Here is a 44,577-nt window from a genome sequence, read left to right as displayed (position 1 = left end):
CGTATTACACTGGCCCAGTTACTGAAGGTAACCACATCACCAATAAAACTTATGTTGACCAGCAGACAGCTGCTGCAAAAACAGAAGTTGCAGCGGGTACCAATGTTAAAGATGTTGTAAAAACACAGGGTACAAATGGTCAAGACATCTATACCGTGAATGCCAAAGGTACTACTGCATCAGCGGGTTCAGATGCGGTAACTGTTAAAGCAGGTACACCTGATGCGAACAACGTAACGGACTATGCAGTTGATTTAAGTGATAAAACGAAAGACAGCTTAGTTAAGGCAGACAGTGCATTACAAAGCATCGAAACCCAGATTGATGGTGTAACTGTTAAGAACGTCAATAAAGATGACAATAAAGTTAACTTTGTGACGGGCGACAACATCGTACTTGAAGATGATGGTACAGGTGCGATCAAGGTATCGACTGCTCAGGATGTTACTTTCAATCAAGTGAATACGACTAACCTGTATGCCACTGGTGAAACTAAGTTGGGTGATAGCTTCACAGTGAATAACGGCGGTGCGACATATACCGGTCCGATCACTAACGGCGATCACATTACCAATAAGACCTACGTTGACGGTAAAACAGCTTCAGCAAAAACAGAGGTAACTGAAGGCAAAAATATTTCTGTTAGCTCAGTGATTGGTGCTGATGGTCAAAAGATCTATACGGTTGCAACAGAAGATGAAGTTGATTTCACTAAAGTTACTGTAGGTGATACATCAATTACAACTAATGGCCTAGAGATTGCTGGCGGTCCGAGCATTACTAAAGATGGTATTAATGCAGGCGGTAAAAAAGTTACTGAGGTTGCCGATGGTGAAATTAGTGAAACCTCTAAAGACGCTGTAAATGGTAGCCAGCTATATGCACTTGGAAATAATGTTACAGAGCTGTTTGGTGGAAATGCGACATATGTAAACAACCAAATTAGCTGGAATAACATTGGCGGTACTGGTCAATCAAATATTGATGATGCAATTAAGTATATTAATGATCAAGCAGCAAATGCTAATCAAGGCTGGATAGTTGCTACAGATTCAGGTACATCAGCAGCAAGTCCTGTGAAACCAGGGGATACCGTTAATATTAAAGGTGATTCTGCTAGTGGTGTGACTGTTAGCAACAATGGTAATGACATTACAGTTGGTTTGAGCGATCAAATAAAAGTAGGTTCAGGTAATAACGCTGTATCTATTGATGGTAACGCAGGAACGATTGAAGTTGGTGATGTAAAAATTGATGGATCAACAGGAACCATCACGGCAGGTCAAGTTACTGTAAATGGTGATGCTGGTACCGTAAATGGTTTAACCAATACAACATGGAATCCAGACAATATTACTTCAGGTCAAGCCGCTACAGAAGATCAGCTTAAACAAGTTGCACAGAATGCTGCACAGGTTGCAGCTGCTGCAAAATCTACTGTAACAGCAGGCGATAATATTACCGTTACATCAACTAAAAATGATGATGGCAGTACAAACTATCAAGTTGCGACTAATAAAGATGTGACATTTGATTCTGTAACTGCAGGTGATGTTAATGCCAGCAAAGTATCAGTAGGTAATGTAACGATTGATCAAGCTGGTATTAATGCAGGTGGTAATAAAGTCACTAATGTGGCGGATGGAGCAATTACTTCAACATCTCAAGATGCTATTAATGGTTCCCAATTACATGCAAGTAATACCAATATCTATAACTATTTAGGTGGTGGAGCAAATTATGAAACCAATACCGGCCCTACTTATAACGTTGGGGGTGGGACTCAACACAATGTTGGTGATGCTCTTGATGCGTTAGATCAAAGAGATAATCAATTGGATCAGAAGATTACGAACTTAGGTGATCAATTACAACAATCATTCTATACAACTAATAAACGTATTGATGATGTGGAAAAACGTGCGATGGCTGGTATTGCTGCAGCAATGTCTTTAGAAACAGCTCCATACGTTGCTGGTAAATGGACATACGCAGCAGCAGCTGCACATCATGGCGGTGAAAATGCAGTTGGTGTTACATTACGAAAAACTGCTGACAATGGTCGATGGTCATTAACTAGTGGTATAGCTGCAGCCTCTCAAGGCGATCCAAGTTTCCGTATAGGTATTAGTGGCGTGATTGACTAATTAAATGTCTATCAAAAAGCAGAGGATATGCAGGGCATATTCTCTGCAACTTATGATCAAAAATATATAGAGATTGTTATTATGAAATTGTCATTTAAGTTTTTAATTTTAAGTTCTTTAGTTTTTTTTGCTAGTCAGGGGAAAGCAATCGAAAAAATTGAAGTTACTGATGAAGTGGATTTTCCTGAAATAAAGGAAAGCTATTTAAAACAAGTTAAACGTTATGAATATGATGATGTAAGTCGTTTAGATATTGGTTTAACTAAAGATCAATTTCGCCATTTATTAGGTAATCCTCAATTTAATGAAAGTGTATTTTTTGTTAAAAAATGGAATTATGTTTTAGATATCAGAATTCCAAATACACAAAATTATAAGCGTTGTCAACTAAGGATTGATTTTGATAAAGATTATTTAGCTGAACGTTTATCTTGGAGAGGTGAAGATTGTAATAATTTTATGTATCCATCGAATACAAATACAACTATTCAACAAATTAAAGAGCCACGAACTGAAATTTTTAATTTAAGTGCAGATGCATTATTTAAATTTGACGGTTCAACACAAAAAGATTTATTACCAAAAGGACGTATTGAGCTAAATAATTTAGTTTCAAAAATTAATACTGTTTATTCAAATGTTAGTAAAATTCATCTTGTTGGTCATACCGATAGACTAGGAAGTGAATCTTACAATGCTCAGCTTGGTTTGGCACGAGCTAACACTGTTCGAGAATATCTAAGCCAGCATGGGATATCTAACAAAATAATTAGTTATTCAAGTATGGGCGAAAAATCACCATTAACTGACGGGTGTTTTTCAATTAAAGCAAAGCATGAATTGCATTCGTGTTTACAACCAGATAGACGAGTGACTGTAGAAATTATTGGTATTCAAAAATAATTCATTTGATTAGGGTCAAGCATATTTAGTGCTTGACCCTAGATGTAGCTGGGCAGAGTAAAACTTGAAGTGCGACATAAACCACCTAATTAATTTTTAAGGATTCTAAATTTTAATTAAATTATTGTGATCTTACTATGAAAGATTCTATTACACTTTTAAGTGTTTTTTTATTGCTTGTACTTATGGCTAATCAGCATAAGAGAAGTATAAAAATGACGTTAAAGGAAATTGAATTTGAGTTGAAAATATCTGAGTCTAAGATTGTTAATGCAATAGAATGGCTTTTAATCAATAAGATTATATTTAAATATGAATCAATAGGTACCTAGCAGATCTATTTTATAAATGATTACTATTTTCCTGAAGTTAATAAAAATAAATTTTCTGAAAAGAATATTTTTATTAATGATGAAATTTTAGTTGAATTAAAAAAATGTGAAAAGATAAATATCCTACTTTAAAGTGGCTTGAAAAATTATTACATATGAATTGTTGATAATAGTATTATGAATACTCCTTGGTCCAAGATGTGATTTTTTATCTTGGACTTTTTTTATTTTTATAAATAGCTTAGTTGGAAAAAAGTTTGGAAGGTAAAACTATCATAATTTTTGCAGTTTTAACCGGCTTTGTTTCACAAAGCTGTTCTTGATGGCTTCTTCATTTGAAAATTATATCGCTGAAAAAAGCCTTTACAGATAGGTTTGTGCAACAAAGCCCTTTTGAGTAGTTCATGCAACAAGGATAACCGAATACAGCTTATAGATCGGTACGAAATATAATCACCGAGTTGGTCGTTTTTTGATTTATGCAAGATGTCTATTAAAAACTTTATAGGAGTTTTTTTGTTATATCAGGACATTTTATTGGGAGAAATAATTTCCAAAAAAAGCAGGTGTGGTTCAGTTAGTCATTGCTGATCATAGGTATATCTACCTATACAAATAAGTATTCTTATAGATTCTGTCAGTTTTTTTCTTATCACATTACACGATTTTGACTATTACTCCTTAGCTTTTGCCTGATAAAAGCACAGATTCATCCTTATATTTCCCTGCCATGTTTCAGGTCTAGATTAAGTCATGAGCTTAAAGTCCGATAAACAAAGACTTTAGAAATTAGGGGAATGCTGTAAATGGTAAGAAAATATCTGAAAACAGTGGCATTGACCACATGTCTTTTCAGTAGTGCAAGTTTAGCGCTTGCCGCTGAAAATGGCGGAAGTGCTTATCCTGATGGAACAGAGAGTTTTTTTGGTGGAGCAATGCCACCACCTGGGATGTATCTCGTCAGTTATAACCAATACTACAACGCAGATAAATTTAAAAATGATCATCCAGTATTTGATGATTTTAAAATTGATACTTTTGCCACAGTTGCTCGTGGTGTCTATGTCAGTGACAAAACATTTTTAGGCGCGACATGGGGCATGCATGCATTCCTTGTATATGCCCATGCAGATCTTACATTAGGTGGTCGTCAAGATGATCACATGGCAATGGGTGATCTCATTATCGATCCATTCTTATTGGGTTGGCATAAAGGAGATTGGCATGTAGCGACAGGTATCGACTTTTATATTCCAGTTGGCTCTTACAACAAAAATAGACTCGCGAATATTGGACGTAACTATTACACCATTCAACCAATTATCTCGACCACATACTTAAATAAACAAGGTATCGAAGTCAGTACAAAGTGGATGTACGACATCAATTTCGAGAATAAGGATAGCAAATATGAATCGGGCAACGCTTTGCATGTCGATTACTTAGTCGCTAAACACATGGGACCTTTGGCGGTTGGTGTTGGTGGTTATGTACATCGTCAGATTGAAGGTGACTCAGGTGAAGGTGCTGTTTTAGGTGACTTTAAAGCTAAAGCAGCCAGCATAGGTCCGCAAGTTCGCTATCAATTCCCTAAAGGGTATGCAATCGCAGCGAAATATCAAAAAGAATTTGATGTTGAAAACCGACCAGAAGGTCAGAAGTTCGCAATTGATATCACCATCCCATTTTAAAACATTGTTACCTAAACATTAGAGCAAGCATATAGAGGTAAGGCCATGAAAATTAAGAATCAAGAATATGCAGCAGGCAGTGCTGGAGCTGTCGATTATTTAGTGGTGAATGAGTTTTCAGGCGGTATTGTGGGACCAAGCCAACGTATGCTGGGACCTTTAAAAAATGGTGGAACGTTAAAAACAGGCACACCGCCTGGCTGTTGGGGTCCAATGATTACACCTGCATTCCAAGGTGGTCATGAAGTGACACTCCCTGTCTTTATTGAAGGTGCAGAGGTAGGTGATGCTGTCGCTTTAAAGATTAAGGATATGCATGTCACTTCTACGGCGACCTCATCTGGTGTAATGCAATTTGTTGAGGGACGTTATAAAGGAGATCCATTTGTCGCGAAATATTGTGAGGCATGTGGTACTGAACAGCCTGCAAGTTATGTAGATGGGATTGGCGACGATGCGATTCACTGTAAAAACTGTGGGGCAGAAGTCAGTGCTTTTCGCTTTTCACATGGTTATGTGATTGTGTTGGATGAAGAAAACAAAGTGAGCTTGACGGTCAACCAAGAAATTGCCAACAAATTAGCTGGTAATGCCAATGAGCTTTCTGCATTACCTGAACATGCTGCACAGCATTCTATTCTATCACTAGCGCGTGCTGACATGCCAGGGGTTGCTGCGCATATGCGTCCATTCCTCGGCAATATTGGTACGACACCTTCACGTGACTTACCAGACTCTCATAACTGTCACGACTTCGGTCAGTACTTGATTAATGCACCGCATAAATTCGGAATGACTGAAGAAGAGCTTATCGCAGCCAAAACTGACGGTCACATGGATACCAATTCGATTCGTCCAGGCTGTATTTTGATTTGCCCTGTGAAAGTACCAGGTGCAGGTGTCTACATGGGAGATATGCATGCGCAACAAGGCAATGGTGAAATTGCAGGGCATGCCACGGACGTTTCAGGCGAAACAGAATTACAAGTGGAAGTGATTAAAGGTTTAACAATTGACGGCCCAATTTTACTTCAAGCACCAGATGACTTACCACCAATGGCACGTCCATTTACCAAGGAAGAGCGTGAAAAAGTGAAAGCTTTAGGTGCGCGTTGGGGACAAACTGAAATTGAGGAAAGTGGTCCAATCACATTTATGGGAACAGGTAAGAACCTCAATGATGCAACGGACAATGCTTTAAATCGAGCGGCAAAAGTCACAGGTTTAAGTGTGGATGAGGTCATGAACCGTTGCACCATTACAGGCTCTATCGAAATCAGCCGTTTACCAGGAATGGTACGTGCAACCTTCTTATGCCCAATGCCAATTTTAGAAAAACTGGGGATCGCAAACTTAGTTCGCGAACATTACCAACTTTAATTCATCACGTGAATGGTGGTTGATTAGCGTGTTTCAAACGCTGTTCGTAAATAAGCATGAAATTTACTGAACTTAAAACTTAGAAACGAAAACTTGAACAGGAATGTCATATGAACAGTAATGCAAAACTCCGTTGGGGCGATTTATATCCAGAACTTGGTATTGAGCCGATTCCAACCGAACCATGTATTTCGCCAGAAATCTATCAGGAAGAAATTGAAAAAGTTTTCTCAAAAGTTTGGCTGAAAGTGGGCCGTGTAGAAGAGATACCAAAGAAAGGTGACTACAAAGTTAAACGCTTAGATTTTGCTAAAACCTCAGTCATTTTAATGCATGGCAAAGATGGTGAAATCCGTGGATTTCATAACATTTGTTCACACCGTGGCAATAAAGTTGTGGTGGAGACTGGCAATGAAACCTTTGGTTCAAACAAAGCCGCAGTCGTGACATGTCGTTTCCATGGCTGGGTTTACGATGCTAAAGGTGATTTGGTCAGCGTGCCGGAAGAAGAAAAATTCACTTCTTGTTTTGATAAAGGTCATAACGGTTTGGCGCCTATTCGTACTCAAGTTTGGGAAGGCTTTATCTTCATCAATTTGGATAATGACGGCACTCAATCTATTGAAGAATTCCTCGGTGATATGGGTAAACATTTAGGGGGTTACCCTTTTCATGAAATGGAAGAGTGCTTTGCCTATAACACCTTATTAAATTGTAACTGGAAAGTCGCTCATGACGCATTTGCTGAAGCCTATCACGTTACAACCATTCATGCTGGCTCTTTCCCGAATGTCTTTGCTTCAGGCCTACAGGAAGTACAGTTGTTTGGTGATCACCGTACCTGTGCAGTGTGTCTGACCAAGAATGCCAATCCAAAACCTGCTGCAGCATTGTCGGGCGAGATTACAGGTGCCTCTTTAGTCAATCACTATGAACGTGTTCAGTTACCAAAAACAGTCAATCCAAATGACCGTGATGACTTCTCTTTCGAACTGTCTGTCATTTTCCCAAACATTTTGGTGCACGTGACTGAAGGGGTGTGGTTTACGCATCAATTCTGGCCAGTTGGGCACAATCAAACACGTTGGGAAGGTCGTTATTACATTCCTAAAGCGAAAACTTATTCGGAGCGTTGGGCACAAGAATTTGCACAAATCTTACAACGTAACGCTTGGTTAGAAGACACCGCAACCATGGAAGACACTCAAGCAGCCCTTGAATCTAAAGCGAAAAAAGTGATGCACCTTCAAGATGAAGAGATCTTGATTCGTCACGGTTACCACGTACTTGAACAATATTTAAATCGCGCATAAGGAGAATGCACATGTCAAACATCATTTCACAGTTGCCAGCTGACTTTGCAAGCTTAGAACCTTTTGTTGCGAAATGGGCTTTAGGAACGGGTAAGCAACGCCATGAAGCGCGTTTGAACTCAACCAAAGAAGAATTGCAAGCATTTTACGATGCTATTTTGCCCGAAATGCGCAAGCTACTTGCCGCACTCGATCAATATGCCCTAGGGACCTTACCTGAAGAGCTTCATAAGTTGTATTGGTTAAGTCTCAGCTTTGCTGAAGTTGCACCACACATCGAGCTTTATAAAGGTTCAGTGGGTGTGCCGTATGCATTTGAAGAAAACCGTTTCATTTATGAAACTGGTGACGTGGTCAACGTTTAAGAGGAATACAGGATGAGCCAGCACAATCTAGAACAGCGTTTGCATTATCTGGAGGCCTGCGAGGCGATTCGTGGCCTGATCGGTCGCTATGCAACAGCGGCTGATCAGCGCAACAATTCAGCCATTTTACAGCATGTATTTCACCAAAATGCCGTTTGGTGTGCTAAGGGTTTTGGGGAGTATCAAGGACGTCAAAATATTTTAGAGGCATTGTCCAATATTGCAGAGGCTCAAGTGTTATGGAGCTTACATATTATGGCCATGCCCGATATACAGCTCCTAGATCAAGACCATGCAAAGGCAACTTGGATGTTATGGGAAGTCTGTAATTTAGCCGAGGAATCAACAACAGCAGCAACAGATCAAGTTAAATCTGCAACGACCTGTTGCTTAGGTGGATTTTATAAAACAGAAGTAAGTCGGAATGAGCAGGGTGAATGGAAATTTGAACGCGTCGAATTGAATTTGACCTTCAATCAACCCTATCCGAACACAGTTAAATAGGCACTGAATCAATACGGCCTAAGGGGAATTTAAGATGAGAAAAATTGCAATTATCGGTGGTGGACAAGCAGGTTTATTACTGGCGTTCTCACTACTCGAAAACAAATATGATGTCACTTTATATGTAGATCGCCCTGCGGATGAGTTGTTACATGGTCGTATGGTCAGTACCACAATGTTTTTTGAAGGAACTTTAGAGTTAGAGCGCAGATTGGGCTTAAATTTTTGGGATGGGAAAGCGCATCGTGGTCAAGCATTGCATGTCGATTTTCGTGCACCAAACGGCGATATCATGTTACCTGTGACAGGTTTTTTACATGATAATGACGGTATTGCCATGGACCAACGAACCAAATATCACCGTTGGTTAGAGGAATATCCGCGCCGTGGTGGCAAGCTCATCATTCAAAATGTCAGTCCAGAAGATTTGGAAGTAATCACTGTTGAAAATGATCTGACGATTTTGGCAGCAGGTAAGGGCAATATCACCAGTTTATTCAAACGCAACGAATCACGCTCAGTACATCACACTCCTCCTCGCAAATTGGCTGCAGCACTCGTCGTAGGTGATGATTTATGCGGTCCAAACAGTTGGCAAGGTCAACCATCTCAGACTTTGCATTTTAATTTTGTTGCAGGTGCAGGCGAATACTTCAGTATGCCGTTCTATAGTCACACGCATGGTCCATGTCGTAGTTTCTTATTTGAATGTGTACCGAATGGTCCAATGGATATCTTCGATGATGTGACATCTGGCGAAGAAATGGTCCAACGCATGAAAGAAGCGGTTGCCAAAGTAACACCAGATCAAAGCTTCCGTATGGTCGATAATATGGAATTAAGTGATCCAAACGCATGGCTCAAAGGTGCATTCCGCCCTGAAGTTCGAGATCCTGTTGCAACCTTAGATAACGGTGCAAAAATTTGGGGGATTGGAGACACTGTCATTGTAAATGATCCAATCGCAGGACAAGGCGCAAACAATGCAACCCGTATGGTGGAGCATTATTTAGCTGCGATTTTAGCACGAGGTGATGAAGACTTTAGTGCAGATTGGATGACAGAAGTATTCGAGCAATTCTGGGAAAAGTCAGGTCGCTATACGACTGAATTCACGAATCTATTGTTAAATCCACCAAGTGAGAGCTTATTACAAGTATTAGCTGCAGCCTCACAGAACCAAGCGATTGCGGATGACTTTATGGGGCATTTCAACAACCCGTGCGGTTTCTGGCCAGCCGTAGATGGTGCAGAAGGGGCTAAAGAATATCTGTCACGTGAGGAGTTTCAACATGCAGCTGCCTGAAGTTTTGTGGCAGGACGTTGACCTAGCTGAAGCGAAAGCGCTTCGGCAGGCCTTCGGCGGTTTTGCCACTGGTGTCGCGATTGTCACTTGTCTAGATGAACAGCAACAACCTGTTGGTCTTACGATTAATTCTTTTAGCTCGGTATCTCTTGATCCTGCGCTGGTGCTCTGGAGTCTAGTCAATCATTCACCAAGCCGTACAGTTTTTGAAAATTCAGAATACTTTGCCATCAATATTCTGGGAGCCGATCAGCAAGAAATCGGACTCAATTTTGCTAAGCCAATTCCAGACAAATTCCAGCATGGGAGCTGGAATCTTGAAACTACTAAAGCACCGCTACTGGAAGGTTGCGTAGTGCAGTTTATCTGCCGCCGGGAACAGCAGATTGAAGCAGGCGATCACCAGATTTTCTTGGGGAAAATTGAACAGTGCCGACATAGCAATCAACGCCCATTACTGTTCTGCAAAGGGCAATTTACCGAATGGCCACAATACAAGGAGGTTTCATGACCAATCTGAATAATAAAGTGGTTCTGGTCACTGGGGGCGCAACTCACATTGGCCAGGCAGTAGTCAAAGAATTAAAAAGTTTGGGGGCGGACGTCATTATTGCTGACATTAACGAAACTCAAGGCAGGCAGGTGGCAGCTGAAACCCAAAGTCGTTATGAATATCTAGATCTCGCTAATGATGAAAGTATTCAAGCTTTGGTTAGTAAGCTGAATAGATTAGATATTTTAGTGAATTTGGCCTGTCTGTATGAAGATCATGGCTCACAATCTACACGTAACGATTGGCAAAATACATTTAATGTGACCGTGTTTGGTCATGCAGCTTTGGTACAGGCATGTAGAACACTGCTGCAGGCCAGCAATGATGGGACTGTAATTAATATTAGCAGTGTGAGTGCTCGCATTGCCCAAAAAGAGCGTTGGGTCTACCCAGCCTCTAAAGCAACCTTAGAACAACTAACAAAAAGCATGGCGTTGGATTTGGCTGCTGATGGTATTCGTGTTCATGCTTTATCCCTCGGTTGGACTTGGTCAGTGCCGATGCAGATGATCTCTGGTGATGACCGTCCGAAAACTGATCGTGTTGCAGGCCGTTTCCATGTGTTGGGCCGTATTGCCGATGCTGAAGAAGTGGCTGAAGCCTTAAGTCTTCTTTGCAGTCCAAAGGCTAAACTACTGACTGGAAGTGTGATTCATGCTGATGGTGGTTATCATACTTTGGGGCCTGAAGCGACAGATTCACCGATTGAGGAGTTAAGCATATGAATATCAAAATGGCCAATATTGCAGAAAAATTCCTTTGCGTGACTTCCGCTATCGAACAAGGTGAAGGTTTACAGGTGATTATTGATGGCTATCCACCATTGGCGGTGTTTCACCTAGAAGATGGCGAATTTTATGTCACTGATGATACCTGTACCCACGGTGATGCTTCATTGGCTGATGGTGAAATTGATGGCTGTGAAGTGGAATGTCCGTTTCATGCTGGTGCTTTTGATATTAAAACCGGTGAACCTTGTGGAGCACCTTGCACCATCCCATTGAAAACTTATCAGTCTATCGTTCGCGAAGGTCGGGTTTATCTTGTGGAGTGATGCTGATGTACAAAATCCAAATTGAAGGGCAAGGGGAATTTCATTGTGCAGCAGACGATGTGCTGTTGCGCAGTGGCCTTCGTCAAGGTCTTGGTTTACCTTATGAATGCAATGCTGGTGGCTGTGGGACTTGTAAAATAGAAGTGCTATCTGGTGAAGTAGATAATCTATGGGCTGAAGCACCTGGATTGAGCGATCGTGATCGGCGCAAAGGCCGTTTTTTGGCTTGCCAATGCCGACCTAAATCTGATTGTGTTATTAAAGTCCGTTTGGATGAACAATGCACGCCTAAAATTCTGCCAAAACAACAGGCCGTCAAGCTCAAATATGTACAGCCGATTACACACGATATTTTAGAAATCCATTTGCAGTCAGAGAAACCAGCGCAGTTTATTCCAGGTCAATATGCTTTGCTTTCAGTAAACCAGCAATTATTACGTGCTTATTCGATGTCGAATTTGCCGAATGATGAAGGCATGTGGGTATTCCAGATTCGCCGTGTAGTAGATGGCAAAATGACCAATCTGCTATTTGATGAGCAACAGCGACAAAATGCTGTGATTCAGATCGATGGCCCATATGGTTTGGCACATTTACAAGAGCAGCCACGACCAATTGTTTGTGTCGCTGGTGGTTCAGGTCTAGCACCGATGTTGGCAATTGCCCGTGGAGTCGCAGTTAATCCACAACTACAAAATCATAAAGTATGGTTCTTTCATGGTGGACGTGAACAGCGTGATCTACTGACAGAAGATCAGTTAAGGGATTGGACTGAATTAGGTTCACGCTTGAATTATGTTCCAGCAACTTCATCTGAATTGATCGAAGGTATTCGATCAGGCTTTATTCATGAAATCATTCATGATGTTTTAGGTGAGCAACTGATCCAACATGAAATATACTGTGCTGGGCCACCGCCAATGGTAAAATCTATTGAACAAATGGCGTATCAGGCAGGTATTCCACTTCAACAAGTGCATTTCGACCGTTTCTTCTAAATCCTTTATTAATCTTCAAAAAACAGGCGATAGGTTAACCCATCGCCTGTATAGTTTTATCTCGACACATCAATACCATATTTACAATTTGGGCAATGGATTCTGTACCTAACTTCTGCCGAATATGCGTGCGGTGAATTTCTACTGTTTTATGGCTGATATTCAACATTTGTGCGATATGTTTACTAGAAAGTCCATCGACCAATAAATTGATAATCTCACTTTCTCTTGGTGATAAAGATTTCAATTTAATCATCTGTTCTTGACGTTTTTCTTCTTCAATAAAGTCTTGTTCAGCAAGTTGCAGACAGGCTTGGATTTGATTAAGCATATGCTGTGGATTAAAAGGTTTTTCTAAAAAATCAAATGCCCCAGCTTTCATCGCATTGACCGACATTGGAATGTCGCCGTGACCAGTCATGAAAATGATTGGCATACGGATTTTTTGTTGATTCAATTGTTGTTGTAGTTGCAAGCCACTCATCCCTCGCATACGAATATCAAGGATTAAACATGCAGGCGTTTGCGGGCGCTGAAAATTCAGGAATTCAGTAGCACTATTGAATGTTTTAGTTTCGAGTTGCACTGAATCAAGCAACCATGTGAGTGAATTACAAATGTCTTGATCATCATCTATCACATACACAATGGGCTCGGGAACATGAGAATTAGTTAAATACATTTTGCACGCTCCTGTGCCGCTAAAGAGATATTAAAAATGGCACCAGACTCACCTTCACAGACCCATAAATAACCATGATGGTTTTCAATGATGCTTCGAGACAGAGTTAAGCCAATACCCATGCTGTTGTTTTTACTTGAATAGAAAGATTCAAAAATTTGTTCTGGATTTTGCCCTTCGAGTCCAGGCCCATTATCTGCAATTGCAATTCGAGCATGTTGGTTATGTTGCCAAGTGCGGATATAAATGTCCCTTTCACCTTCGGGATTATTTTGTAGAGCATCGACCGCATTAAAGACGAGATTGATAATGACTTGGCTAAAGAGCGTTTCATCTGCTGATATAAAAATAGGTGAAACACTTAATTCATAATGTATGGTACATCCACCTTGATCAGCTTTAAGGTTAATCAAAGGATGTAACTCTTGAATAAGATGATTCACAGAATGAATCTGAAAATTCGCCTCACCTTTACGCAAAAAACTTCGCATGCTGTGAATAATACCATTGACGCGATGTGTTTGATTTAACGCAGCATTGAGGGCATCAAGTGTCTCTTGTGAGTTGGCTAAACCGTTTTGAATGCGAATAATACTGCCTCCGACATAATTATTGAGTGCAGCAAGTGGTTGATTTAATTCATGTGCAAGTGCGGTAGCTAACTCACCCATAGTTTTGCAACGTGACATATGACCAAGTTGCTTTTCTCGAGCACGTGCTTTTTCTTCAGCCTCAATACGCTCAGTGATATCACGATAATTCACCAATATGCCCTGAATATCAGGGTGATCTAATAAGTTACGATAGGTTGCCTCGTGGTGTCGCCATTTTCCATTGTGGTGCAAGATTTTGTAATGAATCACACTAAGTGCACGTTGTTCTGTTTTTTTAAATAGAAGCTGTCTGACTTTAATACGATCATCAGGATGAATCACATTCAAGATATTTTTGTTGAGTACAAAACGGTCGTGGTAACCGAGAATACCTTGTAATGATGGGCTGGCATAAAGTAGTTTGCCTTGTAAGTCGAGAATAGCAATTCCATCTCCCGAATGCTCAAGCAGCATTTTGAAATATTGATCTTTAGACTGTAGAGCATATTGATACTTTTTGATTTCGCTAATATTGCGGACAAGTGCTAATAACTTAGGTTGATTTTCAATTTCAACTGTTTTTAGGCAAACTTCAACAGGAATTTGTCGTTGATCTTGAGCTTGGATAATCCACTCAAACGTAATCGCTTCGTGGCTAGCAGCCTGCTGAACCTTTTTTAAGGCATGAAAAAAATCAAAACCATGGCTATGTGCGCTGATTTTTTCTACACTCATTTTCGTTAATTCGGATTTACTGTAACCGGTGAGGTTTTCAGCTGCTTCATTTACGTCCATAAATTCGACACTGCCGATATCATGCACAAAAATAGCATCACCCGCTTTATCAAAAATGGTTTGATAATAATTTAAGCTGGTCATTATGTTCCTTACCTTGGATGGCATCCGGCTATCTGGTAGAGGTATGTTTGATCTTCACTGATAAACACTTTTTATTATTGCATTTGATATTGCAGCAAAACGTGCTGTAGTGCAATTAGACTTTGAGTCTAATTACATACTTTAAACGTATACCAATACTCATTTAAGTGTTCAATCTCAATCCTTATTTATTAAGCAAGGTTAGTACCATATTCTCGTTTTATTTTGACTAATAAAGGTAAATAATTTTTATTATTCATAAATACAAAGAAAACTTTTAGATATAAGAAGGTATTCTCTTTTTAAAAAGACACCAAGATTACCCAGTTTGGACGTGTTCTGAGCAATTTCAATATCGATATCATTTTCGCTAACTCCCCTCAAGCCAAAGGCTGTGTAGAACGCGCCAATAGAACGCTTCAGGATCGCCTGATCAAAGAGATGCGTCTAGAAGGCATCAGTTCAATTGCAGATGCCAATAAGTGGCTGCCGTGCTTTATTGAGCAATTTAATCGTAAATTCGCCAAGATGGCCTTTAATCCCAAGGATCTGCACCGGACTATCACTGAAACAGCCGAAGAATTAGATGATATTTTTACCTGGCGTGAACCCCGCAGGGTCACGAACAGCTTGACGATTACTTATGATAAATGCGTATATATCTTGGAAAACAGCGAAGAAAATCAAAGATTGGTCGGCAAGTATCTTGAGTTCCTGGAATATCCGGATGGTACTGTAGCGATCATGCATGAAGGACGGAAGATCAACTATAGCGCCTTCAATAAACTGGCTGGACTACAGCAAAATGCAGTTGTTGAGAATAAAAGATTAGGCTCGGTTCTAGCCCATATCCAGCAGCAACATGAAAATTTGGAGAAACAGAATAAACGTTCCCGTCTCAAGAAAAGTATGCCGAGTCGTAAAGCTCAGAAAGCCATCATTGAACAAAGAAATTTAAATCCTGTGCTTGACTCTTGTAGTTAAAAACAGGACATTTTAAATGGTTTATCGCATAGACATTTTAATTGGGGAATAACAGCTTTTTACAATTTCCTTGTTTTTTATATAGTTAAAAAATTCATCCCCCTGAAGAACAACAAAAACCGACTTGGAAACAAGTCGGTTTCTTTTTAAGCAATTTTGATACTTCTTGCCAATAAATTTGATCAATATTTAATCATTTTTTCATTTTTCTCTGCGTTATCAAGACAGCACTGGCTTAAATTATCCCCAATTTCTGCGGACAACTTTTGGGATAAGTTCGGGGGGATTTTGTACGCCATGACACACATTAATTCACGTCCTTGGCATCTATTCGATATCTATGGGTTTTATTACTGGTCATCTGTAAAAAGGGATACAGCGTCTTGATGACCATTAACAGCAGCTTTTTTTAGCCATATTTCAGCTTTTTCATTATTTTGGGTAGTTCCATTACCCCGAAGATACATGATTCCCACTGTAAATTGAGCATCAGCATTTTCTTGCTCGGCAGATTTACTGTACCACTCAAAGGCTTTTTCATAGTCTTGAGTGATACCTTGGCCAATGGCATAAATTCTACCTAGACTATATTGAGCATCAGCATTTCCTTGCTTGGCAGATTTACTGTACCACTCAAAGGCTTTTTTATAGTCTTGAGTGACACCACTACCATCTTCATAAATAAATCCTAGACTATATTGAGCATCAGCATTTCCTTGCTCGGCAGATTTACTGTACCACTCAAAGGCTTTTTTATAATCTTGAGCTACACCTTCACCATTAGCATACGCTGCACCAAGGTTATTTTGAGCCTGAATATTTCCTCGTTGGGCAGCTTTGCTATACCATTCAAACGCTTTCTTATCATCTTCAGCTACCCCCTGACCACTGGCGTATAGTGCTCCAAGATTATTCTGAGCATCAGCATTTCCTTGTTCGGCAGCCTTGCTATACCACTCAAACGCTTTTTTATAATCCTGAGAAACGCCTTTGCTATTGACATAAGCTTCACCTAGCAGAGTTTGTGACAAGGCATCTCCACGATTTGCTGATTCTTCAATATCCTCAAAATCAGATGTCTGGCTACATGCAGACAAGGATAAAATTGATAAAAGAATTATTATTTTTTTATTGGGTATGAAATTCATAATTAAATTGAACTACTTTTTTTGGGTAGGCTATAAGTATATAGCCTCATATGTTATTCCTAAGTAGAAATGTCCTATATGGACATTTCCAAGTCAAGCACAGGATTCAAATTCTGTTGTTCAATCGCTGTTTTCTGTGCTTGTCTACGTGGCATCTTTTGAGAACGATTGCGTTTGTTTTGGTGTTCCAGTTGTTCATGCTGTTGTTGAATATGTGCCAGCACAGAACCCAAACGTTTATTCTCAACAATCTCTCGTTGATTGAGCTGACTTAATTTATCGAAGATGCTGTAATTGATTTTTCTTCCCTGATATTCAATGGCTACAGCACCATCCGGATATTCCAGGAACTCAAGATACTTGCCGACCAATCTTTGATTTTCTTCACTGTTTTCCAAGATATATACGCATTTATCATAAGTAATCGTCAAGCTGTTCGTGACCCTGTGGGGTTCACGCCAGGTAAAAATATCATCTAATTCTTCGGCTGTTTCAGTGATAGTCCGGTGCAGATCCTTGGGATTAAAGGCCATCTTGGCGAATTTACGATTAAATTGCTCAATAAAGCACGGCAGCCACTTATTGGCATCTGCAATTGAACTGATGCCTTCTAGACGCATCTCTTTGATCAGGCGATCCTGAAGCGTTCTATTGGCGCGTTCTACACAGCCTTTGGCTTGAGGGGAGTTGGCAAAGATAATATCGATCTTTAATTCATTCAGAATGTGTCCAAATTGCGTGATTTTGCTGTCCTGGCTCGATTTCTGGTTCACTCGGAAGACCGAATGTTTATCGCTATAAAAGGCCAGAAGCTTACCGTATTGTTCAATATAGGCTCGAGTTGAAAGCATATAGTCGAAGGTCGTTTTCGCCTCACAGAACAGTGGCATCATCGATATAAACCAACAAGCAGCATTTTGCAGCTCGACCTTCAAACCAGTCATGATATGAGCCATCAATTTGGATCAGTTCACCGAAGCAATCCCGGTTATAACGTGGCTGATATGGACGCTTCAGGCGCTTGGATCGCGGAATCCACAGGTCATTGGCCGTCATCCAGCGCCGAAGCGTTTCTACCGGGATATTCAGGTCAAACATGCTGCTGAGCTTCTCATGCGCCAAGGTGGGTCCAAAGCCCAGCAAATGTTCAACAATAATGGAAAGGCACTTTGATTTTAACAAGTCATCATGGCGACGATGGCCAGGTTGACCACGATTGGCATGTGCCATACCTGAGACACCATCTTAATTGATCTTCTGCAATAACCGGGTAATTTGACGGGTGGAAAGATTTAGGATTTCAGCAGCACGGACCTGGGTAATACGATGATCTCGAACGTCTTGCAGAACCGCAAGCCGTTGAATTTCTTTGTCAGACATAGTGATCAGCATCTATATTTATATCCAGTCCATGGTGATAAAACCATCATAAACTAGACATTTTTATTGGTGAGAATATAGACACTTTAAATGGGTTCTAACAAAAGCATTTTGTATAACGTGTATTATGTTAATTTTAGGAAATCTTAAGATAATTATTAATGAGTGGCTTAATGAATAAAGAAATTTCTGTATTACTGCATGACGTTCCTACTCATGCAGATTACGCATGTGATGCAACCGATTTAGATCTAGAAGATATTCCTGAAGATCGTATAGAAAAAGTCATAAATTTATTAAATTCTTCTGATGAAAATACTGTCTTTGAAGCAGCAAAACTTTTGACTCATTGGGGACAGTCATCTGGTTTTGATGTATTAGTAAATTTATTAAATGAGAATAAATTAGACGGTTATATAGATCATCGTTTACATGGTTATGATGATACACTGCAGCATGTACTTCGCGCTTTTGTCAGCTATTGGGCAACCCAAGCTGACTTAGGATTTAGTGAGCAGGCTAGAAGTAAAATATTCCCTCCTATACAAAAAATTATCGAAAAATCTAACACTCAACCATTTGATATCGCAGGTGTATTTTGGGTAATTGAAAAGTATAAATATAGTGAATATATTCCTTTGATAAAAAATCATTTAACTCAAATAATTGATCATCCTAAACTACATTTTTGGAAAATACATGATGCTATTGATCTTATGCTCAAGTTGGATCCTGAGTTTGTTCATAATTTATTAAATGAAAAAGGCAAAACATTAGAAGACTTTAAAATTAGTAGTTTATAAAGCCTTTCATTTAACATAATGGCTGTTATACGCAATAAAAAAACCTGGGCACCAACCCAGGTCTAAAATTTAAAAAACAGATAAATATCAGTGCAATAAACTCATTTTTCTAATTTCGCATAACGTGTATTATGTTAATTTTAGAAATACTAAAAATCTAATTTCAATAACAGTAAAAATATTCCAGGTGTAAAAGTGATACTTCAAAGTTCCCAAATGGATGCATTCTTTCTATCCAGATATGATGTCCAGCTTCCCTCAATTTTAGAACTTATGATACTAGAAGGCTTTTATGAGGATTCGGATGCTATTGTCTTTAATTTTTACAAAGATAGGTTAGAGCAGGTGAATTACGAAGCCATAGCTGATGTTTACGGAGATCTAACAGGGTTTGAAGCCTCCAGTAATAAGATTCATATCGAGGATTACGTGGATAATCAACAGTATGAAATGAATGAAATAATCAACATCGGATTCGCATTAGTTCAATTAGTTCAAAACTTATGGAATCAGCTAAGGGATGATGAGTGCACTATAATTTTATCATCTGATTTAGAAAGTGAATTTGGAAGTAATGCCACTCTTAGTTTTCATAAAAAAAGAATGAATGAAATTTTAATGGATAGCTTAGATGACTGCTCTCAAGCAGTATTCATTTGTGGAAACAATGACTTAATATCTGCAAATACTTAACATAAGGGCTGTTACACGAAGAAAAAAGCGTAGGAAAATGGCTCACGGTTTGTATAACTCGTATTATGTTAATTTTAGTAAAAGTTAAGGATTTTTAAGAGTTTAATAAATGAATAGTGTTCATGAAATTATAGAAAAAATACATAATGAATGGGAGATTGAGCCTAAGAAAGCTATTCATAGAGGTATGGAATGTCCCTTTCCTTTACAGTGTTCATTAAATCCAAAAAGCAAAATTTACCCACAAATACCCCAAGTACTTTTACCAAAAGTATTAGAGGATTTTTATACAGTATCTAATGGTGCAGATCTATTTAAAGATCAAGAATACGGACAATGGGGCTTAAAATTATATTCTATTGAGGAGGTAACTTTTGCTTCAAAAATTTATAAAATTAATCGTAATAATGACGCTCTTCAAAGTGACTTAATTATTGGAGAGTTCTATGGAGATTCAGACTTATTGTTGGTTCGATGTGATCCTAATAGTAATGATTACGGCTCTATTTTTGTTGTCTTACCTATAGATCAAAGACAAGATTGGTACGTTGTTGCTAATACTTTTGAAGAATTCATTAATAAATTTTATGAAACTCAGGGGGATAAATTCTGGGAACCTTAAAATTATATGCTGGATATAAGCCTCATTTAAAATAATGGCTGTTATAAGAAATGAAAAAAACTAGACCGAAGTCTGGTCTTTAAGTTTTAAAAAACATATAAAAATTAATAACATATTTTAGTTTTTTCTTTACTTTAAAATGAATGTCTAAATACACTAGAGAATGGTTCTATGAATATGAAAACTGAACCTTGGATTGAGGATAATGATCCCTTAAAGCCCTATTATGGAAAATTGAGTAATAAGGAATATACCGATATTTCTAATATATTTACTTTATGGATTAATCATAAGAATTATATTGATCCTTCAATAATTTCTAAAAATAAAAAATTAAATTTATTAGATTTTTCAAATAGATATAAAGAAAAATGTAATCAAGCCTTATATGAGCTGCTATGTGAGAGCCTAAAGCAAACAGATGGATATCTCTATTGGCTACCTATGAACAATGTAAAGAGTGAAAATATCTTTGCCGCATATTCTCCAGCAATGATTGCTAAGACCCCAATAGAAGCCAAGTATTTAGATTATGCTTCTCGCTCTTTTCTGCAAATGCAAAATGGTGGATATGCCATTGTTGAAAGCAACCTAAATTTTATAGCCCTGGTTATTGATGGCTACTATATGCAGGTAGCATTACATTCAAACTTTATGAATGAGAAATTTCAAGAATATCTCGATAGTTGGAACGAGATCGAAAAAAACCTTGATGAAACTACAGCACAGTGCCTTTCACACGCTCATTCTATACAGTAGAAATTAAAGAGGAATGAAGTATGCAAGTACCCTATTTAACATAATAGCTGTTATACAAAATGAAAAAGCCTAGACACTGGTTTAGGCTTTAAAATTTAAAAAATAAATAAAAATCATCATCATATACTCTGTTTTAAAACTTCGTATAACGTGTATTATGTTAATTTTAGGAAATCTTAATTAAAGTGAAATATATAGCTCAAATCATAGAATGTAATGAGGATCTCGAATTTATTCTAAAAATTAAGATTCGTAATGAAATTCTAGAGGTATTTAGTTCTTCAATACCCTCATTTATTGATCTCAAAAAAAATTACCTTATAGCTTTAGAAGCTACTATTCTTGATGATTACATTATTGAAGAAGTGAATTGTCCCCATCAAGTTAAGCAAATAGATAATAGTCTAAGATATGAAATTATTGGACATTTAAAAGAAGGAAAGCTAGATAGTAATGGCTTAATTTTTGAAGATTATATTTTAAATAGAGATTTTTTTTACTTAGATAACACTACAGTAAAATGGACTGTAGACAGAATTAATGCCACTTTTGATGACAGTAATTGAGTTTATTTAACATAATGGCGGTTATACGCAATAAAAAAACCTGGGCACCAACCCAGGTCTAAAATTTAAAAAACAGATAAATATCAGTGCAATAAACTCATTTTTCTAATTTCGCATAACGTGTATTATGTTAATTTTAGCTAAACTTTAAAGAACAAAAAATATGTGTGAATGCCAATCTGTAGATAATTTTTTTATATGTCCTACTAGTTTTTCAGATGTTTTCAGTCATAACTACAATATGAAGTATAAGTTTCCTCACTACTTCATTGAAGATCCTCCATGTGAGGAAGCTAAACCAGAATTTGATTATGGTGAGTTTTATTATGTTTGTAGCGAGTGTCAGCAAGCTTGGTATTTTGAATGTTATCCAGAAACACCAACAGGCCCAATTTTTGGAATTAAAATTCCAGATATGAGCCAAGTATTAAGCCAAAACCGAATAAACAGTATTAAACAATTCTTAGTTATTTTAGCTCATGAAGGCTTTTCAGAAAATAAGTGTATTCATAACGGATGTATGGACTATTCACTTAATGGAATTAAGGTATGTCTAAATCATTTTGGCTATAAATTTAGTCCTTATTAAAAGATTCATTTAACATAATAGAGGTTATACGAAATGTTTTTTTAAAATATCTTTGTTTTTCATATAGTTAAAAATTTTTCATCCCCCTGAAAAACCACAAAAACCGACTTGGAAACAAGTCGGTTTCTTTTTGAGCAATTTTGATACTTCTTGCCAATAAAATTGATCAATATTTAATCAAATTGTCATTTTTCTCTGCGTTATCAAGACAGCGCTGGCTTAAATTATCCCCAATTTCTGCGGACAACTCTTGGGATAAAAATCCACCAATTTTGTACGCCTGAGCGCACATGAATTTAGGGGTTTTGCGGATATTCACAATCCCTTGTATTCAATATCATGAAGTCATAAGAGAACAGGACGTTCCGCAGAATAAAAATAAATAATCGCACAAGGATCGGCGGTACGACAGGAGTCATGCCAAGCGAACCAATACGAAAAAGCCCGACAGGATGTCGGGCTTTTTTATTTTAAACTAAAAATTTAAGTGAACTAATTTCTACATTTTGATGCGATAATCATTGTATTCATGATATTAAAATTAAAAAATATTTCTAATATTTAATAGCTTAAGGATTAAGATGCCAACCATAATTGTTGAAAATGATGTTTCTCAATGGGATGATTTGACTGGAGAGGTATATCACTTTCCCAAAAGATATAAGGAACTACTCTTACCTGGTGAAAAGGTTATTTACTATAAAGGTCGTATAAAAGACAAAAGTTTCAAAAATCAAAGACTAAGTCCAGATCCACATTATTTTGGCATCGCTGAAATTGGTAAAATTATTTCAATTAAAGATGGCAAAGAACTATTGGGGGAAATTCTCAATTTTAGGCCATTTATTAAGGCTGTTAATTTTCAAGATAGTGAAGGATATCTTGAAAAAATCCCCAAGAATAAAGAAAAAAATTATTGGAGAGATGGGGTTCGTAAAATTGATGAAGACACCTATAAAAGGATTGTCGATTTAGAAAATTTAGGCCCGGTTCGTGAAGCAAAAAGTTCTGTAAATACTGATGATCAAAGCTTTGTTTCAGGAGTTGAAGGGAGACAGTCATATTCCTTCACGACCAAATATGAACGAGATCCAGAGCTTCGTAAACAAGCTTTACTTATCCATGGATATGTATGCGCTGCATGTAGCTTTAATTTTGAGAAGTTTTATGGAGAATATGCTAAAGGATTCATTCATATTCATCATATTGAACCTCTTTTTGAAAGCGGTGAGAAAGTTGTGAATCCTGAAACAGACCTAATACCATTATGCGCAAACTGTCATGCAATCATCCATAGAAGAAGAAATAAAACTCTAACTATTGAAGAACTGAAGAATATGATCGATCAAAACAAGCTATAGGTGTAAGAATGAGATCTTAACTATCTAATTAAGGATCTCATTTCGTATAAGAGATTTTATGTTAAATATACGATTAAAATTCTAGGCTATGAAACGTTGTTTGATAGCCTTCTGCATTAAAGCTTTATAGTGTAAGGATTTTTTACACTGATCTTCAGGTTATTCAAAATTAAATTAAAAAAATTTAGAAGTTAAATTGTTATATTTAATATTATTATTTATATTATATTTTTATATGAGTTTTTATGATATAGTTTTTATTCTTTTCTGTATGTTATATATCCAATATAAATGTAGCCTACAATATTTTTTTTTACTTCGCATCCTATTTTGAGTGGATTATCCTTAATCTATAAATTTAGGTTTGTACATAAACTATTCTTACGATCCTAAATAAAATCAAAATTGGAGATAGGCGAAGCTATTAAAACTAATGGAGATAGCGATGACTAGAATAGCAATTATTGGTTCAGGTCCTAGTGGCATGGCACAATTAAGAGCATTCCAATCAGCAAAGGCCAAAGGTCTAGAAATTCCCGAAATTATATGTTTTGAAAAACAAAGTGATTGGGGGGGGCAATGGAACTATACTTGGCGTACAGGTGTAGATGAAAATGGAGAGCCCGTTCATAGTAGTATGTACCGTTACTTGTGGTCTAATGGGCCAAAAGAAGCATTAGAGTTTGCGGATTATACGTTTGACGAACATTTTAAAAAGCCCATCGCCTCTTACCCACCAAGAGAAGTGTTGTGGGATTATATTAAGGGTCGTGCGGAAAAAGCCAAGATCAAACATTTGGTCAGATTCAATACCGCGGTGCAGCATGTCTGCTACGATGAACATAAAAAGAAATTTACTGTTGAAGTAGAAGATTACAAGAACCAAAGACACTATGTGGAAGAGTTTGATTATGTGATTGTAGCCTCAGGGCACTTTTCGACACCAAAAGTACCTGTATATAAAGGCTTTGATCGTTTTCATGGTCGTATTTTACATGCCCATGATTTTCGTGATGCCCGTGAATTTGCAGATAAAACGGTACTGCTTGTGGGCAGTAGCTATTCGGCTGAAGACATCGGTTCACAATGCTACAAATATGGCGCGAAGCAAATCTATAGTTGTTATCGTAACAAACCGATGGGTTTTAGATGGCCGAAAAATTGGTCTGAGAAAAAACAGCTAATACGTGTAGATGAACGTAAAGCTTATTTTGGAGATGGTACTTCGGCAAAAGTTGATGCGATTATTTTGTGTACTGGTTATCTTCATCATTTCCCATTTATCGAAGATAAATTGCGTTTAAGAACACACAATTGTTTATATCCACTAGATCTTTACCAAGGTGTGGTATGGGAAAAAAATCCCCGTTTATTTTATCTAGGTATGCAAGATCAATGGTATACCTTCAATATGTTTGATGCCCAAGCTTGGTATGTTAGAGATATCATATTAGGTAAAATTTCTTTGCCAAATATCATGGAAATGCAACATCATACTGAGAAGAAGCATTTAGAAGAGAAAGCTCTAAGTACAGATGAAAAGAAAGCACGTTTCCAAGGTGAATATGTGAAATATTTAATTAGTGAAACAGATTACCCTAATTTTGACGTTGATGGGGTGCACAATATTTTCATGCAGTGGAAAACGCACAAGAAAGAAAATATTATGGAATTTAGAGATAAAACGTATCGTTCAGTTATGACTGGAAAAATGGCAAGACCACATCATACGCCTTGGTTAGAAGCTCTCGATGATTCTTTAGAGAACTATTTAGATTCAGAAGGTGCTAAAGAGAAAAATTTTATTTAGCCAAAATTTAGAAAAGTAGCTAGAAGTCAAATGGGAGCTTTGCTCCCATTTTTATACGATAAAATTCATATACACGAGTAAGTTTATCTAAAAGGTGCAGAATCACATTTGAAAATTGCTAATAAAATATTAGAAGATTGAATATTCATCTAAAAAGTTTCTATGTAACCCGAATCGCGGATAAGAAATTGACTTGAAAAATAGGAGGACTAGAGCCATCCGTTAAGTTACCACACCAAACCTATGCTCTAGTCCTAATGTTTAATAGTAATAATACGATATGAACCGTACCGGGTTTGTCGGAGAGTCAATATTCTGAGACTACCCCGATGACAAAATTAAAATATACCCCTGAAATCAGAGAAAGAGCGGTTCAATTATTGATTGAATCTGAAAAAGATTATCCTTCTACTTGGGCTGCAATCACAGCAATTGCGCCTAAGATTGGTTGTACTCCTGAAACACTTCGTGCCTGGCATCAAAAGCATTTAGATCAGCAAAATCCTATTAAAGTACAATAGATATCTGATCAAGAAAAAATGAAGCAATGGAACGTGAAATTAAAGAATTAAAGCGTGCAAATGAAATTCTACGTAAAGCAGCCGCTTTTTTCGCCCAGGCGGAGCTCGACCGCCCACACAAATAATGGTGGATTTCATCCATAACAATAAAGACTTAAATGGTGTTGATGCGATTTGTAGGATTTTACCGATCGCAGCTTCAACCTATTACCGAACTTTAGATCTCGCTGACAATCCAGAACATCGAGCGAAACGAAATCTACATGATGAGCATCATGCTGAACAAATTCAACGAATTTGGAAAGAAAATTCAGGTCGATATGGTGTGCGTAAGGTCTGGCAACAACTGAAACGTGAAGGCTATGTTATTGCACGTTATACAGTTGCTCGATTGATGCAGAAGCTAGATATACAAGGTGTTTGGCGTGGTAAGAACAAATAAACTACCCGCAGCCGAGATGACCAAAAACAGGCAAATGATCTAGTGAAACGTAATTTTAGTGCTGATCATCCAAACCCTTGCGAAGCGATGCTTCTCAGGTCGGTGACTTTATGTATATTCGAACTCATTCAGGCTGGGTCTATACCTCCTTTATTATTGATGTGTGCTCACGAGCAATTGTTGGATGGCAATATCGACATACCTTAAGCAGTATTAAATTTCTGTATTGGACTAAGTTTGATTTGATCCATTTTTTCTTGCGGATGAACATACCATTGAGTCAAAGAATAGAACCTGATAGAAATATTGCCTCGAATAATTCAGGCTCGGTTACGAGGTCTGTAAAACAAACCCATTGCAGATTAATGATTAACTATCACTGATTTTTGTTGCTTAACAGATTTTAACAGTGGTTACTTTTTTGGTTACTTCAACTTAAGAACTCACAATAATATTTATAAAAAACATATATATAATTTCTTATGTGATGCGTAATATACGCATCACATAATAATGCTTATTTTTGATATAATTTAGATAATGGGGATCATTATGCTGGTTTATAAAAATTTATGAGTCTTACGGAAACACAAGTACGAAAGTCATATCCAAAAGAAAAAATTTACTTTTTAGCTGATGATGATGGTTTAAGCTTAAAAGTCGATCCTAATGGAAAAAAGTCTTGGAGTTATCGATATTCAGTTGCAGAAACGGGTAAAAGACCACGAGTCACTCTAGGTACATATCCTGAGATGAATCTCAAAGAGGCTAGAGTGGCCAGAGACTCCTATAAGGCAACTAAATTTTCTACACAAAATTTAGTTCAGGAGAAAATTCAAACTTTTAAAGTTGTTTGTGAAGAATGGTTAGAGTTTAAAACAAATAATTCATTTAAAGATCAACCACGTGGTGGTGTAATCCAATTGGCGAATGCATGTTTAATAAATGACATTTATCCCGTTATTGGTGATATAGATTTTAGCAAAATTAAAAGAACTGATTTAGTTAAGGTAATTAAGCAGATTGAAAATAGGGAAGTTAAGGAACCTGTAAAAAAAGCGTATAGCTATTTAAATCAAATCTATGATTTTGCAGTTGCAATGGGATACTGTGATTATAATCAAGCTTATGGTCTAAATAAAATATTATTGAAAGGGAAATTAAAGAAAAATTATCCCTATTTAAAAGATGAAGAAATTTCTAATTTTATTCTTAGAATAACTCAACTAAATACAGATCCGATTATAAAAAAAGCAATCCTATTTAAATTATATACTGGAGTCAGGGGGGCAGAGTTATTGCCTGCAGAACCTCATCATTTTGATTTTGATAACAATCTTTGGAAAATACCTGCTTTACATATCAAGCAATATCGTCGAAAAGTGATAGCAGGTTATGATATTCCTGATTTTTTAGTTCCATTATCATCGCAAGCGGTGAGCATTGTTAGATCTGCACTAGAGTGGTCACAAGGCGATCGTTATGTTTTTGCCAGCCCAAAAATTAAAGATAAGCCATTGCATTTTAACACAATAAATTCAGCCATTCGTAAGATGGGATACAAAAAAAATGAGCTATCCTCACACGGTTTAAGATCAACATTCAGTACTATTTTAAATGATTCTGGCTTATTTCAAGATAGTTGGATTGAGGCTCAGCTTTCACATGTAGATAAGAATAAAACACGTGCTAGTTATAACCATGCAGATTATATTCAACAAAGAGCTGATATGATGCAGTGGTGGGGTGACTATTTAGAAAATAAATCAAAATCTAGTTTATAGGTAATTTAAATTAAACTATTTTGATTTAATAATAAATTTTAAACCAAATGCATTTAACAACTTATTTATAGAATCTAATGTTGGATTACTATCAGGTTGCTCCATTTTCTGTAAAGTCTGTGGTGCAATTTTAGTAATTTTACTCATTTCATTTAATGTTAAATGTAGTTCTTTTCTAATGTATGATGCAATCTGGTAAATTTGCCACTCAGGATTGTTATTTATATTTTCTAAGACTTGTAAGCGTTTATTCATTTGCTCGATTGCCGTCATAGGCTTATAACGTTTATCCATTAGAAAGCTCCTGAATCTGTTGGCATATATTCAATATACGATGATGACTATTTTGTAGAATCTCATCATCTATATTTATTTTTTTCATTTCATCGAGCAAATTTTCATACAGTGGCAATTGTTGAATCATTGTATGTTTAATTTCAGTTGAATCTATTCCTGTACATTCTTCTATTTGCGTTATGACAGATCCCCATATAGGCATTCCTCCATGGTCATCTTTTTCCCAACGTGTAGTACGTGCAATTCCGTCAGGATGAAGCCACATTGGTGCAAAATCGAAGAGGGGTGTTAATTGAATTGTGCCGTCATTTAAACGTTGAATTGCGGTATTACGGGTATGATTATCTTTATTTCCTAATGCAACATTAGCGATATCTCGTTTCAAATATTCAAAAATTTCAGCTTTTGGTGATGAGCAACATTCCATGATCAATGTACAGATTTGATTATGTGTCATTTTAACGCCGAAGCCAGCTTTACCACTTAAAGAGGCTAGGCTTTCTTGTGCAAATCTTTCGACTTTACCATTGATAATTTGGCGATCAAAACGTGGAATAAATAGCGTTCTCTGGTGAAGTTCCAAGTCCTTGAACACTCTTAGACCTAAATACCGAGCTAATTTCATGTAAATTGCTTCATGTAACAGTATTTTTTCCAGTTTTTGATCATTTCCACGACTAAATTTAACTAGCCAATGCTTTGCTGTTAGTTCATCTGGAAGACTGTGATCTAAATAAAACAGACCATCATATCCTTGTGTTAGTAATAGTTTAGGCCATTCACCTTGAACACCTGAAGAACCAGCAACAAATAAGCCATATGATGCAAGTGACTCAATGAAATTTTCTTTCCTTTCAATTATTTCGCTTAGGCTAAATCCACGAGGTTTCACTGTCGGAAAATGATCTTGAAGCCAGTCATAAGCTTCTTTAATTCGTAGATTACCAATAGGATTACCTGCCCCAGATTTCAGTAGGGGCCAATCAGCTTGTTCTTCTGCATTAATTGAAAAACCCAGCTGATTTAAAAGCTCCTTTCGCCCATAACCTTGAGGTAGCAAGTCCATGAGAAATGCTGGCCATTGGTTTTCTAAGTTGTTTTGTACATTGACTGGAAATTGGAATGATAGAGCATGACCATCTCTTAAATCCATATGTTCAATAGCATATTCAAATAAGTATGACGTTCGTGTAGATGCTCTCCAGCCCTGCTCTTGATTAGCAATTAATTCAACGATAGCGCAATCTTGCCATTCGTTATTTTGAAAAATTTGAAGTGTGCAATATTGATTCATATATGTATTAAAATAAAAAATTAGTATCTATTTTCGGCTATAGTTATTTATTATAGTAGATATATATTGAATTTCCTACTCTGATTTAGAATCATTTAATTTGCACTATAAGCAATCATTTTAAACGTCATAACTTGTCGTATTGCTAAATTACTAACTTCTTTATGCAATTTTTTTGATTAAATATTCAAAAGGAGAAAATAAATGGAATAACTTAATCCATCTGATCTAAAAGCGATTCTACATTCAAAAAGAGCAATTCTGTATTATTTAGAACATACCCGTGTCATGCAGGAAGATGGGCGTGTCTTATATCTGACTGAAGCTAAGAAAAGTTAGACAAATTGTTGTACAACAAGATAAATCTGTTGATGACGCACTGGACATAGCATTTCAAGAAATATATTAAACTTATTAAACCTAACTTAATCTAATTGGACTTTGTTGCACAAACCTACCTCTAAGGGCTTATTCAGTAATATAATACTCATAAGCTCACACCAAAAAATCTATCGTACATCCAATTGTCCACCTACAATAAAGCCTTGATCAATCGAGGAAATATATCAATTTGGTTTGATTCAGCGACCCAATGGTTGCTCCGTCCATTGATAAACACGGGTGAAATCAAACCTATTCTGATGCAGCAATCCAATGCTGCTTAATGATTAAATTCCTATTTCGTCTGTCTTTACGCATGGTCACTGGCTCTGTTCAAAGCCTGATTAAACTATGCGGTCTAGATTGGACAGCACCAGATTACACTACACTTTGTAGAAACCTGAGTTTGATGAAATCCACTTAGCCTTTTAACATATTTTGGAAAGTTGGCTTATCTATATATTCATGTCATCGGGGTAGAAAGCGATCTTAAAATTGCAGAACAACATTTGCAAAAAGCGGCTTTACAAGGACATCTTGAGGCGTTAGCGCAATTGGAAAATATTCACGATTTTTTAAATGTAACTTAATAGTATTGGGTTTGAGTTGAGTTGGATTAAACGAAAGAGACGTATCGAGGTGGATGCGTCTCTTTTTCCATCAATAAGGGGCTTTTCGCTTACATAAAGCCAAACAAAGTTAGGCGCCGAAGCCTTGGAATATATGAATTTTCTTGATTAAATACCGCCGTATTTTATAAAAAATCGATTTTTGATAATAAACATGCTGAACAATATTTATTCTGCACTTGAGAAATTGGGCATTAGTCCACAAAAACGTGCTTTGCACATTCAATTTTCAAATTCGACATTAAATCAGGCGGTATTTTTACAACGCATTGATGGGGAACATGCGCTTAGTACGGGTTTAAATGTTCAACTGATTTGTCTGTCTACTTCTGCCATTTTAGAACTCAAACAATTTATTGGTACGCAAGTCGCAATCGATCAGGTGACCGATGCGGGTCAGCTTTTTCGTATTACTGGGATCATTACAGAAGCATTTCAAGGCCAAAGTGATGGTGCATTAACGCTATATAAGTTGACTTTAGAAGATGCAACGGCATTGTGGCATAAGCGTCGTAATAGCCGTGTGTTTATGAATAAATCGGTCAAAGATGTAGTCGAAATTATTTTTAAAGAATGGCAAAAAAAGAGCCCACTTTTTGCAGCGAGCTTAAGTTTGGACTTAAGCGGCTTAAAAAAAGAGTATGACGTTCGACCATTCATGATGCAAAGTAATGAAACTGACTATGATTTTATTACCCGCTTACTACGCAGTGAAGGCATTCATTGGTTGGTTGATGAAGCTCAATCTTTTGTAACATCGTCTGCGACACCCATAGCAGCTCAAAAGCTACGTTTGATTGATGATAATAGCCAATATCAAGCTTTGGAGCGACGTAATATCCGTTTTCATCGCAGTAGTGCGACTGAAAAAAATGACAGTATGACCAGTTTTATAGGTCACCGCAGTTTGCAACCGACGTCGGTACATGTGCAACGATGGCAGGCGGATGTGCTTGAACAGGACGAGGGGGGTGGTGCAGTACAAAGCAAGCACCTACATAGCCAAAATCAAGATAATGCGAGCTTAAGCTTAGAGCAGGCATGGCATGTGAGCCCTGCATGGATGCAAGATCTGAATGGTGAAGATGCTGCAACTGCCTCTAATAGTGCTCAAGTTGAACGTCTCAATCAAAATTTTAGTGATTATTATGCAGCTCAAGCCAAACAATTTATTGCTAAAAGTACCGTGCGTGATACACAAGTTGGTTATTGGTTCAAATTGGATGAGCATCCAGAGATTGACCAGCATCGTGGTGCAGATCAAGAGTTTTTGATTTTATCCAAGTCTTTTTATAACCAAAATAATTTACCCAAAGATTTATCCGATCAAGTTACACAGTTAATCCATCAAAGTCAGTGGCAAGTCAAACAAAGCGATGCGGATGAACGCCAAGCCAATACCTTGGCTTTGCAACGTCGAAATATTACGACCGTTCCTGAATTTAATCCACTTACACATCGACCAGTAACACATCCGCAGCGTGCTAAAGTTGTGGGGCCTGCCGGTGAAGAAATCCATGTTGATGAATGGGGGCGGATAAAAGTCCGTTTCTTGTTTACCCGTTCTGATGATCATAGCCATGATGGTGGTGCAGGTGCGAACAATAATGACACAGACTCGGCTTGGGTTGATGTGGTGACCCCTTGGGCCGGCGAAGGTTATGGTGCACGCTTCTTACCTCGAGTTGGTGAAATAGTCGTCGTTGATTTCTTTGATGGCAACATTGACCGACCATTTGTCGTGGGGCGTATTCACGAAGCGCAGCGCAGTCCTGCTAAATTTGACAATAAAGGACAATTACCAGATACCAAAAAACTCGCGGGAATTCGTTCCAAAGAAGTGGCGGGAGAGGGTTTTGGTCAATTACGCTTTGATGACACCACGGGGCAAATTAGTACCCAGCTGCAAAGTAGTCATGGTGCGAGCCAACTGAACCTCGGTAAGCTCAGTCATCCAAAAGATAAAGCAGAAAGTAAAGATCGGGGTGAAGGTTTTGAGCTGCGGACAGATCAATGGGGGGCAGTACGAGCTGGACAAGGTTTACTACTAAGTACTTATCAGCAAATTAAAGCATCTAAAGATCATCTACAGCTAAAAATGACTCAAGAGCAGTTTTTAGAGAGCTTGAACCAAGCAACAGCATTGAATAAGACGGCTGTAGAGTTGGAAAGTACATCGCTAGAAATTTTAAGCAAGTTCCAAGAATTTATTGAACAGCTTTCAACTGAAGATTTAGAAAAAGCGAATGCATTCAAATCGGCTGTGATGGTTCTAGCTTCACCAAAGAGTATAGGAATAAATAGTGAAGAAAATATCCATACTGTGGCGAAAGGCTTTATGGTTCATAGTGCAGGTGAAAGCATCAATATTTCTACTCAAAATAGCCTAATTGCTCAAGCGAGTAAAAAAATTAGTCTCTTTGCAGCAAGAGAAGATGCAAGTTTAATCACAGGTGTGGGTAAAATTTTAATTAAATCAATTTCTAATGCTTTAGATATTATTTCGAGAAAAGACTTAACAATTAAATCGACAGAAGGAAAGGTTTACATTACAAGTCCGACAGAAGTCGTGATTACGGGTGGGAGCTCTCAAATCAGTATAAAAGATACAGGAATTTATTCTAAAACTAGTGGTATTAATGAGTCTAAAGCTGGACAGCATGCTTTTAAATCTGGCGAATCGGTGGATAAAAGTATTATAGGAAATCAGCTCTATGATCTAAAAGTTAAGGTATTTGATGAAGTAAAAAATATTGCAGTTAAAAATACTAAATATCTCTTAACGTTAAGTGATGGCAGTGAGTTAGAGGGGACTACTGACGACAAGGGTTACACAGAGACAGCTTTGTCTTCTAAACAGTTAAAAATAAACTCTATTGAATTTATTGACGATCATAATTAGTTCTGGAAATGAGATGTCTGAACAAAAGAAAAGTATAAATCAAAGTTTGACACCAGTTGGAAATAATAGTGTTGCTAAGGTCTATGTGAATCCACAAGAAAAATGCAATACTGTTGTGAATATGGCACTAGACCATGTTTATGGAAATTGTGGTTATTACTATGTTCCTTATAAAGATGATCCTATAAAAAAAGGCGAAACCGTTAATAAAAATGGAATTAATATCCGATATTTCTTAAATCATGCAGATGTATTAATCGATGTTACAAAAACACAAGAACGTTGGCAACTCGCTTTAGAGGTTGCATTAAAGGTCATCAAAAATAGAGAATCTTTGCTTAAATTAGATGGGTCTGATCCAAACTGGTCACGTTACGCTGACTTTATGAAGCGTCATACAGCCACTTGCGGGCATCTGCCGCCTACTTATTATCGTGCGTATGGATACTATTACTGTTCACGTTTTGGTGCTTATTTACTCCCAAGTATGAAAAGCCCTGAGGGGAAAAGATGGTTAGTCAATGCCAGAAAATATTTACAAAAATATATGGATCTTGGTTTAGATCAAAATAATAAAGGCGATGTGATTAAATTGCCTTGTAAGTTAGCACCAAAAGCCAGTCAGAACATGACTTTTAAAAAGCAAACCGTTGAACTTAGTGATAAAGACTTTAAAACTTTTGCATTTAATTCGCATGTTCCAGCATATATAGATGGTGGCATTCAAGAAATTCCGTTTACTGATTTACTTCGTATTATTGCTGAGCCGAATCTTCAAGAATGGATGGATTTTGAAACATGGGATCAAGCGGTACAAGTAGCAGAAGTGGTTTATCCCTTTATAGGTGGAACGGCTAAATTCTTATTTGATAACACCATAAAACGCATACGATCAATTTTTGTGGATTAAGCCATGATCAAAAATAAGTACTTTATCTTTCTCCTCAGTCTTTTTTTCTTTACAGGATGCAGTCTAATGTGGGCAACTGAATTTGAGTTTGCTAAAAATAATTTTAATGGCGGGATCTTAGCGATTAACGCAAACAAAGACAAAGCATTGTTATTTTATATCAATCAAGAAAAAATTGAGTTTGTTGATATCTTAAATGAGAAAGGTGAATTTATAGATTCAAAGTATAAAGAAGAATGGATGAGAGACAATAGTCAAGTTTTAAACCGTATGACCGTTGAGGTGTTATCAGGGGGAAAAGGAAAGCCAGACAAATTAGTATTTAAAGAACCAGCTCAGACTGGACAATGGTGGCAATCAGCTGATCTTAACACGATTTATATTAATACCTATTTTTTAGATTATGTACTCGTCGATACGATTCCTGAACAAGATCAAATTAGAAAAGCACGACGTTATAAAATATTTAAATCGATAGATGGTGGAGAAACTTTTACTCAACTTAAAAGTTGGCCGCCATTTAGACAAGTTAAACAAGTACTTTTCGATGAAACTGGTGTATATGGATATGCCATAGGTGAGCAAAAGACGTTGTGGCGTACCTCTGATGCAGGAAAAACATGGATACAAATCCATATGCCAAAGCAAATTGTTGACCAATTAAATGCGATGAAATATGAATTTAGAATGGATGAGTTTTTTAACTCCTATCATTTTGATGAGAAAACCAAAGATTTTTATTTTTCTAATTTATTCGATCATCAAGGCCAATATCAAAGTGTGGTTTATAAGTTTCCGTGGAGTGATGATCCCAAAGACAATCGTATAGATCAATATTCACCTATCCTCACTCTACCAAAATCAGATATTGTGGATATTAATAGTGAAGGGGAAAAACTTTACGTTTTAGGGATGGTTTATGATTTTGAGAAAAAAACCTATGGTCATGTAGATACTGAAACTACCTTTTTAGTTGCCGCACCAAATGAACAAAATAAATATCAATGGCTTGAAAAAGTAAAAATTGGAAATGCATTACAGTTGAGTAAATTATATATGGGTCAGAATCGAGTTTTATACAGTTCAGGTTTTAAAAATTCAAATAGCTACCCTTATCAAAGAGATATAGCAGCGGTTAGTTTTGATAAAGGTCGAAGTTGGCAAATTGATGAAGAAGGTAATATGATTCAGGCTTCTACTTTTGATAATAAAACTAATAAAGTTTTTATACTTAAAGGTGGAAAAGTGTCATCGAGAGAGTTAACTAAATTTAGTTCATTATTGCCTTGATATATTTTTAAAAGCTATCTAATTAATATATATTTGGTTATAAAGTTTTTAAGTTAAAAAATTGAAATACTGGGAATTATCAATTTATTGATCGTTTTTATATATATCAGCTATCTAATCCCACTTTGTATAAGGCCCATACTGCACCCTATGAAGGCTTTAGGTTAGAACCTTTAGAAAATGAAGTCTTGCTGCTGAATTTTCGTTCAGCGTGGAGTTTTCATTTTCATAGTTTCAATGGTGGAAAGCACTATCAGTTGATTCAGCAATTCAATGAAGAAACAGATGAAAAAGTTGCTTTAAGTTATTTACTATTTGAACAGCAGGCTTATCTGCAAAGTATTGATTTTCAACTGAAGCGAGGCAAACACCAGCTCAAGTTTGCCTTTAATGAACAAGTGAAAATCATTGCTGCCTTTGTGGATGAGCAAGCAGAGCCAGTTTCACGCTATAAATATGATACGCAAGGTAATTTAATTCAGGCAGTGGATCAAAATGGCCATGTACGCAGCTATGAATATAATGATGCGCATCAACTGACTCGCTATACCGACCGTACTGGTCGTGGGCAAAATATCCGTTATGAATCAAAAGAGGCGAATGCCAAAGCCATCGCAGAATGGGCAGATGATGGTAGTTTTAAAACACGTTTGGAGTGGCACCCGAGACTGCGCCAAGTTGCTGTGTACGATGCTTATGATGTGCCAACCTATTACTACTTTGATTTAGATGGTTTTACCTATCGCACACGCTTAGCTGATGGCCGAGAAAAGTAGCTCTCTCGTGACAGTCAAAAACGCATTACCCGTCAAATTGATTTTGCAGGCCTAGAAACCGAACAAATTTATAACGAGCAAGATCAGTTGGTTAAAATCGTACAGCCGAATGGTGGTATGATCCGCTTTGCATATGATAAAGCAGGGAATTTAACTGAGACTAAAGATCCAGAAGGGAATATTTGGAAAAAAGAATACGATGCGGATGGTAATGTCACCAAGGAAATTAATCCTTTAGGTCATAGCACGCAATATAAATACAACAACGATAATCAAGTTATAGAAATCATTGATGCCAAAGGCGGCGCTAAAAAAATTCAATACAATGATTTGGGACAAATGACCGCATATAGCGATTGTTCAGGTAAAGAAAGCGCATGGGAATACGATGAAGAAGGCGCACTGACGGCCCAGCAGTCTGCTGATGCAAAGCAAGTCAAATATATCTACAGCTCAGAAGGTAAAGACAAAGGTCAGCTTAGAGCAATTGTTTATCCTGATGGTTTAAAAGAACAATTTGAGCATGATGAAGAAGGGCGCTTGCTGAAGCATACGGATACCAAAGGTTTAAGCACGCAGTACCGTTATAATGCTGCGGGTTTGCTCGAACAGCGTATAGATGCGAACCGTCATCAAATTGGCTACCAATGGGATCAGCAAGGCCGTATTCAAAAGCTGATCAATCAAAACCATGCAGAATATTTATTTGAATATAACCGTTATGGTCAATTGGCACGTGAACAGGCTTTCGATGGCGAAGAAAAGCACTATGGCTACAATGAAAATGGTCAGCTGTTCCAAATCCGTCAGCCGAATGTGTTTACTCAATTTGCATACTTTGCAGATGGCGCAATCGCTTCGAAAACTTATACCCATGTGCAAACACGTGTAAGTCAAACAGAAGAATTTGAATACAACCTGAATCATCAGTTGAGTAAGGCGACGAATAAAGACAGTCAAATCGATTTTTATCGCAACGCGCTTGGCCAATTGGTACGTGAACATCAGCATTATAAAGTGCCGCATTTAACTCCGCTGACGGCTGTGCTGCGTTATGAATATGATGTGCTGGGAAATTTAACTCAAACGATTCGCCCTGATGGACAGGTTCAAAGCAATTTGAGTTATGGTTCAGGTCATATCTATGGAATCGCATTTAATCAACAAGATATGGCGGCGTTTCAACGTGATGACTTGCACCGCGAAACCACTCGTATGCTGGCGAATGGCTTAATTCAGACTAAAAATTATAATGATGTAGGTTTACTCACTTCGCAAATCATTCGACCAGAACAGGAAACCGTCGGTCGCACACAGCATCAAGCAGAACGACATTATCAATATGATCAAAATTATTTGCTCACCCAAGTAAATGACAGCCGATTAGGTAAGCTGACGTATCAGTATGATGCAATTGGCCGTTTAACACAGAGTCAAAGCTTACATCAAACTGAAAGCTTTGCTTTTGACCCAGCAGGGAATTTGATTGACCCAATTGCCACGCATGCATCTCAAGTGAAAAGTAATTTGATTGCTCAATATAAGGGTAAAAACTATAAATACGATGCGCAAGGCAATGTGATTGAAAGCAGCCATGCAGGCAAAACATTAAAACTGACGTGGGATAACCTGAACAGATTGGTTCGTTGTGATCATCAGGGTCAGGTGACAGAATATGGTTATGATGTATTTGGACGACGTTTGTTTAAGAAAAACCAAACTGCACAAACCCTGACTTTATTTGGCTGGGACGGTGACCTGATGATTTGGGAGTCACAGCAATCTAATAATGCTGATGAAAACTATACTAAGCATTATGTCTATGAAGCAAAGAGTTTTGTACCATTACTCCAAACAGGCTATACAGGCTTTATCAAACTGATTGAGACCCCAGACTATTCAAAATTCCAACGTGAACCTTACTCAATTTATAAAGACCCTGTATGGAAAACAGAAACGAGAAAGAACAAAGCAGAGCTAGAACGCGTTGCTTTTTATCACTGTGACCAAGTGGGAACACCGCAAACCTTAAGTAATGAACGTGGTGAATGTGTCTGGGAGATCGTGCAGGATACGTGGGGCAATACGCAGCAAATCAGAGCCAGTGACAATTTGTTAGAACAAAGTAATATCCGTTTTCAGGGGCAATACTATGATGTTGAGACAGGCTTGCACTATAACCGTTATCGTTATTACGAGCCGTACAGTGGACGTTATGTGAGTAAAGACCCGATTGGGTTGATGGGGGGCTTAAATAATTCAGCTTATGTCAGTGATCCGAATCAGTGGGTGGATCCTATGGGACTAATTGTACATATTGTTTTTAACAAATCGAATGGAACAATTAAAGGTTCTGATTTAGATTCAAAAGAAACAATAGGTATAAATGGCGTTTTCACAGGTGGATATGCAAGTGTAGATCATATGACTCAACAAGTAACTAATTTATCACTAGATGAGTCGCAAGCTATTCCAAGAGGGAGATATTGGATAATCCCACATGAGGGTGAAGGTAAAGAGCATTGGTACAAGCTTTATGCAGTCGATATGCATACAGATGATTTTACTTATGATTTTAATAACAAGAAAATGAGAGGCTATTTTAGACTTCATCCAGGAACTTATAGTACAGGCTGTGTGACTATTCCCTCTTCAATGGGAGCAAAAAATGGAAATGTGAAGTGGGATAAATTATCTAGTTTTATACAAAAAACGAACAAGCATAAAGCGCTTGTTTTTAAAGGAGGGGATTTAGAAAGCAAAAGGAAATTTGGACACAAGCCAGATTTTGTTGACCTTTATGGAATATTGGATGTTGAGTAATGAAAAAATTTTTTATAACTGTTATTTTTTGCTGCACTATTTTATTTATATATTTAATTGGTAGTGGGTATTTTATCGATAAAGAGTGTGAAATTTCTATTGAAAAATTCAAAGTTCAAAGTAAAATATTGAATATTAGTGAAAAATCAATAAAAGTGTTTGAAGATACAGGGTATAATTTTGTATGTGAAGATTCTGATGATTTTATGTATAAAATTAATAGACTACCGTATAAAGTAGATGATGAAACATTTACTGAATTAATAGCAGTGGTTGTAATGAATTTTTATTATAATAGACCTGAATTTTCAATTATTCTTGATAATTTAAGTACAGTGCAAAAGTCAGAAGTTGAAAAAAAAATAGAAGAATTTATGAAAAATAGCACTTATATGAAAACCAAAAGTTTGGAAGATCTAGAGAAACTAAGCTACATAAAAGCTATTTTACAAGGTAATTAGTAAGTAATGACTTTGTTGCACAAAGATTTAAAAAGTAAAACTCCCTTAAGCAACTCAAATTTAAGTGACAACTCGGGTATGTGATCTGCCTAAGTCTGTAAATTTATTTAAAATGGCTATACGGGCATGTACTTCATTGACTTGGCTTTGAAAGTTCTTAGCACTGAGTTTATCGCCTAATAATTTAATGCAGTACATCTTAGTTTCAACCAAACTTCGCCGATGATAGCCTGACCATTTTTTCCAAAGCGATCTACCTAGCTGTTTGACTGTTTTTAATAACTCGTTCCGCGCTACTGACTTCGCTTGCTGATCTTTCCACGGCTTTGCATTCTTCCTAGGTGGAATGATCGCATGTGCATCTCGATCTAAAATGACTTGTCTGCATTGAAAGCAGCCCTGCGGGCAAAACATTAAAACTGACATGAGATAACCTGAATAGATTGATTTGCAGTGATCATCAGGGTCAGGTGACTGAATATGGTTATGATGTATTTGGACGACGCGTATTTAAGAAAAACCAAAATGCGCAAACCCTGACTATATTTGGCTGGGATGGTGACTTGATGATTTGGGAGTCACAGCAATCTAATAAATTAGACGAAAACTACACTAAGCATTATGTCTATGAACCACAGAGTTTTGTACCACTACTGCAAACAAGCTATACAGGGTTTATCAAGCTTTTAGAAACGCCTGACTATGCCCAATTTCAGCATCAGGATTATTCGGTTTATAAAGATCCGATTTGGAAAACAGAAACCCGAAAGAATAAAGCTGAGTTGGAACGAGTTGCTTTTTATCACTGTGACTAAGTGGGTACGCCACAAACATTGACTAATGAGTTAGGTGAGTGTGTTTGGGAAATTAAGCAGGATACTTGGGGTGAAGCTATAGAAATAAAAGCCACTAATGCATTGCTTGAAGACACTAATATTCGTTTCCAAGACCAATATTACGATGACGAAACTGGCTTACATTATAACCGTTACCGTTATTATGAGCCGTATAGTGCAAGATATGTAAGTAAAGACCCGATTGGATTGTTTGGTGGGTTGAATAACTCTTCGTATGTGAGTGATCCGAATCAGTGGGTTGATCAATTGGGATTAACTCCCTTAAATGCTGCTGGTGCTGCATATGGCTGCATAGCTGGTGCTGTTGGTGGTTATACAACAGGAGAGTGGAAAGGTGCTGCAATTGGGTGTGTTGCAGGAGGTGCAGTGGGGGCTGTAAATCCTTGGGCATCACATGCTGTAGGTGCAGCAGGAGGTGCAGGAGTTTCTTCAGTGCTGGGTCAAGGTGTGGGATTATTTGCTGCGAAGAAGGAAGTTGCGAATATGTGTAATTATGATGCTGGTGCTGTAGTAGGAGCTATGGTTGGTGGTGGCATTGGAGGATCTGTGAATAAGGCAGTAATTCAAAGGGCTCCATATATGAGAGTAGATTTGATGAATAAACCATTGGGTACTTCTGGAATTAATCGAACTCCAGGCAAACTAGCAGGGGCATTACTAGAGGGTAAAATAACAGGTGCTGGTGAATTAATGGGTACTGGGAAAATAACCTTGCCATCTTGTGCAAAATAATTAGTGAGATAGTTAATGATTTGGTTTAAAACGGCTATGTTTTTCTTGTTATATATGATTTATATGATTTTAATTTTAAATTTTTATGCTAAAGCTTTAATTAAAGTAAGTATACTTGGTCATTTTTTTAAAGTGGTATTTAGTTCTTTATTATATTTACTGTTTGCTATTGCTTTTATTTTTCCTTTTTTTCATATTCATGAGTTTGTAGATGATTTCCATATATATTTTGATCAAAACAATATTTATTTTGCTTTTACTTTGATTTCTTTTGCATTAGTTTGTAGTTTTTCAATAATTTATTTTAATAAAAAATTTATTCCTAAGTTAAAAGCTTTGGGGTATTTTAAATGATTGATGCGTGCTGAAATAACAGGAGACTTCCACTTAGGAAATTTTAGGCTGCTAGCTCACTGGTTCTGTCGCTAAAAATAACTTGAGTTAGATTCCAAGGTGAATAGAGAATATCTAACAGATCAAACTTTAGATGGAAATTCATTTGGTTTTCCTTGTGGAGTTGCTGTCGGTGCTGATGTGCCTGTTTCGAGTGGTGAAGTTCAAGTAAATACAGGAGCTTATATCCACACCTAGTTTAACGTATTTTGACTTTTCACACAGTAAATTAATAGGAAATACTAAAGATACCGAGCTTTATGCAATTAGATTAATGCGCTCTTTTGGAGGGCTATAATATGAAATTATTCTTAATGATTACAGTAATTTTTTTCTTATGTAGTTGTGAAAAGAATAAAATAGAAAGAGGGCAGATCTTAAGTCAGTTGAAAAATGAAGTGAATAAAAGCGAAGCATTATATTTGAATGAAATGAGCTTAATTTTTTCAGATTATAATTGCTTTGTTGCACAAACATTCAAAAGCTAAACTTTCCCCAAGTTATCTAAATTTAAGTGACAACTTGGGTGTGAGGTCCGCCCAACTCCGTAAATTTATTTAATACTGCCACACGTGCATGCATGTCATTGACTTGGCTTTTGAAATTCCTTGTACTAAGCCAATCACCTGAGAAGCACTGCTTCGTTAGATTTGATGCAATGCATCTTGGTTTCTACCAAACTTCGGCGATGATAGCCTGACCATTTTTTCCATAGTGTCCTGCCTAAACGTTTAACTGTTCGAAGTAATTCATTTCGCTCTAGCGAGCTGGTCTTTGTATCTTTCCAAGGTTTCGCATTTTTTCTTGGTGGAATCACCGCATGCGCTTGTCGGTCTGCGATTACCTGGCGGCATTGCTTGGTGTCATAAGCCCCATCTGTATAGACGGAGTCAATCTGTTCTTCTTGTGGAATCTGATCCCGTAAATCACCAAGCACCTGTGAATCACTCACATTGTTGGTTGTGAGCTAAATAGCGCGTATTTGAAGGGTTTCAGCATCGATACCAATATGTAATTTACCCCATTGGCGACGATATTCAGGCTGATGTTTTTTACGTTTCCATTCGCCTTCACCTAAAAACTTTAAGCCAGTAGAATCAACGAGTAGATGGAGACCATTACTGCTTTTTTGATAGTTAATTGCAATATCAATATGCTTTTGTCTTCTACAAATAGTGGAATAATCTGGGGCTGTCCAATCTAATCTATAAAGATGAATGAGACTTTGAACAAAGCCTCTGACCATACGTAAAGACAGACGGAATAGAGATTTAATCATCAGACAGCATTGGATAGCTGCGTCGGAGTAGGTTTGATTTCGCCCTTGTTTGCCTTTTGATGGAGCATACCATTGCGTAGCAGGATCAAACCAAATGGCAATATTTCCGCGACTCATGAGTGCTCGGTTATATGCGGGCCAATTGGTTGTGCGATAGATTTTGTGTGTAGGCTTCTTCATTTGAAAATTATATCGCTGAAAAAGCCTTTACAGATAGGTTTGTGCAACAAAGCCTGATGGGGCGTATATTTAATGGTCAAGGCTCAAATTACACAGAAATTACAGATAACTTTATTCAAGGAGCATCTTTATCTGGAAATGCTGGTGCATTAATTAAGTTTGGGGGAAGTACCGTTGTAAATAAAGATATGGTAGCGAATACTATAAATGGAAAACAACCATTTGCATTTGAGTTAGGTATTGGTAACCAGGATGGGATCTAAGTTTCGGAGGAGTAAGTGACAAAAACTTATCTCCTGTAGACTATTTGAAAAAAATAAATAGAGAAGTGGAAGCAAAAGAAATAGAACGTATTCTTAATAAGGCACCTGAAGGGGCTAGTATAGGGAATGTTCTTGATCAATGGCATAAATCTTTTTGAGGTTAAAATGAAATTATTATTAATTTTTATATTATTCTGTAGTGTTCTGCAGGTAGGATGCATTACCAATGAAAAAGAATATAATGGTAGGTTTTCTAAAGATTTAAAAGAAAATTTTAATGATGGCTATGTTGTTGAATCATATGGTGGTAATTCATACTATAATATGGTTACCTTAAGTTTGGAAAAGAAAAATTTTTCAAATGAAAGGTTTGATAAAACAATAAAAAAATTTTTAAATAATGGATGGTATTTAAACTACATAATAGATAATAAATATTGGGTTTTTTGTAGGGGTAAAAATGAATCTATAAGAGTTTTATATCCCAACCAACAGGTATTAAAAGATAGGGAGGGTAATTATTTCCGGGATGATTTAGATAATAATAGGGTGTATGTTTGGGTTGCTTTCTATAAAGATGTTGATAGAAATAAGCAATTAACTGGTTGTCCAATTGATTGATTTTAATTTTAGCTAATGGTTTTTTAATAGTAACATAAAAAATTAAGAAAGTTGATTGCATGATTAAGTTTGAGGATATATTTTACACTGGCTTTGTTGCACAAAGATTTGAAATACAAAGCCCCCTAATTGAGCCAAATTTAAGGCATAACTTGGGTAAGTGGTCGACCTAATTCCGTAAATCTGTTTAGGACTGCTACACGTGTATGAATTTCATTGACTTGGCTATCAAATTTTCTTGCACTGAGTTTATCCCCCAATAATTTGATGCAATGCATCTTAGTTTCGACCAAACTTCGGCAATGATAGCCGGACCATTTTTTCCAT

34 protein-coding genes, 9 pseudogenes and 1 other annotated feature are annotated in these 44,577 nt (G+C 37.2%); of the genes and pseudogenes, 34 read left to right on the top strand and 9 right to left on the bottom strand.

The window, feature by feature from the left end; all coding sequences use genetic code 11:
• The 12 genes from FTU13_RS14480 to FTU13_RS14425 form a co-directional block, all read left to right on the top strand.
• Positions 1 to 2,147: YadA-like family protein (locus FTU13_RS14480; RefSeq protein WP_180161129.1), on the top strand; the 2,147-nt coding region annotated here is incomplete at its 5' end.
• Positions 2,148 to 2,174: 27 nt separating this feature from the next.
• A complete protein-coding gene (locus FTU13_RS14475) occupies positions 2,175 to 3,050 on the top strand; it encodes an OmpA family protein (RefSeq protein WP_257226768.1) in 876 nt (291 codons plus the stop codon).
• A gap of 1,138 nt (positions 3,051 to 4,188) precedes the next feature.
• Positions 4,189 to 5,073 carry a transporter gene (locus FTU13_RS14470; protein WP_180024904.1) on the top strand — a complete coding sequence of 295 codons (885 nt, stop codon included), beginning with the start codon at positions 4,189 to 4,191 and terminating at the stop codon, positions 5,071 to 5,073.
• Between the two features lie 45 nt (positions 5,074 to 5,118).
• On the top strand, positions 5,119 to 6,453 hold the full coding sequence (locus tag FTU13_RS14465) for an acetamidase/formamidase family protein (protein WP_180128721.1): 1,335 nt from the start codon (positions 5,119 to 5,121) through the stop codon (positions 6,451 to 6,453).
• 110 nt (positions 6,454 to 6,563) lie between these two features.
• Positions 6,564 to 7,766, top strand: coding sequence for an aromatic ring-hydroxylating dioxygenase subunit alpha (locus FTU13_RS14460; RefSeq protein WP_180128722.1), 1,203 nt, complete (start codon positions 6,564 to 6,566; stop codon positions 7,764 to 7,766).
• Between the two features lie 11 nt (positions 7,767 to 7,777).
• Positions 7,778 to 8,131 (top strand): hypothetical protein, encoded by a 354-nt coding sequence (locus FTU13_RS14455; protein WP_180128723.1) that lies wholly within the window; start codon positions 7,778 to 7,780, stop codon positions 8,129 to 8,131.
• Positions 8,132 to 8,143: 12 nt separating this feature from the next.
• Positions 8,144 to 8,635: a nuclear transport factor 2 family protein gene (locus tag FTU13_RS14450; RefSeq protein WP_180024901.1), complete on the top strand. Its 492-nt coding sequence runs from the start codon at positions 8,144 to 8,146 to the stop codon at positions 8,633 to 8,635.
• A gap of 34 nt (positions 8,636 to 8,669) precedes the next feature.
• Positions 8,670 to 9,941 carry a styrene monooxygenase/indole monooxygenase family protein gene (locus FTU13_RS14445; RefSeq protein ID WP_180024900.1) on the top strand — a complete coding sequence of 424 codons (1,272 nt, stop codon included), beginning with the start codon at positions 8,670 to 8,672 and terminating at the stop codon, positions 9,939 to 9,941.
• A complete protein-coding gene (locus tag FTU13_RS14440; protein ID WP_249748891.1) occupies positions 9,913 to 10,452 on the top strand; it encodes a flavin reductase family protein in 540 nt (179 codons plus the stop codon). Before FTU13_RS14445 ends, FTU13_RS14440 begins: the two co-directional genes overlap by 29 nt.
• Entirely contained in the window at positions 10,449 to 11,219 is a 771-nt protein-coding gene (locus tag FTU13_RS14435; RefSeq protein WP_180128725.1) for an SDR family oxidoreductase, read from the top strand. The genes FTU13_RS14440 and FTU13_RS14435 overlap by 4 nt, the downstream gene beginning before the upstream one ends.
• Entirely contained in the window at positions 11,216 to 11,548 is a 333-nt protein-coding gene (locus FTU13_RS14430; protein WP_180128726.1) for a non-heme iron oxygenase ferredoxin subunit, read from the top strand. The genes FTU13_RS14435 and FTU13_RS14430 overlap by 4 nt, the downstream gene beginning before the upstream one ends.
• A gap of 5 nt (positions 11,549 to 11,553) precedes the next feature.
• The gene (locus FTU13_RS14425; RefSeq protein ID WP_218955160.1) at positions 11,554 to 12,546 is read left to right on the top strand and encodes a 2Fe-2S iron-sulfur cluster binding domain-containing protein; all 993 of its coding nucleotides are present in this window, start codon (positions 11,554 to 11,556) and stop codon (positions 12,544 to 12,546) included.
• A 34-nt stretch (positions 12,547 to 12,580) separates the two neighbouring features.
• Here FTU13_RS14425 and FTU13_RS14420 read toward each other — a convergent pair whose 3' ends face one another.
• Positions 12,581 to 13,228 carry a response regulator transcription factor gene (locus FTU13_RS14420; protein ID WP_180079184.1) on the bottom strand — a complete coding sequence of 216 codons (648 nt, stop codon included), beginning with the start codon at positions 13,226 to 13,228 and terminating at the stop codon, positions 12,581 to 12,583.
• Positions 13,219 to 14,700 (bottom strand): PAS domain S-box protein, encoded by a 1,482-nt coding sequence (locus FTU13_RS14415; RefSeq protein WP_180128729.1) that lies wholly within the window; start codon positions 14,698 to 14,700, stop codon positions 13,219 to 13,221. Before FTU13_RS14415 ends, FTU13_RS14420 begins: the two co-directional genes overlap by 10 nt.
• A 306-nt stretch (positions 14,701 to 15,006) precedes the next feature.
• On the opposite strand from FTU13_RS14415, the pseudogene FTU13_RS14410 reads away from it, so the two are divergent.
• A pseudogene (locus FTU13_RS14410) lies at positions 15,007 to 15,684 on the top strand (ISNCY family transposase); the annotation flags it as partial.
• Between the two features lie 350 nt (positions 15,685 to 16,034).
• Here FTU13_RS14410 and FTU13_RS14405 read toward each other — a convergent pair.
• The gene (locus FTU13_RS14405; RefSeq protein WP_180079186.1) at positions 16,035 to 16,832 is read right to left on the bottom strand and encodes a tetratricopeptide repeat protein; all 798 of its coding nucleotides are present in this window, start codon (positions 16,830 to 16,832) and stop codon (positions 16,035 to 16,037) included.
• Between the two features lie 74 nt (positions 16,833 to 16,906).
• Positions 16,907 to 18,224, bottom strand: a pseudogene (locus FTU13_RS14400) (ISNCY family transposase).
• Between the two features lie 161 nt (positions 18,225 to 18,385).
• Here FTU13_RS14400 and FTU13_RS14395 point away from each other — a divergent pair.
• The 10 genes and pseudogenes from FTU13_RS14395 to FTU13_RS14350 all read left to right on the top strand — a co-directional run bounded on the left by FTU13_RS14395 (position 18,386) and on the right by FTU13_RS14350 (position 28,162).
• On the top strand, positions 18,386 to 19,015 hold the full coding sequence (locus FTU13_RS14395) for a hypothetical protein (protein WP_180078948.1): 630 nt from the start codon (positions 18,386 to 18,388) through the stop codon (positions 19,013 to 19,015).
• A 216-nt stretch (positions 19,016 to 19,231) separates the two neighbouring features.
• Positions 19,232 to 19,708, top strand: coding sequence for a hypothetical protein (locus FTU13_RS14390; protein WP_218948644.1), 477 nt, complete (start codon positions 19,232 to 19,234; stop codon positions 19,706 to 19,708).
• A gap of 109 nt (positions 19,709 to 19,817) precedes the next feature.
• Positions 19,818 to 20,330 carry an SMI1/KNR4 family protein gene (locus FTU13_RS14385; protein ID WP_180128730.1) on the top strand — a complete coding sequence of 171 codons (513 nt, stop codon included), beginning with the start codon at positions 19,818 to 19,820 and terminating at the stop codon, positions 20,328 to 20,330.
• Between the two features lie 177 nt (positions 20,331 to 20,507).
• Positions 20,508 to 21,089 carry a hypothetical protein gene (locus tag FTU13_RS14380; protein WP_257226769.1) on the top strand — a complete coding sequence of 194 codons (582 nt, stop codon included), beginning with the start codon at positions 20,508 to 20,510 and terminating at the stop codon, positions 21,087 to 21,089.
• Positions 21,090 to 21,274: 185 nt separating this feature from the next.
• A complete protein-coding gene (locus tag FTU13_RS14375; protein WP_151829633.1) occupies positions 21,275 to 21,655 on the top strand; it encodes a hypothetical protein in 381 nt (126 codons plus the stop codon).
• Between the two features lie 163 nt (positions 21,656 to 21,818).
• Entirely contained in the window at positions 21,819 to 22,244 is a 426-nt protein-coding gene (locus tag FTU13_RS14370; RefSeq protein ID WP_179995828.1) for a hypothetical protein, read from the top strand.
• A gap of 581 nt (positions 22,245 to 22,825) precedes the next feature.
• On the top strand, positions 22,826 to 23,605 hold the full coding sequence (locus FTU13_RS14365; RefSeq protein WP_180128733.1) for an HNH endonuclease: 780 nt from the start codon (positions 22,826 to 22,828) through the stop codon (positions 23,603 to 23,605).
• A gap of 445 nt (positions 23,606 to 24,050) precedes the next feature.
• A complete protein-coding gene (locus tag FTU13_RS14360) occupies positions 24,051 to 25,415 on the top strand; it encodes an NAD(P)-binding domain-containing protein (RefSeq protein WP_180128735.1) in 1,365 nt (454 codons plus the stop codon).
• Between the two features lie 329 nt (positions 25,416 to 25,744).
• Positions 25,745 to 26,569 (top strand): annotated as a pseudogene (locus FTU13_RS14355) (IS3 family transposase); the annotation flags it as partial.
• Positions 26,019 to 26,135, top strand: a sequence feature (AL1L pseudoknot). It overlaps the preceding pseudogene by 117 nt.
• Positions 26,570 to 26,950: 381 nt before the next feature.
• A complete protein-coding gene (locus FTU13_RS14350; protein ID WP_180128736.1) occupies positions 26,951 to 28,162 on the top strand; it encodes an integrase arm-type DNA-binding domain-containing protein in 1,212 nt (403 codons plus the stop codon).
• A gap of 15 nt (positions 28,163 to 28,177) precedes the next feature.
• Here the strand turns inward: FTU13_RS14350 and FTU13_RS14345 are convergent, their stop codons facing one another.
• Entirely contained in the window at positions 28,178 to 28,456 is a 279-nt protein-coding gene (locus FTU13_RS14345; protein WP_004871362.1) for a helix-turn-helix domain-containing protein, read from the bottom strand.
• Entirely contained in the window at positions 28,449 to 29,753 is a 1,305-nt protein-coding gene (locus tag FTU13_RS14340) for a type II toxin-antitoxin system HipA family toxin (RefSeq protein WP_180128738.1), read from the bottom strand. Before FTU13_RS14340 ends, FTU13_RS14345 begins: the two co-directional genes overlap by 8 nt.
• A 489-nt stretch (positions 29,754 to 30,242) precedes the next feature.
• On the opposite strand from FTU13_RS14340, the pseudogene FTU13_RS14330 reads away from it, so the two are divergent.
• The 6 genes and pseudogenes from FTU13_RS14330 to FTU13_RS14305 all read left to right on the top strand — a co-directional run.
• A pseudogene (locus FTU13_RS14330) lies at positions 30,243 to 30,531 on the top strand (transposase); the annotation flags it as partial.
• A 386-nt stretch (positions 30,532 to 30,917) separates the two neighbouring features.
• Complete coding sequence (locus FTU13_RS14325; protein WP_180128739.1) at positions 30,918 to 33,665, top strand: type VI secretion system Vgr family protein; 2,748 nt, start codon at positions 30,918 to 30,920, stop codon at positions 33,663 to 33,665.
• Between the two features lie 13 nt (positions 33,666 to 33,678).
• Positions 33,679 to 34,575 (top strand): hypothetical protein, encoded by an 897-nt coding sequence (locus tag FTU13_RS14320; RefSeq protein WP_180081926.1) that lies wholly within the window; start codon positions 33,679 to 33,681, stop codon positions 34,573 to 34,575.
• A 66-nt stretch (positions 34,576 to 34,641) separates the two neighbouring features.
• Complete coding sequence (locus FTU13_RS14315) at positions 34,642 to 35,865, top strand: hypothetical protein (protein WP_180128740.1); 1,224 nt, start codon at positions 34,642 to 34,644, stop codon at positions 35,863 to 35,865.
• A gap of 77 nt (positions 35,866 to 35,942) precedes the next feature.
• A pseudogene (locus FTU13_RS14310) lies at positions 35,943 to 38,948 on the top strand (RHS repeat-associated core domain-containing protein); the annotation flags it as partial.
• 515 nt (positions 38,949 to 39,463) lie between these two features.
• Entirely contained in the window at positions 39,464 to 39,925 is a 462-nt protein-coding gene (locus FTU13_RS14305; protein ID WP_180036286.1) for a hypothetical protein, read from the top strand.
• A gap of 60 nt (positions 39,926 to 39,985) precedes the next feature.
• Here FTU13_RS14305 and FTU13_RS14300 read toward each other — a convergent pair.
• Positions 39,986 to 40,315 (bottom strand): annotated as a pseudogene (locus tag FTU13_RS14300) (transposase); the annotation flags it as partial.
• On the opposite strand from FTU13_RS14300, the pseudogene FTU13_RS17510 reads away from it, so the two are divergent.
• From FTU13_RS17510 to FTU13_RS14285, 3 genes and pseudogenes are all read left to right on the top strand, one after another.
• Positions 40,312 to 41,037, top strand: a pseudogene (locus FTU13_RS17510) (RHS repeat-associated core domain-containing protein); the annotation flags it as partial. The pseudogenes FTU13_RS14300 and FTU13_RS17510 sit on opposite strands and share 4 nt — an antisense overlap.
• Positions 41,038 to 41,529: 492 nt before the next feature.
• The gene (locus FTU13_RS14290) at positions 41,530 to 41,868 is read left to right on the top strand and encodes a hypothetical protein (RefSeq protein ID WP_180128742.1); all 339 of its coding nucleotides are present in this window, start codon (positions 41,530 to 41,532) and stop codon (positions 41,866 to 41,868) included.
• Between the two features lie 338 nt (positions 41,869 to 42,206).
• Positions 42,207 to 42,395, top strand: coding sequence for a hypothetical protein (locus tag FTU13_RS14285; RefSeq protein WP_180128743.1), 189 nt, complete (start codon positions 42,207 to 42,209; stop codon positions 42,393 to 42,395).
• A gap of 22 nt (positions 42,396 to 42,417) precedes the next feature.
• On the opposite strand, the pseudogene FTU13_RS14280 reads toward FTU13_RS14285, so the two are convergent.
• Positions 42,418 to 43,366: pseudogene (locus FTU13_RS14280) on the bottom strand (IS5 family transposase).
• Between the two features lie 41 nt (positions 43,367 to 43,407).
• Here FTU13_RS14280 and FTU13_RS14275 point away from each other — a divergent pair.
• Together FTU13_RS14275 and FTU13_RS14270 are read left to right on the top strand one after the other, a co-directional pair.
• Entirely contained in the window at positions 43,408 to 43,629 is a 222-nt protein-coding gene (locus FTU13_RS14275) for a hypothetical protein (protein WP_180128744.1), read from the top strand.
• Between the two features lie 165 nt (positions 43,630 to 43,794).
• A complete protein-coding gene (locus FTU13_RS14270) occupies positions 43,795 to 44,250 on the top strand; it encodes a hypothetical protein (RefSeq protein ID WP_180128746.1) in 456 nt (151 codons plus the stop codon).
• Positions 44,251 to 44,390: 140 nt separating this feature from the next.
• On the opposite strand, the pseudogene FTU13_RS14265 reads toward FTU13_RS14270, so the two are convergent.
• Positions 44,391 to 44,577 (bottom strand): annotated as a pseudogene (locus FTU13_RS14265) (IS5/IS1182 family transposase); the annotation flags it as partial.

Origin of the sequence: Acinetobacter sp. YH12064 (assembly GCF_013419735.1) — a bacterium.
Lineage (GTDB): Bacteria > Pseudomonadota > Gammaproteobacteria > Pseudomonadales > Moraxellaceae > Acinetobacter > Acinetobacter amyesii.
The sequence above is the reverse complement of the archived record's forward strand: the minus strand, read 5'-3'. Positions and strand labels throughout refer to the sequence as shown.

Coding starts and splice junctions, on each gene's coding strand:
- FTU13_RS14475 (WP_257226768.1), top strand. CDS start 2,175: ATGCAGGGCATATTCTCTGCAACTTATGATCAAAAATATATAGAGATT.
- FTU13_RS14470 (WP_180024904.1), top strand. CDS start 4,189: ATGGTAAGAAAATATCTGAAAACAGTGGCATTGACCACATGTCTTTTC.
- FTU13_RS14465 (WP_180128721.1), top strand. CDS start 5,119: ATGAAAATTAAGAATCAAGAATATGCAGCAGGCAGTGCTGGAGCTGTC.
- FTU13_RS14460 (WP_180128722.1), top strand. CDS start 6,564: ATGAACAGTAATGCAAAACTCCGTTGGGGCGATTTATATCCAGAACTT.
- FTU13_RS14455 (WP_180128723.1), top strand. CDS start 7,778: ATGTCAAACATCATTTCACAGTTGCCAGCTGACTTTGCAAGCTTAGAA.
- FTU13_RS14450 (WP_180024901.1), top strand. CDS start 8,144: ATGAGCCAGCACAATCTAGAACAGCGTTTGCATTATCTGGAGGCCTGC.
- FTU13_RS14445 (WP_180024900.1), top strand. CDS start 8,670: ATGAGAAAAATTGCAATTATCGGTGGTGGACAAGCAGGTTTATTACTG.
- FTU13_RS14435 (WP_180128725.1), top strand. CDS start 10,449: ATGACCAATCTGAATAATAAAGTGGTTCTGGTCACTGGGGGCGCAACT.
- FTU13_RS14430 (WP_180128726.1), top strand. CDS start 11,216: ATGAATATCAAAATGGCCAATATTGCAGAAAAATTCCTTTGCGTGACT.
- FTU13_RS14425 (WP_218955160.1), top strand. CDS start 11,554: ATGTACAAAATCCAAATTGAAGGGCAAGGGGAATTTCATTGTGCAGCA.
- FTU13_RS14420 (WP_180079184.1), bottom strand. CDS start 13,228: ATGTATTTAACTAATTCTCATGTTCCCGAGCCCATTGTGTATGTGATA.
- FTU13_RS14415 (WP_180128729.1), bottom strand. CDS start 14,700: ATGACCAGCTTAAATTATTATCAAACCATTTTTGATAAAGCGGGTGAT.
- FTU13_RS14405 (WP_180079186.1), bottom strand. CDS start 16,832: ATGAATTTCATACCCAATAAAAAAATAATAATTCTTTTATCAATTTTA.
- FTU13_RS14395 (WP_180078948.1), top strand. CDS start 18,386: ATGAATAAAGAAATTTCTGTATTACTGCATGACGTTCCTACTCATGCA.
- FTU13_RS14390 (WP_218948644.1), top strand. CDS start 19,232: ATGGATGCATTCTTTCTATCCAGATATGATGTCCAGCTTCCCTCAATT.
- FTU13_RS14385 (WP_180128730.1), top strand. CDS start 19,818: ATGAATAGTGTTCATGAAATTATAGAAAAAATACATAATGAATGGGAG.
- FTU13_RS14380 (WP_257226769.1), top strand. CDS start 20,508: ATGAAAACTGAACCTTGGATTGAGGATAATGATCCCTTAAAGCCCTAT.
- FTU13_RS14370 (WP_179995828.1), top strand. CDS start 21,819: ATGTGTGAATGCCAATCTGTAGATAATTTTTTTATATGTCCTACTAGT.
- FTU13_RS14365 (WP_180128733.1), top strand. CDS start 22,826: ATGCCAACCATAATTGTTGAAAATGATGTTTCTCAATGGGATGATTTG.
- FTU13_RS14360 (WP_180128735.1), top strand. CDS start 24,051: ATGACTAGAATAGCAATTATTGGTTCAGGTCCTAGTGGCATGGCACAA.
- FTU13_RS14350 (WP_180128736.1), top strand. CDS start 26,951: ATGAGTCTTACGGAAACACAAGTACGAAAGTCATATCCAAAAGAAAAA.
- FTU13_RS14345 (WP_004871362.1), bottom strand. CDS start 28,456: ATGGATAAACGTTATAAGCCTATGACGGCAATCGAGCAAATGAATAAA.
- FTU13_RS14340 (WP_180128738.1), bottom strand. CDS start 29,753: ATGAATCAATATTGCACACTTCAAATTTTTCAAAATAACGAATGGCAA.
- FTU13_RS14325 (WP_180128739.1), top strand. CDS start 30,918: ATGCTGAACAATATTTATTCTGCACTTGAGAAATTGGGCATTAGTCCA.
- FTU13_RS14320 (WP_180081926.1), top strand. CDS start 33,679: ATGTCTGAACAAAAGAAAAGTATAAATCAAAGTTTGACACCAGTTGGA.
- FTU13_RS14315 (WP_180128740.1), top strand. CDS start 34,642: ATGTGGGCAACTGAATTTGAGTTTGCTAAAAATAATTTTAATGGCGGG.
- FTU13_RS14305 (WP_180036286.1), top strand. CDS start 39,464: ATGAAAAAATTTTTTATAACTGTTATTTTTTGCTGCACTATTTTATTT.
- FTU13_RS14290 (WP_180128742.1), top strand. CDS start 41,530: ATGATTTGGTTTAAAACGGCTATGTTTTTCTTGTTATATATGATTTAT.
- FTU13_RS14285 (WP_180128743.1), top strand. CDS start 42,207: ATGAAATTATTCTTAATGATTACAGTAATTTTTTTCTTATGTAGTTGT.
- FTU13_RS14270 (WP_180128746.1), top strand. CDS start 43,795: ATGAAATTATTATTAATTTTTATATTATTCTGTAGTGTTCTGCAGGTA.